This is a genomic window from Thalassotalea sp. 273M-4, assembly GCF_041410465.1.
Lineage (GTDB): Bacteria > Pseudomonadota > Gammaproteobacteria > Enterobacterales > Alteromonadaceae > Thalassotalea_A > Thalassotalea_A aquiviva.
The window spans coordinates 2996367-3054037 of the sequence record NZ_CP166961.1 but is presented as its reverse complement, the minus strand read 5'-3'; the positions used below and the strand labels follow the sequence as shown (position 1 = coordinate 3054037).

Genomic DNA, 57671 nt, shown 5'->3' with positions numbered 1-57671 from the left:
TGTGATTTTTGCTCCGACGTTATCGTTTCAATCTGGGTCACTTTTATGGCGCCATAAGCCGGAAGCTCAAAATAGCGTTTACCTATTGGTGGCATCGGGAAACCGGCTTGATGATTAAGCCATTGCCAGCCAATGCCGTTAGGATTGCCGCCATATGATGAGGGGGCCAACATGGCTTCAAAAATGTAGGTGAGTAGGGTGCTTAGCCAATTTTCACCAGCCTCAGAATTGGCAATAGCGCGCAAAGCGGACTCTTTTTGCTGTGCTGCTAACAAATGAAATGGTTGCTCTAAATTATTTTCGGTGTAGCCATTTAGCCAGTTAACGCCTTTTTTAATAAAGGCTTTTTCACCATCATCTATGGGTTGCTGTTCAATAAGGTTAAATAAATAATCTAAAGCCTTAATTTCGCTGGCGCCTGGACCAGAGGGGGAGCTTGGCAATAAATGATTTAACACACTGTCTAAAGTGCGCCACGGTTCGACTTGTTTATTGGCAGAGCCTTGGCTTACTTGTGCCCAAGCAACACTCGGCATCGACATCACAGCACCAGATAGGGCCGCCGACTTTAAAAAGTTACGTCGCGACACCCGACGTTTTATCGCCTTGGGGATGGTTATATTGTTATTAAAAAACGACATCGAGTTACCTTTGTGGTTTGGTTGATGAAATGGCTTGCTGGCGTTTTAGGTTGCGCTCATTATTGGCAGCTTGCCATTGGTTGATAAAATCTAGCCATTGGGCTCTAGAATATTTGCCATCGTGTAAAAATTCGGCGGTATCTTTAGACAAAATCACTTTACCTTGTCCCGTTGATACGTACATATGAGGGTAGCCTAGCACCGGTGGCAAACCACTCATAAACGCTTGATTGTCGTTGGCATCGCTGACGTTCACTTTTAAGCGCACAAAATTTTGATGTAAGGCTTGGTAAATGTCTGGGTTGGCCGTTAAAAAGGCATCAATTTTTTGACACCAAACACACCAATTGCCGCCAATTTCAATTAACACATTACGGTTTGTTTGACTGGCTAATTGTATCGCCGCTGCCGCATCTTTAAACGGGTCACGTTTTTCGTCATAAATTTTACTGTAAAGCGGTAATTGTTCGTGTATCAAAGTTGTTGCCGTTTCGCTGTTGGCTGCTGCGGCCATTATCGAAAATGACGGCGTCACAAAAGCGAGTGCAAAAGATAACGTTGTAAAGAAAGCTAAAGATAATATATTCATAGGTACAATTTATTTGGTTAACAACCTACTTACAAGACCTTTTCAGTTTTAACTTTATTTCGTCGAGTTTATGTTGATTTGGCAATAGCGTTGTCAAAAAGGGCGTTAGCAATGCTATAATACGCTGCAAAAATGACATTAGATTAGGGAACTTATATGCGTCCAAGCGGCAGAACGGCAGGGCAGATCCGCCCAGTCACCATTACTCGTCAATTTACAGCACATGCCGAAGGTTCGGTACTGATTGAATTTGGCGACACCAAAGTAATTTGTACGGCCACTGTTGAAGAAGGTGTACCTCGCTTTATGAAAGGCCAGGGCAAAGGCTGGATCACTGCAGAATACGGCATGCTACCTCGCTCTACCCATACTCGTATGCGCCGAGAAGCAGCAAACGGCAAGCAAAGCGGACGTACCCTAGAAATTTCTCGTTTAATTGCTCGTTCATTACGAGCCGCAGTGGACTTAGCCGCGCTTGGCGAAAACACCATTACGGTTGACTGTGACGTTATTCAAGCTGACGGCGGCACGCGAACGGCTTCAATTTCCGGAGCATGTGTTGCTTTAGTCGACGCCTTAAACCATATGCGCGCTAAGGGCATATTAAAAACCAACCCACTTAAGCATATGATTGCCGCGGTATCGGTTGGTATTTATGAAGGTGTTGCGGTTGCTGACTTAGATTACCCAGAAGATTCGGCTGCAGAAACCGATATGAACGTGGTGATGACCGAAACCGGAAAATTAATTGAAGTACAAGGTACGGCCGAAGAAGCACCGTTTACGTTTGACGAGATGCAAGAAATGATGCAATTAGCCAAAGACGGTATTGCCGAGCTATTTGATGCCCAAAAAGCGGCCTTAAATTAATCGTTAATAGGAAAATAGATGAAAGATTATCAACGCGAATTTATTGAATTTGCTTTGCAAAAAAACGTATTACGCTTTGGCGAGTTTACCCTAAAATCTGGTCGTAAGAGCCCATATTTTTTTAATGCGGGTTTGTTTAATAGCGGTGGCGACTTGGCTCGTTTAGGCCGTTTTTATGCCGCAGCCCTAGCCGATGCGAACATCGACTTTGATGTTTTGTTTGGGCCTGCTTATAAAGGTATTCCGATTGCAACGACGACCGCAGTAGCTTTATTTGATCATCACAACCTAGATGTTCCATACTGCTTTAACCGTAAAGAAGCGAAAACCCACGGTGAAGGTGGCTCTTTAGTTGGTGCTGAACTTAAAGGTAAAATCATGTTGGTTGACGACGTGATCACCGCTGGAACTGCGATCCGTGAGTCGATGGAAATCATCCAAAACCAAGGTGCAAAATTGTCAGGTGTGTTAATTGCTTTAGACCGACAAGAAAAAGGTCAAAGTGAATTATCGGCTATTCAAGAAGTTGAACGTGACTTTAATACCAACGTGGTATCTATTGTAAGTTTAAGTGATGTAATTACTTACTTATCCGATAAGCCTGAAATGGCAGAGCACTTAGAAAACGCTAAGGCCTATCGTGCGCAATATGGTATCGCATAAGTCGTAAAATATAGCTACCTAGCTAGATAGCAAAATGGGGCCTTAACAGCCCCATTTTTTGTGTCTTTTTGGCCCAATATACCGCGATGTATTTGGCCTTTCATCGCCTAGACCAAGCGCGTATTATATCGCGGTATTTGTTTACCACATTGCAATGACAACCAGGTAAAAAAAGTAATACCAACAACATTGGCCATGATGTCGGCCACACTAAAGGTACGAGTTGCAAACAGCAACTGGCTGAACTCTTCGCTTAAACTAAAAATCAGCACCAACAGTGAACCTAGTTGGTAGGTTTGGTTTTGCCATATAAATCGAAACTTAAACGCAAAATTGGCCAAGAGTGCCAATACGCCGTACATCAAAAAATGCCCCACTTTATCACCAAAAGGAATGCTATCTTTTAACGTAAATATGGCATTTTGCTTACCTAAATCGGCGTCAACAAGAACCGAGCACAACAAGGTGAAAAAGATCACAGCAACAAGTTTCATCAAATTTATCCGGCAAAGTTTCGGGGCTTTGTATTGTAGACAGGTAGGAGTAAAGATCTGTTTTATAATGTAAACTTTTGTGGCTTAATAGTACAGCTTAGGATTGTATGATCAGCTATTTAATACCATCCTAAGCAAATGGGTTATTGCAGGTCTTTAATGGCGGCAATGGCTTCACTTACCGTATTAAAGCGAATTTTTTCACTGCAACAATGGCCTAAAATGTGGACATGAGCTTGAACCAATTCGGTAATGTTTTCCACTGTGGCGTTGGCTATTGGGGTTGCCGTGGTTAAATTTTCTTGTACGTCAGGCAATAAAAATACTTGCCCTGTGCTGTCAATTAGCACATCGCGCTCGGTAAAAATATAGAGCAACATTTCTTCATCGTTTTGCCAGTCTTGTAAACTGTCGATGTAAATCAGTTCGTCTTCGTTATCGTGACGAACTAAAGCTGGAAAGTGAATCAAGGTAATTCCTTTTATGGTTATTTAGTCGCCGTTATCACCATCATCATCGCCACTGTGAGATGCATGACTATCGGAGTGACGATCATCGGCAGGATCGTGTTTAAGGCGATTGGTATTATTATTTTTTTGTTCTATTTTTTTCGGCTCATCTTTGGGTGACTCCATTGCTGGTGTTTTCGATGCTTCATGGCTCGTTGTCATAACGTGCTCTTTAATATACAAGTCGTGTTTTGAATAAGGGATTTCAATATCGGCTTCACTGAAGCGTTTATATATTGCGGTTAATATTTGGTCGGTAATGCGACCACGAAATTGGGGATCTTTGATCCAACCCATTACTTCAAAATCTAAGCTCGAGTTACCAAAGTGACGAAAACGAACGACGGGGTTAGGAAAAGCACTAATATCGGGTTCGTCTTCGGCTACTTTTTGTAAAATTTCTCGCACTTGGTCGATATCACTGCCATATGCGACCCCAACTTTGCAGCGAATTCGATACGTCGTATTAGGGCCGCCAGACTCATTGGTAACCTTGGTATTACCAATGACCGAGTTAGGGACGGTCAGTTCAATATTATCACGGGTTAATATACGGGTACTGCGCAGTCCAATATGTGTTACGGCGCCCCGTTCACCAGACTCTAGCACAATGTAATCACCAATTTTATATGGTGCATCGGCCATAATAAACACACCCGAGAATAAATTAGCTAAGGTATCACGAGCAGCAAAACCAACGGCAATACCGACAATACCAGCAGAGGCTAACAGCGCTGACATATCGATATTCCAGCTCGATAAAATATAGTAAATGGCAACAACCCAGATGATGATCAGGGCTAAATTTTGAAAGACAGGGAGTGTTTGAGGGTTAACAACTTCAAACTTAGACTCGTTATGAGCCATTAAGCGGAGTAAGATCTTGGTGATTTTTAAGAAGAACGAGGTCCAAATCACCAGCAATAAGGTATTTAGTATTGGGATCACAATCGTAGAAACAAACTCTGCAATTTCTAGTATTGAATTACCAAAGATAAAGGCAAAAACAAAAATGGTGTAATACAAGGGTTTTTGCAGTAAACCAATGAGCTCATCAGCCATGGCAAATTTGGCTTTGCTGGCAAAAGACCTAAGACGTGAAATTATGACTCGGTCTAATATCATCGCAACCAACCAAGCCCCAAAAAAGGTCAATAGCAAAAGGGAGCCGGTACGTAATATAGGATTATGCCAAATTAGTTGAAAAAATTCTGTCAGTTGGTTCAGTACCTCTTCCATCATTTATCCTTATTGTTGTTTATTAAGCTCTGCTTGTATTTGTTTTATAAGTGTATTTAAGACCCTGCATTATTGCCAGCTAACCAGTCATTTAAAACTTGATAAAATTCATCGCTGTGGGAAATAAACGGCGCGTGCGAGGCATGATGAAACACATAACAGTCACTATTGGGGGCTATTTTATCCATTTGGCTGATCATATCTTTCGGAACCAAGGTGTCTAAACGACCATAAAGGCGTAAAAACGGCACCTCGATTTGGCTAATTTTACAACGTAAATCCACCGTCTCTAAAAGCTTAAGGGCGCTGACTAGACTGGCGCTATCTGGGGTCGGATATTGCTCCATAAGCGCTTTAATCGCTTTAGTATCTTGGCGCACTGAGCTCGAGCCCATAGCTTGAATCTTTAAAAAGTTATTAATCGTTTGTTCGCTATTGACCATAAGTTGCTGTTGAAAATACTGCAGCACGCTCGGGGTAATGCCTGGCCAATTGAGGCCTTCGGTAAAACACGGCGAGCTGGTAATGGTGACTAAGGCTTTTACTTTTTTGCTGTGGTGAAGGGCGAGTTCTTTGGCAACCAAGCCGCCTAATGACCAACCAACAATTATTGCATTATCGGGGATGGAGCGGGCGACAAGTTCAGCGATAAAGGATAAATCATAAGGGCTAACACTGACATCTTGATTGCGACCAAAGCCAGGTAAGTTCAAATTGTACACTGTATGGGTAGCTGTAAAGCGTGCTGCCATCGGTTCAAAAATACCACTGTTTAAACCCCAACCGTGAATAAAGACCAATGGAGTACCTTGGCCAATACTGTCTATTTTTAATTTTTCTGTCATGCTTTATATCTAAACGTTGAAAGACATTTTATTGCTGTTCTAACGTTAAGTTTACGCAAAGGAGTGTGTATATGGAAATGAGCTACGTTTTTTTTCTTGGGTTTTTAGCTAAAAAGTCGATTCAGTTTTGCTGTCATCGCTATCGTCAATTCAAAGGTTTTTTATTTACCGGCTTATTTCGTTGTGATTTATGTTGTTTGCCTAGCGAACATGACCGACTGCTGTGCGAAACGTGTACCAAGGACATAAGCGAACAGTCATTTAAATGGCCACAAGATTTACTGCAATACCCTAAAATTGCCCAGCAATTACCAAAGATTCGTTTTCACCATTTATACGCGCTAGCGCCTTATCATTGGCCCTTTGACTCTTGGCTGAAACAATTAAAGTATCATCAACGCGCTGAAATTGCGCCCTTGCTTGCCCGTTTGTTGGCTCGGCGATTACAACAAATGGACGATCATAAAAATTGGCCCCAGCTTATCGTTTCGGTTCCTGTGCATCCAAAAAGGCTAAAACAACGCCTGTATAACCAAAGTGCATTGTTGGCTTACCCACTCGCTAAAACATTGTCGATTCCGTATTGGCAAGGTGCTTTTAAACGAATAAAAAACAGTGACAGCCAAGTTGGGCAGTCGGGAGCACAAAGGCGGCGAAAGTTAAAAGCCAACTTTGTGTTGTCGAAAAACATGCTAGATAAAAAGCGGGTATTACCCAACCATGTGGCGATTGTTGATGATGTGGTTACTACTGGCGCGACGGTAAGTGAGCTGGCCGCATTATTAACTCAACACGGAGTACAAAAAGTATCCGTGTTGAGTGTGTGTGTGGCACTTAAATTTGGCTAGGCCCTAGGCTAAAAATAGTGTTTGGGGTTTGCCGGCTCGATTATCGGCGCGTTGGCACTGAATGCTTTGGCAAAAAATAGCGCGTTCGCGACTATTTTTGAGGTGCCCAACCAGTAGCCGCGAAATACTAAGTTTTCAGAGCTGGCAATAATTCGGCCTCGGCCCACATTATGGGCCACAATAGCGGCATTATTCGCCACCATGTTGGTCATTTGTGGAGCACTGTAACCGCTTAATAGCGGTGCTTGATTGAACCGACTGACGGTTACAAATGGGGCGTTGGGCTGTTTGATGATAACCGTAGAATTTTTAAATATCGGTAAATTTTGGTCATTAAAACCAAAGCCTAGTGGGTGTGACGTATCTAATGTTGTCGAAAAAATAGTGCCAGCAATGCGTTGCTGTGCGCCATGCTGTTGCTTGTCAGCATAGGTGTATTGGCTGGTATCAAATAACCCATTTAATTCATTCGCTTTAACCGTCTCGACTTTGAGTAATCCTTTATTTGCCAAAAAGCTCGCCCCCCGGCGTTGAGCGTAAATGACACCACCATTAGACAGCCAATGGCCGAGTTTATCCAGAGTTGTTTGCGACAGTTGTTGATAACGCCCATCAACAAAAATCACATGGGTGTAATGGTTAAAATCAATTTGATGCAAACGATACATCTCAACAATCGATACTGGAACCCCTAAAGTGTTGTCTAAATAATTCAGCATATGACCCGCTTCATTAGGGGTGACACCCTGACCACCGACCATAAGTACTTGCACGGGGTTAACCGGTCGCATTGAAGGGCTTCCTAGCTCAATGCCTATGGGGGTTAAGCCGCTTTGCAATGGGTATACAGCAATGTCAAAGTCTTGTTGAGTTTGATTAAGCAACTCAAACCAATTGTCGACGGTTTGGATGCCTTTAGGGATCACAATTTGACCCGCTGCAAAGTCCATCTTTTGGCCGTTCACCATTTGGCTAAAGCTTTGGCTCGCAACGCGGGCTTTGATCCCTTGGTTTAACAGTCTATTTAACAATTTCGGGGCCAAATAGTGTTGCCAAGAAAAGGTATATGCGTAGGCTTCTTTAGCTTGAAGATCCGAGTTAAGCGGTTGACGATTGGCTTGAGTTTTATGCCAAGCGTTATTGCTAAACTTTAGGTTGCGCGACTTTACGCTATTGCTCACCAAATCAAACGCCAAAGGTAAAGTCCAACCGGAGACGTCGTAAAAGGTGTTGTTACGAAATGAAGTGACTTTCTCAAAGATGGTTTTGATCAGTCGATACTGAGGCTGGTTATATGGGACAAAGTAGCTTTGGTTGGCAACAAACAAAGCTTCATCGTCGTCCTCTTGATAGTCGCGTGTCAGAGCATAAGCGTTGATCTCGTGTTGGGCTAATAAATGTAAAAACTCATTAAGTCGGTGGCTATCATTAGGCGCACTGATCACAAAGCCATCGCTTGACTCATCATCGGCAAGACGCAGATTTTGTTGGTAAAAATCGTAGCGAAATTGTTGCAATGCGGCTTTGTTTTCAACAGCGGCTTTTAACGTTGAAAACGACGTTAAAACATGATTTTTAATGCCGTAGCTAAACGTTAATACACCATTAATACTGTCGGTGGCAAAGCCTCGAGAGCTCGCTTGTTCAAACAAAATACCGACCGTGCCATTAATATCAGGGTAGGTTGAACCTTTGCCGTAATAAAAATCATCAAAGCTTTCTTGGCTATAGTACAAACGGTTTTCTTGATCGAGGGCATCGGCGTGATAGGTCGCAAAAATCTGGGTAAGTTCGATATTTTTCGCTGGCGTTAAGGGGTTGGTTCTAGAAGGAACCCCTGGTTGGAAAAAATAACTGCTGTCTTTACCCATCTCGTGAAAGTCAGCTAACACGTTTGGTTTAAAATGATGGAATGTGCGCACCCGGTTGCGACTTTCAACTTGGGTCAGGGGTAACCAATCTCGATTCAAGTCAAACATATAATGGTTGGTTCGCCCCGAAGGCCATTGACGATGATGGGTACGGTGGGCAGGGTCGGTGTTTAACGAGGCGTTGCGATTACTGTTTACCCAAGTGGTGAATAAATCCATGCCATCTGGGTTCATGCTCGGTTCAATCACCACTATTACGTTATCTAACAGAGTCTTGGTATAGTCGGTGTTGGTTGCGGCCAAATAATACGCCACTAACATCGAGGCATTGGCGCCACTGATTTCATTACCGTGAATCGAATACCCTAGCCACACTACTACGGGCTCATTGTCATTGGGACTAAGATTATTGCGACGTTGTTGCAAGATTTGGTCTAGGTTTTGAAGATTCTTTTCGCTACTGATAACCGCTACGACTTGCTTACGGTGCTCGTTTGTCATTCCCATGTGTTGTAGCTCAACTTTATTTGAGCTGTTAGCCAGTGCGTCAAAGTAGGCCAATAACTGATCGTGGCGCACATGACGGTCGCCCACATGAAAACCAATCACCGATTGAGGTGTCGGAACGTGGGTTTGATACGTCGGTTGTTCGGGAAAGTAGTAGTCTAAGCTTGCAGATTGTGCGCTTGAGATAAAAAGAGCGCAAAGCAACATAATCGATGCTTTTAGGGATTTGATCACAGCCAGTCCTTAAATATTTTTATAATTTTTTAACAACATATTAAAGGCATACTAGAGAAAAACCTATATTTTGTAAATTTTAACGCGGTAACTAACTTTATATTCACGATAGACAGTAGTATCATAGGCATACTTGAGCCTTTTACTCGGGTATTGCAAAACAGTACAATCGATTAAAACCATGGCCAAATCAATTTAGTTAACGACTTACGAGAACGAATGATGATAAATATTTCCGATACCGCCCAGGAACATTTTGTAAAATTGCTATCAAATCAAGCAGAAGGTACCTGTATCCGCGTTTTTGTGGTTAATCCTGGCACGGCTCAGGCAGAGTGTGGGGTTTCTTACTGCCCAGTTGAGGCGGTTGAACCAGATGACATTCGTTTAAACTACAATGGTTTTGATGCGGTTGTCGACAAAGACAGCGAGAACTTTTTAGTCGATGCCGAAATCGATTTTGTTACCGACCAGATGGGCTCGCAACTTACATTAAAAGCGCCGAATGCAAAATTACGCAAAGTCGCTGACGATGCGCCTTTATTTGAACGTGTAAATTACTTTATTCAAACCGAAGTAAACCCTCAACTTGCTGGCCATGGTGGTGAATGTCAACTGCTTGAAATTACCGAAGATGGTTACGCCGTATTGCAATTTGGCGGTGGCTGTAACGGTTGTAGCCAAATTGACTTAACCGTAAAAGACGGGGTTGAAAAGCAACTTATTACCTTAATGGGTGACGAAATCAAAGGGGTTAAAGATGCTACCGAACACCAACGTGGTGAACACTCATACTACTAAGTTGTGAGCAATCATTTAATCGAAAATATAAAGGGCCAATCGGCCCTTTATTGATCTCATACCCACCCATTAGGTGTTATCCAACGTGGCTTCTTTTTAGGTTTTGATAATGATAACCACTGACCAAAAACATTAAGGCCATAAACGGCATGGTGGTGTAAATTAGCACTTGCCAGCTGCTGTTAAATAAGACCCAACCCGATAACAAAGACGCCAAAGCTTGTAGGGTAAAAATACTAAAATCATTAAGCGCTTGTACTTTATAACGCTCACTTTCTTGATAGCTTCTGGGCAATAACACGGTACCCGTGGTGAAGAGAAAGTTCCAGCTGATCCCAAGCAATACTAAAGCCCACCAATAATGCATCACTTGTTGGCCATTTAGTGCCACTATGGTTACGATGAAAAACAATAAAGTTCCTAACAGCAGGACTTTGGCACTGCCGATACGCTCAATTAACCTGCCGGTAAATAAAGACGGTAAAAACATCGCAACAATATGGCATTGAATAACCCACTTGGTGTCTTCTAAGCTATGTCCGCTCATACTGTGCATGCTGAGCGGAGTAGCGGTCATTAAAAAGCTCATTAAGCCATAGCCAATCGCCGCCGATAATAATGCCACGATTAAAATAGGTTGGGTTAGTATACTCATAAGTGGTCTTGGCGTTTGCTGGCTTTGGTTTTTGTGTTCGGAAACTGGGTTTGCAAAGCCCTGAAAAATAACCATGGCTAAGACCAATAAAGCAGCCAAACCTAAAAAAGAGCCGGCAAAACCATGCTCTGATTGGAGCCAGTCTTTTCCCATCACCGCGATTTCAGGGCCAATAAACGCGGCAAAAATACCCGCCAGCATTAATACCGACAATACTCTAGGGCCTTCTGCTAAGCTGACGCTTTCTAAGGCTGCAAATCTTAGTTGCTGGGTGAAGGCTAATGAACCGCCAAGAACAAAACTGGCCAAGGTTAACAACATGAACTCGCCATATAAAGCCGAGCACATGGCCAATAAGCATCCGACAATGCCAATGATAAAACCGATATTCGTGGTTATTTTACGGCCAAAATGTTGATTTAATTTTGCCACTAAAAACGTCGTAAGCGCTAAGCCAATAATCATTAAGCTCAGAGGTAAGGTCGCATAGGCTGGATCGGGCGATAATTTTTGCGCCAAAATACCGCCAATAAAGGTTATGGTTGGTGAAATACATAGCCATAGAGGTTGGGTGGCAAATAATACCCAAACATTTTTTGGGTACTTTAAGCCGTATTTTAAGAGCAATACCACAGCACATAGGGCAACAAGTTGTAGGATTAAAGCCATAAAACGACTCCTAATTTTGGCCAATAAAGCGCTGATTGTGTTTTTTGTAATGCCACATTAGGGTGACGCCTCGGGTCGTTAAAAACAGTAATAGTGCGGCCCATAAGGCGTGATTACCATAGTCTTTGAGAATAAACCACGCGGGGAAAAAGCAGCCAAACGTTGAAATAAGCATCGAGTTTCGCATCGCTTTTGCTTGCGTTAAGCCAATGTAAATACCATCAAATAAATAGCACCAACATGCCAATATGGGCAAAGCAATAATCCATGGAAGAAATACCTGAGCGTAAGCGATTACCTGATCTATGTTCGAAAGCATTAAAATAAATTGCTCGCCAAACAGATAAAAGAACACACTGTAACAAACGGCAAAGATAAGGTTGTAGACCATTGCCGTTTTTACCGCTAATTGTAATGCGGGGTGATCATTTGCCCCCTTGGCACGACCGACACGCGCTTCTGCAGCATAGGCTATACCGTCTAGACTAAACGAAATTAATAAAATAAAGTTCATTAAAATGGCATTAGCAGCAACCACGGTATCGCCAAGGCGAGCCCCTTGCAAGGTGATAAATACAAAGCAAAGCTCAAGACATAAAGTGCGAATTAGGATGTCTCGATTAAGCTGCAAATAAGGTTTCAATTCGACCATATTCAACAGGCGTTGCTTAAGCTGGCTTACATTGTTGTGAATATTAAGCTGTTTAGGGGCCAAGGTTAACACAATAAAATAGATGCCTAAGGCCGTGCCACTGTATTCGGCGATTAGTGTTGCGAAGGCGACCCCAGCGACAGCCCATTCAAAATACAACACAAATAGTAGGTCTAACGATAGGTTAATGAGATTGGTGACTATCAATAACGACATTGCCAAGCGAGCTTTGTGCATACCTAATAACCAACCTAATATGACCAAGTTAGCCAATGCTGCTGGCATCCCCCACACCCTGATTTGACTGTACTCTCTGGCATAGTGAACAACTTGCTCACTGCCCCCAGATGCCCACAAAAAGGCTTCGATGTATGGGTATTGCAATACAATCAGACTAAAGCCTATGATTAACGCAACCATTAAACCACGAGTTAACACCATCAAACTTAGGTTGGCGTCACCCTTGCCAAATGCTTGTGCAGAAAGGCCCGAGGTAGACATGCGTAAAAAGCCACAAAACCAAGTGATAAAGGTAATAACCATGGAGCCAACAGCCGTTGCACCTAAGTAATACGGTTCAGGCAGATGGCCAATCACCCCGGTATCGACTAAGCCTAAAATCGGCACCGTTATGTTTGATAAAATCATCGGGATGGCTAATGCAAACAAAGCATTGCGCTCAGACTTATGTGGGCTCAAGGTGATCCTTTAAATGAAGCTTTGGCGTTAAAAGTGTTATCATACCACGCGAATAATTTAGATGGTGGCCTCAAATGAAAAATATAATAACCAGACTTAAAACCTCTTTAATGTGGTTATTGCTTTGTTTTAGTTGGTGTTTACCGACCCAAGCGGCGGTAATTTTAGCGTATCATCACGTTGCAACAGACACCCCAAAAAGCACCACCATTTCGCCCAGTCAATTTAAAGCTCACTTACAATATTTAAAGGAAAACCAATTTCAGGTGGTGCCGTTATCGCAATTGGTAGAGCGCTTGCGCTTAGGTCAACTTTTTAAAGATAAAACCGTCGCCATCACCTTTGATGATGGCTTTAAAGATATTTACCTTAATGCCCACCCAATGCTGCAACAATATAAATTTCCATATACGGTATTTATTAATCCAAAGGTGGTGCCTAAAGCGTCAACCAAATACCTTACTTGGGCGGAGCTAAGAGCAATGCAAGACGATGGGGTGATCATCGCCAATCATGGCTTAACTCATGACTCTTTAATTAAAGCTCCCGTAGGTATTGACCCTAAAGCCTGGGCCGACCAAAAGATTGAACAGGTTGAGCAGGCGGAACAAATATTAAAACAAAAATTGGGCACCAGCTGGCGCTACTTTGCACTACCGTATGGTGAATACACCCCGTATGCTATTGCTCAGCTTGCACAAAAACAGTTTACCGTATTTACCCAGCAATCGGGAGCGATAGGCCCCAATACAGAAGCCAGTTTAATTCCGAGATTCCCAGCTTCAGAGCCATTTGACCGATTAACCACCTTAAAAACCAAACTGCATTCACTGCCCTTTAAAGTCAGTAAAACAAGCCAATGGCATGATCCGATCACCACTAACGGCGCTATTGTAAAAGCCAAAGTCGAGCTTAAGGTCGACGATTTCTTAACCCAACAAGTGCAATGTTTTGCGTCCAATGGTGAAAGTGAAGTGCGATGGCAAGGGCAACAGTATTTTGAGCTGCATTTAAAATCGCCCCTTAAAACGGGACGAACGAAAGCCAATTGTACAGCGCCAAGTGTGAGCAAGCCGGGACGATTTTACTGGTTTTCACTGCCTTGGTTTGTGCCTAAAGCCAATGGCCAGTGGTATGGTTGGTAGTGGTGTTGCTATCAAACAACAGGCGTAAAAAAACCAGCAATGCGCTGGTTTTTTATTACCTAAAGCAAAAATTAATCAATTTCTGCGTTGTGGTAGATGTTTTGAACATCGTCACTGTCATTCAACATATTCATAAACTTCTCAAAGTTTGCTTTGTCGTCTTCGTCAGTGATTTTCTTGTAGTCTTGCGGTACCCAAGTGATCTCTTCCATTTCAAATTCAATGCCAGGGATCTCATCGGTTAACGTGGTTTTGACTTTGTAAAACTCAGTGTGAGGGGCAAATACGGTAATGATACCGTCTTCTAATTCCACATCAGTCACGTCTACGTCGTTCATCATTAGCATTTCAAGAATGGCTTCTTCGTCATCACCTTTGAAGCAAAATACCGCTTGATGATCAAACATAAACGAGGCAGAGCCTTGAGAACCAATTTTTGAATTGGTTTTGGTGAATGCTTGACGTACGTCTTTAATGGTACGGTTGCTGTTATCGGTTAGACAGTCAACAATTACCATACAGCCACCTGGGCCAAAGCCTTCGTAACGTGCTGGTTCGTAGTTTTCACCACCGGCACCACTTGCTTTGTCGATCGCGTTTTTGATTACATGCGCAGGAACCTGATCTTTTTTCGCTTTGTCGATTAATCGACGTAACGCTAGGTTACCATCAGGATCAAGACCGCCGTTTTTCGCAACAACGTAAATTTCTTTACCGTATTTAGAATAAATCTTGGTTTTCATGCCCGCCGTTTTGGCCATGTCGGCCTTGCGGTTTTGGTATGCTCTACCCATTTGAATCTGCTCTTCTTACTAAATTTCGCTCAATTTTATCAATAATGAGGACCTTATTACCAGTCACTTTTATCGTGCTTTTGTGTTAGCGCAATAATTAGCAACGATAAGGCGCTGTTGATTAAATTTCAACCCTTGTTTTTGTTAAGGCAAATCATTCCTTAAGTTTGTGGTAAATTTTCTCAAAATCAGTGACTAAGGCTTCTTGGTCAATGCTTGGAATACTGCCTGGCTCGGTCGCCGGCAAGGGTTTAAATATGGCTTGAATGTTTCCTTGCGGGTTGGTCATCACAATTGAGGCGCTGTGATTCACCAAATAGTATTCTTCGTTGGTATCGGCAATCGCATACATTAAGCCAAGGTTACGGGTAAAGGGGTAAAGCACATCATGCTCAGCCCGAACCGCAACAAAGTCTGGGTTAAAGTAGCGAATATAGCTGTTAAGTTTGCTCACAGTATCACGTTTGGGATCGGCACTAACCAATACCACTTGCACTTTATTGTTGGTGAGCGCCTGCAATTTAGGATAAATGTAGGTGAGCTCTTGTAAGGTCATTGGACAAACATCTGGGCAAGAGGTGTAACCAATAAAAAATAAACTCCATTTGTCTTGCAGTTGGGCTTTACTAAACGACTGGCCATTATGATCGGTGAGCTCAAAGTCACTTAACAACCGTGGCTGCGGGTAAAGCAAAGCATGCTCGGGTTCACTTTGCTGTTGTTGATATTGATAAAAGAAAACCCCGAGGGCGGCAGCTGCCACCGCCAAGATAAATACTAGCGTTTTGTTCATACGTTACAGGCTACCTGGAATTAAATAGTGATCGAGCAATAAGATAATGAACAATAACATTAAATGCACAATAGAAAAACGGAAGGTTTTCATCGCGGTACTTTGCTCTGGGTTAAATTTTAGTTTCCATGCATAAGCGCAAAAGATTAAATTTAATGCACAGGCACCCACTAAGTACAACCAACCACTCATGCCAACCAAGTAGGGCAATAAGCCAACGATAAACAGTAAAATGGTATAAAGCAAAATTTGAGTTTTAGTAAAACTAACGCCATGGGTTACCGGCAACATCGGGATATTGACCTTAGCGTATTCATCTTTACGGTGAATCGCCAATGCCCAAAAATGTGGGGGAGTCCAGGTAAATACCAGTAAAACCAATAACAGGGCATGAGGATGAATTTCATTGGTCATTGCGGTCCATCCCAGCAAGGGCGGAATGGCACCAGAAAGGCCGCCAATAGTAATGTTTTGTGGTGTTGCTCGCTTTAAATACAGGGTGTAAATAACCGAGTAACCCACCAAGCCCGATAAGGTTAACCACGCGGTTAACGCATTGACTAAGCCGTATAACACTACAAAACCAAAAAACGACAAAGCGGTCGCGAAGATAATCGCATTCACATTACTCAAACGTCCATCGGGTAAAGGACGGTTGTGGGTTCGGGCCATTATGGCATCGACTTTTTGATCGACAATGTGATTAAAAGCTGCTGCCCCGCTCGAAAGCATACCGATGCCTAACATGGCGGGCAATAAAATTTGCCATGGAATCGCCCCAGGAACCGACAAGCTCATGCCAACCAAAGCGGTAAGTACCAAAAGCGCCACCACTCTGGGTTTGGTTATTTCATAGTAATCACGCCATGATACGGCGTTCGCAGTGATGCTTGATGACATATTTTCGATAACTTTACTCATACGGGCTCCTAAGTCTTGCGTTTAAGGCTATAAGCCAAAGTAATTAGGCTTAGCATCAACAACACCGCAACCACATTGTGAGAAACGGCAACGGCAAGAGGTAATTGAAAAACAATATTGCTAACCCCAAGTGCCACTTGGCAGCCAAGAATAAAAGCAATAACGATAGCGTTTTTGCGGAAAAATTGAGATTGAGCTTGGCGATATATATTAAACACTAACCAGCCTATAAATAGGGTGGTAATAATCGCGCCAATGCGATGCATCACATGTATGGTGACTCGCTCCTCATGATTTAGAAATCCAAACTCGTAAGTCTCGCGGGCTGGTGGAATTAAATCAAAGGAATTACTAAAGGTCAGTTGCGACAACCACCCATCTTGGCAAATGGGTAATTGGGTACAAACCAAGGCAGCGTAGTTCGATGAGGTCCAGCCCCCAAGGGATATTTGTAGGGTTAATATGGCGATCGCAACTAAGGCAAAACGGTGGTATTTTTGCAATGAAAAATCACCGCCAACAACCCGATAAGGGGTCAACCTTAAAAACAGCAGATACAACAAACATAAGGTTATAAAGCCGCCAAGAAGGTGTCCCATCACCACCACGGGCATCAGTTTAAGGGTTACCGTCCACATCCCAAGCGCCGCTTGAAATATCACCGTGGCCAATAACAACGTGGGTAATAAAATTGGCGTGCCTTGCCTTCGATTCTTTAATGCCAACACAAAGATTGCGCCAATAAGCAGACCCAAAGTACCGGCAAAATAGCGATGGATCATTTCGTTCCATGCTTTTTGTGGTTCAACGGGGCGCTCTGGAAAGGCTTGTTCGGCTTTGGCAATTTCTTCAGCCCCTTTTGGGACATCTAAAAAGCCATAACAACCCGGCCAGTCAGGGCAGCCTAAACCCGCATGGGTGAGGCGGGTATAAGCCCCTAAAGTAATCACTATAATTGCCAATACAATGGCGGCTACAACAATGGTTCGCGTGCTTTTCATTAGCCAATCCTTGAATATTTTAATAGTTTTTTAAGATCGCTCAGCATGGCTTTGCCAAAGCTTGGGACCTCGTTTTCAGAGATAGGTTGTTGATAACTGATGATGATATTGCCAAGGGGATCGGCAATATAGACTTTCGAACTTGAAAGCTCAGTGGCAACATGAGCTGGTGCGCTTATCACCTGCCAATGGCGTGCATCTAATTGCTTTATTTGCTCTAAATTTACCGAAGAATGGGTTAAGGCTATTGGGGTCACTCTCGGGGTTTCTCGGCCCAAAGCAAAGTACGAGTTTTGGACTCCCAGTAACGTATGCTGACAGCGCTTATTACACTCTTGTGGCAGCGAATATATCACTAACCATTGTTTGGTTTTGGGGGCTTCGATGCCAACGTCAGCAAGGGTTAATGGGGTTTCAATTAATTCGCCTAGGTTGGTTACCCCGTAATTAAACCATTGTTGGGTCAGCGCAAATTTGGCCAATACCACAGGAATAATAAATGCCGCTAACAGTAAAATAAAACTGCGGCGAGAATTGCTATGCTCGGATTTACTCATTAGCGTCACCTTTATTTTTGTTATTTTGTCGATTATGTAGATTGTTATAACTGGCCCAAATCATTAACACCAACCAGGCCGTTGCAAGACTAAACCACTGTAGAGCATACCCTCGATGTTTCTCAGGGGGCATAACCACAGGTTGCCAATTTTTTTGATAACCAATGCGCTCTTGTTTGTCGAGCAAGACAACAAAGGGCAATAAGTCTTTATTAATAAGCTGGGCGATTTTTTCAGGTTCAATTTGTTGTATGCGCATAGGCCAACGGGTAGCATCTAGCGGCGTTTCTTGGATAAAACGGTTGTCTTCTAACAAGCGCACATGAGCGACTAGTGAAACGGTGCCTGTTATCGGAGACAGTGATGGCAGTATGGTTCGATCAAGAGAACCTTGCACCCAACCTAAATTGACCAGTACCTGGTGTCCGCTTAAATTGTCGATAAAGCGTTGAATAACGTGGTAGCCTAATTTGCCTTGATGGGTTTGATTGTCTAGTAATATGGGCTGTTGATTATCGAAACGGCCCTCTAAGCGCACGGGCAAATCGTTGATGTTATCGCCAATGGAGACAATTTGACTCAAGCTAAGGGGCTGTGTTGTCGTGAGTTCTGAAATTTTTTGCAGACGCTGTTGTTTATCATCTGAACGCGATAACTGCCAAAATCCAAGCTTGATTAATCCTAAAAAAATAAGCATGGTAAATAGTATCCATGGCCATCGCCAACTTCGAACCAGATGCATTAATGTGAACTTGGTGTTTAAATCATTCATAAAATCATCTTTAAGATGTACAGCTTTAGCCTTTGCAACATTTACTAACGGAGACTTCGGTGGAAATCTATAAAATTGTCATTTTAGTGGCACTGGCATTCATGATTTACAACTTATTCAGAGCGTTATTTATTATGAATAAAAACGATCCGAATAACCCGCCGATGTCTAAATTTATTGGCCGACGGGTCTTGATGTCGGCCATCATCGTATTAATTATATTGCTGGGTATCGTTTTTGGTTTTATTCAACCTAACCCGAGACCCTATTAACCTAGGGTTTTGCTAAAAACCAAAACCCTTTTTTTACAATACGTAAACAAAGAAAAACAGTAAGACCCAGACCACATCAACAAAATGCCAATACCAACTGGCCGCTTGAAATGCAAAGTGATTATCTGGGGTAAAGTGACCCTTAAATACCCGTATAAACATCACAATAAGCATGATAGTTCCTAAGGTAACGTGCAAGCCATGAAAACCGGTTAACATATAAAACGTATTGCCATAAATACCACTGGCCAGTGTTAAACCCATCACGGAATAAGCGTGAATATACTCTTCCACTTGTAACACTAAAAACGCCACACCCAGTAAAATGGTTAAGCCTAACCACGCTTTTAATGCTGCGCGTTTATTTTGCTCCAATGCGACATGAGCAAAATGCGCAGTAACCGACGAACTAAGCAGCAAAATGGTGTTATACAAAGGTAAACCACCCCATCCCATCGCTTCTGTTGTGGTGCCGTCTGGGGTTTTGGTTAAGGGCCAAGCGGCCTGAAATTCTGGCCATAACACTTGAAAGGTTTCTAAGTTATTACCAGCACCGCCTAACCAAGGCACGGCGATCACTCGGGCGTAAAATAATGCGCCAAAGAAGGCGGCAAAAAACATCACCTCAGAAAAGATAAACCAGCTCATCCCTTGACGAAATGAATTGTCCATTTGAGCGCTGTATTTACCTGCCATAGACTCGTCAATTACATTGCCAAACCAGCCAACAACCATATAAATGACTAAGATAATACCGGCTAATAATACCCAGCCACCAAAGCCACCTTGTTGATTTAAATTGGCGACATAATCTCCAGCGCCAACCGCGATTAGAAACAGGGCAATGGCACCAATAATCGGCCAACGACTTTGCGCGGGTACGTAATAATTTTCATGTTGTTTTGTCGTCATCGCTTTCTCCTAAGCAATACCTGTAGCCATTATGAATCTTTGTCTTTGGTTACGTCATAAAGGGTGTAAGACAAAGTTAACTCAGTGATATCTTCGGGCAATTCGGGATCCACATAAAACTGCAAAGGCATCCACACATCTTCATTTATTTTGAGCGGTTGCTGGTTAAAGCAAAAACATTCAATTTTTTGAAAATAATTGGCCGCGATCCCTGGTGATACCGAGGGAATAGCTTGTCCGATGGCATCTCTTTTAGATTCATTTTTGGCGTAAAATTTTATAAATTTCATTTCACCTGGGTGCACTTTTATGCTGTTCATTTCAGGCTTAAAAGCCCATGCCGCACCTTGTGCCGTGCGGCTAATAAATTGGACAGTAACCAGACGCGAGGTATCAACACCGTCGGCCGTATAGGTTGTTGCCGTGCTGGCGGTTTTGCCATTTAACCCGGTGATTTCACAGAACACATCGTATAAAGGAACCAAGGCAAAACCGAAGCCAAACATCGCCACAACGGTAACCACCAATTTGGTGACCGTTTTTTTGATTTGCTGATCTTGGTTTTGTTGCCGAGGTTCTTTTGTGCTCATAACCCTTCCTACTTAACCACTGGTGGGGTGCTAAAGGTGTGGTATGGTGCTGGCGAGGCGACCGTCCACTCTAAGCCTTCAGCGCCTTCCCAAGATTTCGCTTCAGCTTTCTTACCGCCTTTGATGCACTTAATTACCAACGCTAGGAAGATAAGTTGTGACAAACCAAATAAGAAGCCACCAATACTGACCCACTTGTTAAAATCGGCAAATTGTAAGGCGTAATCTGGGATCCGACGTGGCATACCGGCTAAGCCTAAGAAATGCATCGGGAAAAACAGAATGTTAACGGAGATCAAAGAACACCAAAAATGCCAACGGCCCAAGGTTTCGCTGTACATATGACCGGTCCATTTCGGTAGCCAGAAATAACAGGCCGCATAAATTGAAAATAAAGAGCCAGTCACCAGTACATAATGAAAATGGGCAACGACAAAATAGGTATCATGGTATTGGAAATCGACTGGGGTCATGGCCAGCATTAAGCCAGAGAAACCGCCAATGGTGAATAGAATCACAAATGCGATAGAAAACAGCATCGGAGTTTCAAAGCTAATCGCACCCCGCCACATGGTGGCCACCCAGTTAAAAACTTTAACCCCAGTGGGCACCGCAATGAGCATGGTGCAGTACATGAAGAATAACTCACCGGCCAATGGCATACCGGTGGTAAACATATGGTGCGCCCAAACAATAAACGATAAGAATGCTATCGAAGACGTGGCGTACACCATAGAGCTGTAACCAAACAGTTTTTTGCGTGAAAACGCTGGAATGGTTGTGGAAACAATACCAAAAGCAGGCAAAATCATGATGTACACTTCAGGGTGACCAAAGAACCAGAAGATATGTTGGAACAATACCGGATCGCCACCACCTGCAGCATCAAAGAATGAGGTGCCAAAGTAAGTGTCGGTTAAGACCATGGTGACCGTACCGGCTAATACCGGCATTACCGCAATCAATAAGTAAGCGGTAATAAAAAACGTCCAAACAAACAATGGCATTTTCATGTAAGTCATGCCAGGGGCACGCATATTCATAATGGTTACAACAATGTTTATTGCCCCCATAATGGATGAAATCCCCATAATATGAACGGCAAAAACGAAAAATGCGGTCGAACCGTTTGAATAGGTTGTTGATAGTGGTGCGTAAAAGGTCCAGCCAAAGTTAGGACCACCGCCTTCTAAAAACAAAGACGCCAATAAAATACTAAAGGCAAATGGTAAAATCCAAAACGACCAGTTGTTTAAGCGAGGCAGAGCCATATCTGGAGCTCCGATCATCATCGGTAACATCCAGTTAGCTAGACCGGTAAAGGCCGGCATAATGGCACCAAAAACCATGATTAAGCCATGCACTGTGGTCATTTGGTTAAAAAAATCTGGTTCTACAATTTGCAATCCAGGCTGAAAAAGTTCCGCTCGAATGACCATTGCCATGGCACCGCCCGTAAGCAGCATAATAAAAGAGAACCATAAATATAAAGTACCAATGTCTTTGTGATTGGTGGTATATAACCAGCGCTTGATGCCGGTCATTTTATGATCATGATGTTCGTCATGATGTTCTAATGAATCAGTAGCCGTTGTCATTATCATTCCCCTTACTTATTAACTACCGCGCTGGCTTGAACCACATCACCGGTGTTATTACCCCAAGCGTTACGCTCGTAGGTGATAACCGCAGCCAATTCTTGTGGCGTGAGTTGGGCTGCAAACCCTAGCATCGAGGTGCCGGCTTTACCGTTGGCAACAACACTGATGTGTTCTGAAACTTTGTCAGGATCAATGGCGATGGCACTGCCTTTTAGGGCAGGGAATGCTGGTGGCATACCAAGTCCAGTGGCTTGATGACACATAGCACACTTCGCCATGTACACTTGCTCACCTTTGCTCATTAGCTCGTCCATTGGCAAATCAGCAAGTGACGCTTGCTCACTTGCTGGTGGCTCTGGTGTTACTGTGGACTGGGAAGTTGAGGTCGCTGGGACCACGGTTTCTGCAGAAGCTGGAGTTGCACTACCGACTAGGGCATTAACGTCACTGGCTTGTACCATATCACCGGTGTTATTCCCCCAAGCGTTACGCTCGTAAGTCACTACAGCGGCAATTTCTTTTAAGGTTAATTGCTTGCCGTATGCTTGCATCCCCGTGCCCGCGCGCCCATTAACAATAACGTCAATGTGTTCAGACAACTTGTCAGCATCAATTGTGACCGGACTGTCTTTTAAGGCAGGGAAGGCGGGTGGTAAGCCTAAACCGTTCATTTGGTGACACGCGGCACAATGGGCGGTGTAGGTTTGTTCACCAAGTTGCATTAACTCGTCCATCGAAAGCGACGCATTTAAAGACTTCGCTTCTTCGGCTGCGGCTTGTGCCTTGGCAATTTTTTGTGCATTAACCCAAAGCTCATAATCTTGTTCTGAGCGTACATCAACCACAATGGGCATATAACCATGGTCTTTACCACAAAGCTCGGCACACTGGCCGCGATAAATACCAGGCTCGTTAACCTTGGTCCATGCTTCATTAATAAATCCTGGGTTTGCATCTTGTTTAACTGCAAAAGCGGGCACCCACCAAGAATGGATAACATCGTCAGAGGTGATCAAAAAACGTACTTTGCGGTTGGTCGGGATAACTAAAGGCTTGTCGACTTCCAATAAATAGTGCTGGCCTTTATCTGCAAGCACACCTTCACGGTTATCAAATTGCTCTTTGGGTGTTGATAAGACTGAATAAAATTCAATGTCTTGGTCAAAGTATTTGTAATGCCACTTCCATTGCGAGCCAGTCACTTGAATGGTTAACTCAGATTCACTGTTGTCTTCCATTTTTATTAAGGTGTTCGTGGCCGGCCAAGCCATGGCGATTAATATAATGATTGGGATAGCGGTCCAAAGAATTTCGACTTTGGTGCTTTCATGGAAAGAGGCGGGTTTAACACCTTTGGACTTGCGATGAAAAATCATTGACCAAAACATGGCCCCAAAAACGAGGATACCAATGGCAGTACAAATCCACATGACCATCATATGCAATGAATAGACTTCTTGGCTAACGTCTGTTACCCCTTGGGTTAAATTCAATTGCATGTCGGCCCAAGCTGAGCTGGAAAACAAAGTTCCCAAAAACAGCCAACCTAGGTTACGTCTTTTCACTCGACATCTCCTTTGCTTATTAGCACAGAAAATACAGAAAAAATAACCGATACCTCGATAGCTTTACGCTACATTCGATGCTTCATTTCCGTAACTTATTATTATATTTATGTCTACTTCAACTCTGCTTAAGGCAGTGGCTGAACCTAGTTTTTTATCAACAATTGCTGATATGTCTTCACCCCCAACCGTAATCAAAGCGACCCGTACCAAATTTGGTCGAGCAGCATAAAATGTCCAGTTGTTTTGGCCTTGCTGTTGTTAAACCACCTCAATCGAAAACAAAACTTGGGCAGTTTTGCTGACAAATTTGGTTTAGACAAAAACAAAACGTCAGAGAATGAATCCTTTTTTATGGCATCTAGGGAAAGCCCAAGATAACTTTTGTTTACTTTCCACTCTAGAATTACTTAAATTTTGATCAAGATCTAGTGTTTTGTAATAAAAAGGTTAAATAATTATGGGTTTATTAAATGCGGAAGAAAGAGAGTAAAAACAATAATTAGCAGAGAAAGTAGGAAACATGGTGGGTATAGAGACGGTCCCACCATGATATTAAACAAGCTTAGGCTGGTTACATCCAGTCGGCGTTTCGAATGACGCCAACGGCGATGCCTTCAATATGAAATGCTTGAGTGGTTAAATCGACAACAATCGGTGAAAAATCTTCGTTTTCGGCGTGTAAGTAAACTACGTTACCTTCACGCTTATAACGCTTAACGGTGACATCGTCTTCCACTCGAGCAACCACAACCTGACCATTATGAATGTTGGTGGTTTGATGCACGGCCAGTAAGTCGCCATCTAAGATGCCAATATCTTTCATACTCTCGCCGTTAACTCTTAATAGGTAGTCAGCACTGGGGCGAAATAAATTACCATCAATTTGGTAATGTTGCTCGACATGCTCTTGCGCTAAAATTGGTTCACCGGCAGCCACCCGACCAATTAACGGTAAACCTTCATCTTCTTGCATATGTTCTTCGGCCAGACGAATGCCGCGACTGGTTCCCGGAATAATTTCAATAAAACCTTTTTTGGCTAATGCTTTTAAGTGCTCTTCAGCAGCATTGGCAGATTTAAAACCAAAGTATTCGGCAATTTCAGCGCGTGTTGGTGGCATACCTGTATCAGCGATTTTTTCTTTAATTAAATCGAATATTTGTTGTTGTCGTTTGGTAAGAGGGCGCATAGTTGACCTGTTTATCTGTACAGTGCTAGATACTGTCAGTATATACAGCTAAATAATTATCGCAACAGGTAATTTATGTTTAAATTGGAATTTTGTGTAATCCAGTTTATTTCTAAAATAATCCAAGCAAAATAAACTGAGCCCTATGCTGTCTTAATTTACTGATTGTCTGTTTTGGCTAGCATAGGCAGTTCACTACCAGTGATTAAATTGTTATGTTATACCGGATTAGGCAAATTAACAGGGCATTTTTTTAGCTTAGATTTGACTGATACGTCAAAATTATTTTGTTTTAAATTGCTGATTTTAAAGGGATGTCGCTTTAGTGTCTGGTCTTTGTCATGGCCATGTCGTTTGCTTTAAAACGTTTTTTGTTAAGAATGGAATTCCTCAAAAATAAATTTCAATGCATATAAAAAAGGGTAAGCATGATTATTAGAAAACTTCGGTTACAGAGAGGCTGGACGCAAAGCCAATTAGCTGAAATGGCAGGAGTCACGCCTCGAACTATTCAGAGAATCGAGCAAGGACAAAACCCAAGTATAGAAACATGTAAAGCCCTAGCATCTGTTTTTGAGGTAGATCTTTCAATGATACAACCCAAGGAGACAATGATGAATCACGACGTTAATGTAAAGTCAGATGAACAAAAAGCTATGCTGTATGTGAAACGTGTTAAGGAATTCTATGAATTTGCACTGGTGTATATAGTGTTAGCGCTCGTTTTTTCTATTAAGTTTTATGATGAGCCGAAATTTTATATCCTTTTTGGCGGCCTCGGTGTTGCTTTAATTGTCCAAGGCCTTATAGCCTTTGAAAAAGTGCGTTTTTTTTCCCCCGATTGGGAAAAAAAACTGATTGAAAAAAAGTTAGGGCGTAAATTATAAGAAACCTTTCGTTCCGTTTTTAAGTCGAAGCGAGAACTGTTGACTGGTAACGGTTACCGTTAACTTTTTCTTGTCGCATTTAACGATTTTAAGCGCCTTGCCTGCTTGGTAATAGTGAAATTTGATTGCCCCTTAGAGGGCTTTTTCGTTTTATTAAGGCAAGACAAATTAGCTGCATTTGGTCGCACTGCCAACATGCATATTTGATTTTCAACGTCGCAGGAAGGCGCTTTAAGCGTAAAATATAAGGAAAGTCATTGTAGAAATGTTTGTAAACGCTTTCACATTTCAGCAATACATGTGCATTTGCACACCGCCAGTATTGCTCATATGATGGTAAAAATTTGCTCAATGAATGACTTGGGTAATGTTCGTTTCAACCATTTAGGGATTATGCAACTGCTCGTTGACAAAATACCAACTCGAGTTGCTGGTTTGCAACCGAGTTATTTTTTATGCTCAAAGCTCAATCAGTGACAAAGGAATATAAGCTATGATATTGGCTGAAAAAATTATCAGATTAAGGAAGCAGTCGGGCTGGTCACAAGAAGAGCTTGCAGAAAAAATGCAGGTGTCTCGACAATCAATCTCAAAATGGGAAAGTGCAAACAGTATCCCAGAATTAAATAAAATTATTGCTTTGGCGAAAATTTTTGACGTATCAACAGACTTCTTACTACTCGATGCAAACGAAGTTTTTAGCCCAAATAATGGTGAAAAACCAGCGGATAGGACGCTGGTAACCTTAGAGCAGGCAACAACATATGTTGAGGGTAAATTGGCAGTATCTGCTTTAGTCACCAAGGGCGCGATTTTATGTTTATGCAGTGTGATCCCATTATTTTTCTTCTTAGCTATGGCGCAACATCAACGATTAAACATCACCACAACTATTGCGGCAGCCTTGGGCGTTTTTGGTCTTTTATTGATGGTCGCGTTAGCGATTAGCTACTTTGTTCGAACCAATGAGTACGAGCAAGATTTAGATATTATCGATAATGAACGATTTGAATTGGCTTATGGCGTACACAGCGTTTTTAGTGAAAAACTGCAATCATTTAAACCCAAGTATAATCTTAGGTTATCCATTGCTGTCGGCTTATTTTTGATCAGCCCGGTGGCTCTAATGTGTGCAAGCATTTTTAATCAAAACACAGAAATTATTTTATTAATGTTAATTGTATTAAAGCTGTTTATCGCTGCGGGTATTGCAGTTTTGTTACCCGTAACGACTCGATTAAGTGCGTATCACAATATTTTGATGGACCTAACATTAAAAAATGAAAAGTTTGAGCGTAATAAGAGAATAGAAAGTTTTGCGCTATTTTATTGGCCACTGTTAACGGCAATTTTTCTTGGTTGGAGTTTATGGACAATGGATTGGGGGATCACTTGGGTTATTTGGCCGGTCGGGTCGGTGCTTTATGTCGCGCTTGTTGGTTTAATGGATTTACTCATAAAAGACTCGGTTTAGTTTTAATTATACAAAAAACTTAGATCTTGATTTTAGTTCGATCGGTTAAACTGGGTTAATTGCTATTTATTTTAGCGCCCTCTTTTATTCAAGCTTTACAACTTTAAACAGCCCTTTCAAGCGTTTATGCTTAGCATTGCAAAAATTTTAAGTCGAAATTGCACTTCAGATGTGTGCAACCAAGTCTTGATTAAATACATATTTTATCGGCCCGAAAGTTCCTCCAACTCAAAGCTTTATAAGTAAAAACACAACGCATATTAGAACCCTTACTCTAAACAGGGTTGATTTTTAATTTTTTGAGTTTACACTTGTGCGCTAATTTAAGTGTACACATGTAAACTCAATTGGTGTATTTATGAAAAAAACTTTGAATTGGGTCAGCCAAAATTTGCTGCACCATTCATCTTGGGGGGCGTATTTTGAGCCTCTGATACAAGTATTTAAACCCGCTTGGCGCGAAGGCTATTACCGAGCAACAGTAGTGGCTATCGAAGAGTTGATGGAAAATACCATAGCCTTGACCCTAGCCGTTGAAAAGTCTTGGCCAATTCATCAAGCAGGTCAGCACATAGAGTTGACCTTGCAACTTAATGGTCGATTAATCACTAGGGTGTTTACTATTGCCTCCTCACCACAACAGGCTAAGACCAAACAAAACATTCGATTGGTCATCAAACAGCAACGCAACGGTCAGTTGACTCCCTCATTGCATGAACTAGCCGTGGGCCATTGGGTTAATATTTCATCGCCAAAAGGCGAGTTTGTTGTTGAGCATCTTGCGAAGAAGTCACTGTGCTTGGCGGCAGGTTCTGGGATCACGCCATTTATTGCGATGGTTGAAGCTTTAAAAGCGCGTCATAGTAATCAATCTCAGGTGCACTTGCTTTACTATGCAAAAAAAGGCGAACACTTGTTAGTTGATGAGTTGTCGGCTTTAGCAAAAGACATCCCAAATTTCAGCTTTGAATTAATGACTCGCCAAACGCATGGCGATGTTGGTGAGCAACTTGCCAATTTTGCGCATACGGCACTGTATGTTTGTGGCCCGAATGCGTTCTACCAAAGTGTTGCCGATTTTGCTAAAGAAACTGGCAGCGAGCTTTACTCTGAGCATTTTTCACTGATTGCGTTTGCCCCATCTGAACAAGCAACGTTTGATTTGTCATACAACGGCAAGACGTTAGCGATCAGTAATTCATCCACCCTTTTACCCCAATTACTCGACTTAGGCGAGCGTGTTACCTATGGCTGCAAAATGGGGATTTGTCATCAGTGCCAATGTACGAAAAAAAGCGGTGTGGTGAAAAATGTTCTCACCGGAAAACTATCCGATAGAGGCGAAGAGCTAATTCAACTTTGTGTATCTCAAGTAATGACTGATGTGGAGCTAAAGATATGAGCCAAGTAACGAGTCCTAATTATGAGCGATTAGCCGAACAGCTTGATCAACTTAAAGCCTCAACAATGGAAAAAGTTGGGCAAGATGATGCAAACTACATCAAAAAGGTGATTATTGCGCAAAGACTGTTTGAATGGGGAGGCAGAATTTTATTGCTGCTGGGTTTTGTCAGTCCTATCCTTTGGGTGTTTGGCGTATTATCGCTGGCGCTTGGTAAAATTTTGGACAATATGGAAATTGGTCATAATGTGATGCACGGGCAGTACGACTGGATGAATGACAAACATATTAATGCCAAAGCGTATGAATGGGATATAGCCTGTGATGGTGCAAGTTGGAATCGAGTGCATAACTACGAACATCACACCTATACCAACATTATCGGTAAAGACCGAGACTTTGGTTACGGGCTTTTACGCTTGTCTAATGACTTTCGTTGGCGGGTGAAAAACCTTTGGCAATTTGTTACCTACCTCTTGCTGAGTGTGTTTTTTCAATGGGGGGTGGCGTATCATGAAATGGCGGCGGAGCGCGTCTTCTTTGGTAAGAAAAAACAAAATCGAGATCACAAAGTTACGCACGCAGAACTTAAAAAACGCTTTTTTAGTAAAGGTGCAAGGCAACTGGTTAAGGATTATTTGTTGTTTCCCTTACTGGCGGGACCGTTTTTTCTCTCGGTGTTATTAGGGAATTTTTGCGCCAATATTTTACGAAACTTATGGACATCCACCATTATCTTTTGTGGTCACTTTACCGGCGATGTGAAAACTTTTTCCGAGCAAGAATGCCAAAATGAAAGCCGAGGTCAGTGGTATTATCGTCAAGCGTTAGGTTCGTCAAACTTAAAGGGTGGCAACTGGTTTCATATTTTAACCGGACACTTGAGCTTTCAAATCGAGCATCATTTGTTTCCTGATATGCCGGCTAAAAGGTATCAAGAGGTGGCGCCAGAGGTGCAAAACATATTTAAAGAGCACAAAATTCATTACAATACTGGCAGCTTTTTAAGCCAATATGCTTCGGTACTAAAGAGAATTATTCGTTATTCTTTCCCATAGTTATGTTGTTGGCTAGGCAGTGAATGACTTTTCATCTGATTTTATTAAGGATGGAAACAACGTAAAAAACAAAAGCGCTTTAGCATAAAGCGCTTTTTTATTTTTTAAATACTCATTTAACGGGGTATTAAATTAGATGCTGCCAACTATCGATAACATTGCATGCATTGGGGCTCCAACACTGACTTGGTGAGTAGAGTGAGCATTGGGGAAATACAACTCATCGGTTACGTTTTCGATGTTTAACTGTAAACGTAAATCATCGGAAAGATCATAATAAATGGCGGCATCAACCCGAGTGTAACTTGGTAAAATCGCTGAGTTCGTGTTGTTGATGTAGCTTTCGCCTTGGTGGGTTAAACCTAAGCCAATACCTAAAGCAGGGGACACTTGATACGTACTCCACAGCGAGTAAGTTTGCGCGGGAAGTTCGCGTGGGGTTCTTCCGGTGGCACCATTTCTATTAACAATTTCACCATTAAGACGGCTATAGTTGGCCAAAACAAACCAATCTTCGGTGACGTTTCCGGTTAATTGAAATTCAAAGCCTGAAATCTCTTGGTCTACAACATCGAATGTTGATGGGTCATTGTCGGCAATTTGTGGCGAACTTTGGGTATTTTCAAATACCGCCGCAGTTACACTTAATGCATTTGCAAAGTCCCATTTTATGCCCATTTCTCTGTTGCTAAAGGTGTCTGGCGCAAGCTTGTCATCGTTGCCATTTATATCGGTATATTGCTCACCACTTCGCGGTAAAAACGACTCACTGTAACTGGCATAAAGTGACACATTTTCTTGGGGTTTATACACCATCCCCATACGAGGCGATATCTCTTCGTCGATGCGGGTACGGGTTTCGAGTACCGCAGGGTCGGCGTTAAAGACGTTAATATCAAAACGGTCAAAGCGCGCACCTAAGACAAGATCAAAGTGCTCTGAAAGGGCGATTTCATCTTGTAGATAAACCGAAATAACATCTAATCTTACACGAGTATCGTCGTTTAAATCGCTAAATGCCACACTAAAGCGTTCACCATCGGCATTAGTCCCGGCTAGGTTATTAAAGCTTAATGAACTTTCCACTAAGAAGTTCTCTTTGTCATTGCCTGTGGTGCTAAAAACGGGATTAAAGCGGTCTTGATTTGAATGGGTACGAATCATTTCACTACCAAAAAGTAGGGTATGGCCAAAAGCACCGGTTTCAAACTCGCTCACCAAAGTTGCCGAAAGAATAAGGTTGTCACGCAAGGTCGTATCAATATAACCGTCGAGGGTGACTATGTTGCTTGAACTGTCGTAATCAGTGGCGTAAAAATTTGAATATAGTTTATCGTAATCACCATAAAAGGCACTGAAGTTACCTTTTATGTAATCGTTAAATTGGTGCTCTAAGGCGACACGAAATACATGTGCTTCAAGCTCTTGAAAGTTATTTTTGGGATCGGCAAAGACCGCATCTTCTAATGCTTTGACGGGCTTGCCATTGTCATCGGTGGCAATACCTCTGTCGATAAAGCGTTGATGATTAATGTACTCGTATGACAAATCAACCGTGGTGTCGGCATTTAATTGCAAGCGGGCGGTAGGGTTAATGCCAGTGCGTTCACCTGCAAAATAATCCCGATGATTTTCCAGTTGTTCGTACATTGCATTTATACGTATGGCCGAATCTTCAGAAGTAATCACATTGGTATCTAACTCTACATTGTAGCCACCGAATGAATTAAACATTGTTTTGTAATGGCTAAAGTTTTGAGTAAATTCAGCTTTTTTAGATACTCGATTTAAGATGCCACCAGTACCACCTCGGCCAAACAGGAGCGCATTAGGACCACGTAAAATTTCAACTTGTTCTACGTTATACAATGAGCGGTAATATTGTACATCGTCGCGATTGCCATCCATAAAAAAGTCAGCGGTTGAACGAACTCCTCGAAATACCACCGCATCCCGATGCCCTTCGCCTTGCGAGCTATTGACCCCTGGTGTGTAGTCAATAATGTCACTAATGCTGGTAATACCACGAGCGGTGATTTCATCGGCTGTGACTATGGTTAAGCTTTGGGGAACATCAATAACTGGGGTAGGGGATTTAATCGAGTTTGACTCGTTAACCGATAAGTTTTTGCCTTCAACAACAATGCGTTCAATGTCATTGTTTAGTTCTGCAACTGCACTATGACTGACCAGCAATGTGGCCGCAATGGTAGAAAGTTTAAATTTCATTTGTCCTCCAACGTGACTCAGTAACGTTTAGCAAGTGATGCAATTAATGGCGTGTTTTTAAGCCATATGGTTAATCTCTGTTTTGTAATTTAGCACAGTTAAATCTAAATGCGAATGATTTTTATTTAGATTGGATTGTTTTTGACAAAAGGAAGAACGCACACATTTGATTCATCGTGTGCTGACAGTGAATGCGGTGGCACCGACATAGGATTTAAGGTATAGCAAATCCACTTTGGGTTGAAATTTCGAAAAGTTAATCGTCCTTAGGGCTTGGCTTGGTCATTTTTATGGGGTCAACCCACTGGTTAAATTGCTCTTTGGTTACTAGGTTTGATGCCAGCGCTGCGTCCCGTAATGAACTTCCCTCGCGATGCGCTTTTTGGGCTATTTTGGCGGCATTCTCATAACCTATGTGTGGGCTTAATGCCGTCACTAGCATTAACGATTGACTGACAAGTTTTGAAATTTGAGCTTCATTTGGCTCAATCCCGTTAATGCATCGGGTGGCAAAACTTTGACAACCATCACTTAATAAGCGTATAGATTGCAACAGATTGTAAATGATCACTGGCTTAAATACATTAAGTTCGAAGTGGCCATTGGAACCGGCAATAGAAATGGTGGTATGGTTTCCCATGACCTGAGCGGCAATCATGGTCAAAGCTTCGCATTGAGTAGGGTTAACTTTGCCGGGCATAATAGACGAGCCGGGTTCATTTTCGGGTAGGTGAATTTCATTGATCCCACAACGGGGGCCCGCCGACAGCATTCGTATGTCGTTGGCTATTTTCATTATGCTCACAGCTATGGTGTTAAGTACACCACTGACGTCAACGAGGGGGTCATGTGTTGCCAGTGCGGCAAATTTATTGCTGCTCGGCGTAAACTCAAGCCCCGTAAATTTTGCCACTTGCTGGCAGAACTTATGGTCAAACCCTGCAACCGTATTAAGCCCAGTACCAACGGCAGTGCCTCCTTGAGCAAGCTGATATAGACTCGGTAACGTTGCGTTTATTTTTATGATGGCATGCTCTAATTGGGCAGCATAGCCTGAAAACTCTTGTCCTAGTGTGATGGGCGTGGCGTCTTGCAAATGGGTACGGCCAATTTTTATTAAGTCACTGTATTGTAGTGACTTTGTTTTCAGTTCTTGGTGTAAGGTGTTTAGTGCAGGCAGTAACCTATGGTGTATTTCTAACGCTGTTGCAATGTGCATCGCGGTTGGAAAGCTATCATTGGAAGATTGCCCAAGGTTGCAGTGGTCATTGGGGTGAACAGGGCTGTTAGTCCCAAGTGCTGTACCTAACAATTCATTCGCTCTGTTGGCAATAACTTCATTTGCATTCATATGGGTCTGGGTACCAGAGCCCGTTTGCCAAACTGTCAAAGGAAAGTGCTGATTAAGCTGTCCTGTTGCCACTTCGGTTGCTGCCGATATGATGGCTTTGGCAATATGATCGTCAAGCAGGCCTAAATCGCGATTTACTTTCGCAGCGCTGAGTTTGACAATGCCTAATGCGCTAATAAGTGGTTCGGGTATGGTTTCTGTACCAATGGGAAAATTGATTAAAGAGCGCATTGATTGGGCGCCGTAATATTTATCATTTGGAACTTGTAACTCGCCCATGGAGTCATGTTCGATGCGATAGTGTGTCATAGGCTTTTGGTGGGGCGTCCTTTGTTGCAAACATTTGCTACTGTCTTGCCTTCATTATAGGCATTAATTGTTTGCCATGAGTTTCATCAGCAACTTAGATGTTCTAAGCAAATTAATCGCGCAAGCAGTATTGGTAACGAACTTAATGGGATTGCTATTTTTACCCTATAGATTTCTTTGTCGCTTTAGCAAGTAACTAAATGCAATTAAGCGCAATTAAGCGCAATTAAGTGCAATTAAGCAACTAAACGCAGTAAGCAAGGTGCAACGGAGCCTGAAGTTACGGGTCTATGGGCTTGTCTTTGATATATTTTTTGCCCGTTATCATGGCGGATACAAGGCCATTTTTTTCTTTAATTTCAGTAAAAACCACACCGACTAAATGTAAGCCAATAAAGAACAACAGCAGATAAAATGTCAGCACATGCAAATTAATGATTGGCTTTCTATATGCTCGCATTTGGGCATAGGCCTTAGCATCAACGCCTTCCTTTGAGCCCGGCGTTAGCTTAACAATGTTGCTTGACTCGTTATCTGATTTGCCAACATATTCTGCGATTTTATGACCAAAAGGAGGAAAGTATAAATCCGTACCCGCTAAAATTAAGCCTGTAGAGCCTTGTACTATCATCAAGGTAAATAATACGCTAATCATCAGCTTAGCCAGTGGGTTATGACCTACATAGGGTGATGTTGGTTGCTGGCGAATGGCCGCTAGGTATGACTTTAGCTCACCAAAAAAGCCTTTATAAAAAGGCGATACTCGGTTCCATCGAGCGTATTTATTGCCGATAAACCCCCAAATCATTCGCCCAATTAAGTTAACCACAAAGACATAGCCAATATAAACATGAATGGTTTTGAGTAAAATTTTACCCTCGCCACTGACGCCAAAACTTTTGCTATTTAAAATAAAGAGCCCTACCGCCATCAGGCCAAGAATGCAGATAACATTGAGCCAATGGAACAACCTAACGCCTTTATCCCAGACTTTAAACAAACCATATTTTGGCTGCCTAGCTGTTTTCGTATTCATTGGCATGGCTCCTTTTGGGGGCATCGGTCTGGCGAAATTTTTGGTTTAAATTATTGGCGCAAAAAGCGCCCTATCTACAGGAAAAGATGAGGGCACCTTAAGTTTAGAATATCCCATCGAACCGTGCTTAGAAGCGCAGATAAAATCTTTCATCATGTTGGCGAATTGTTAATTATGTTGTGATTTCGTTATTGGTCGCAACCCTTGTTATATAAGGCTTTTAGCCTAAGTTTTGAAATAATTTTTAGCTATAGATGACGCTTGGTTTTTAGGCTCTGATTATAAAAAAGTACAAAAAGAAACCGTTCGATAATATATGTAAAAAAACCTTTGAAAGGCTAGGGTTGCTCTGTTAAATTCGCGCCATAATTATCCCTGCTGGCTTGTTGAATCGGGTGTAAAAAATGACTCAAGCAGATGCGCTTGGTTGTCATGTTTTATGAAAAGACAATATCAGAAGCAAACTAAACACTTCTCATATGGTTTTACTTCGCTTCAGTGAGCCTGCTTTTTATTTGGTATGGAATATATGAAAAATAAAGTAGCGCTAGGTGTTGGTATTGCTCTGTTGTCTTGCTCAGTAAATGCTTCAAGCCTTTCAACCACAAATCAAGCAAAGTCCTTAGCTATGGGTGGCGTTGGTATCGCCGTTACCGACATTACTAATGCAATGACCCACAACCCTGCAATTTTGTCATCGGTAAAAGTAAGAGATAGTTGGTTTCTTTCTCTGCCAACGATTACTTTAGGTGTTAACGATGAAGATGAATTCGTTGATGCCTTAGATGAGTTTCAAGATAAAGACAGTATTGACGAACTTGAGTATGCCATTGACATGGCCGGTTACCCTGGTAGCTATAACCATGTTGCCGAAGTTGCAGATCGTTTATCGGGTGACTTAGAAGAGATTTCAGATCGTCGTATTGAAGCTGATGCCGGGGCCATTGTCTCACTTGCTGTACCGAGCCAAACATTGGGTTTTGGTTTGAAGGTTAATGTAGGAGCGAGCGTGGGTGGTGAGATTCACTATCGCGACGCCGAAACATTAACGGGCTTATCGAGCGACTTAAGAGCTTACGAAGACTGTTACCAGGCTAATATGAATCTGACCGGTAGTTGTATGCCAGAAGAATTAGCCTTGAACTATGTTGATCCAATCAGTGGTGAAGTGAACTTTAACGTTGATGACGATTTGCAATCTGAAGTTGTCGCTCAAGGTTTAGTGGTTGGTGAAGCGGGTTTAGCTTTTACTCATATGGTTGATTTTGATGGTATACCCGTGTCTTTTAGTGTTATGCCTAAAATGCAAAAAATCAGTGTGTATCACTATGCGGTTGGAGTCGATAATGCTGATTTAGATGATATCGGTGAAGATGAATATCTAACTGAAAAAACAGCCTTTAATGCCGACCTAGGGATGTTAGTAGAGTTAAACGAGCATATTAATTTAGGTATGACTCTAACCAATATTGTGGCGCAAGAGCTACAAACGGCAACAGCAATTGCTGAAGGTGGTGCGTTAGTTGAGCTAGGTCCACAAGCTAAAATTGGTGCCGCATTTGAATACGGCTGGCTTACCTTAGCTGTAGATGCAGATTTAACCAAAAATAAAGTACCTTTTTGCCCAGATGAGCAAGTTGTTGCTTTTGGCGCAGAATTAGATGCTTGGGATGTTGCTAAAATTCGTGTTGGTTTTCAACATGATTTAGAAAACGCTGACGGCGATTTAATCAGCGCAGGTTTTGGCCTGAATCTATTGGGTCTGACATTAGACATTGGTGCTGCAACCAATGATGATGTTGCGATTGCGAGTTTGCAACTAGGTTATAAATGGTAATAATCGTTAGCAACAGTCATCCAGTTAATGTCGCTTAATCTCGGTGTTTCAAGTTTATTTAAACAATACGCTTATCAGTAACACCAAGTTGAGAAATTAAAATAATGATGCTCAAACTTCGGTTAAGCGATATCTTGATGGAGATCTTTTAAGATCTCCATTTTTTTTGCTAGATTTTCATTGCTTTGTATCCGCAAAGGTTATTGATTCTTCTTGGCATGATTAACAATGGCCTTAACTATCGGCGGTAAAAAAGAACGTTTGGGGGTTATGGCAAAATAATCTTGCTTGATATGTTCAAACTCACAAACCAATGACACCTCAAATGTCGACATAATTTCTTGTTTTAAGATTAATGGCGCAGCAAAAGAACCAAAACCATCGCGACCTAGCGTTTTCATTAACGCAATATCGCTGGCATACATACTGACTGTGGGTGCAATATGGTGTTGTTCAAACCATTGTTCTAATTGCATGCACAAAGGAGTGCCAAGCCCGGGCATAACAAAACGTTTTTGATCTAAAGAATGGGGTAAGTTATCGCTAATCTTGGTGGCCAAAGGTTCTGGTGAAAACAAACCAATAGGGCTGGTGCCAATGCGTTCACAATGCGCGTTCAGGTGGTACTTAGACGGCATCGGTAACTCGGTTAAAATCAAATCAATCTCATAATTACATTGACGTTCAATAAGCTCCTCTAAGCTACCATCCTGACAGTCAACTTGGTGGGTTTTATGATGATCTAACAACGGGGTTAACCACATACTGACTAAAGATTTGGGCAGCCCATCGGTGATCCCGACTCGGCAGTAATTCGACCAATCTTGTTCACCTGTTTGTATTGTTTGCATCCATTCATTTGCTTTATTAAACATCTCATCGGCATATACTTTAGTTAGCACCCCGTAATCTGTTAGGGCTAAAGTTCGGCCGCGTTTTTCAAATAGCTTACGTTCAAGTCGTTGTTCAAGGGAAGCGATTTGTGCACTGACGGTTTGTGGGGTCAGGTGTAAGCTTTTAGCCGCTTTGCTAATACCACCCTCATTGGCGGTTACCCAAAAGTAGTACAAATGGTTAAAGTTTATATTCATAACGTTTCGCTTTTATCGAATTATTTATAAGGTTAAAACAGATATTATCTTATATTTAACTTTAGTAGAGTGAAATAGATGATGTAGATCAATCTTTTGCTGTCATTTTAACGATGAAACCCGAAGGGCTTCCTAGGAGCGACAATGTACAAATTATGGCTGGTTAGCGTTTCTTTATTTTGGAGCTTAAATGCGCACGCTAATGATGATGTGTTTTCGGCAGAAAAATACATCAAGACATGCTTGCAAGCGCAATTGAGTGATTCAGAACGACTCAGATGCAGTGGCTTCTTTTACGGCTTACTCAGTAAACAACAAAACTTATTGTCTAGCGATGACTCTGATGGTGTTATTGAGCGGGCCAAAAGTACCCGCAAGGCGGTCAACAATTATGCTTCTGTAAAAGGTCGAAATTTAGGGCTTTCAGCTATTTGTGTACCAGCGGGACTGGATTTAGATGAGTTTCGCAGGGTGATTAAAGAGTCGATGGATAACAGCAAAATTTATGACTACAGCGTAGAGGGCATCAGCACAACGTTAGCCTATTCTTTTCAATGTTCTTCAGAGTAATATCTTAAACATATTTTATGCCTACAATAATTCGTAAGTTTTTCGATCATGATGCTGCTTCTGGCATCGTTTTAATGGTTGCCGCCTTGTTAGCGTTAGTGGTTGCCAATAGTCCATTGTCGGTATTTTACGAAATGCTGATCAGTATTCCAGCAGGGATACATATTGGACAACTAAGCATAGATAAACCCATTTTATTATGGGTTAATGACGGCTTAATGGCGGTGTTTTTCTTTTTAATTGGGCTTGAGCTTAAGCGCGAAATCTTACAAGGCGAGCTGTCTAAGCCAAGCCAAGTGGCGTTGCCTGTGATGGGAGCCATTGGCGGGATGATAGTTCCGGCGGCCATTTATTTGCTGTTTAACATCGATAATGAAACAACCCGCCAAGGTTGGGCAATTCCAGCCGCAACCGATATCGCATTTGCTTTGGGTATTCTGGCGTTGCTTGGCAAGCAAGTCCCGACCGCGCTAAAAGTGTTTTTGGTGACCTTAGCCATCATCGATGATATTGGTGCGATAGTCATTATTGCCTTATTTTACACCGACGATATCGCTAATACGCCACTGTATATTGCCTGTGCTTGTTTAGCCATTTTATGGTGGTTCAATCGCCGTAATATCACCGACATCCCAGCTTATATGCTTGTTGGTGCTGTATTGTGGATCTCGGTTTTAAAGTCAGGCGTGCATGCCACCTTGGCCGGTGTGTTATTGGCGTTCTTTATTCCGATGGAAGATAAAAAGAATAAATATTTCTCTCCGGCGCAGCATCTAGAAGACAGCCTGCACTCGTCAGTAGTCTTTGTTATTTTACCTATTTTCGCCTTTGCCAATGCTGGCATTTCCGTCACCACCATCAATATGGAAGCCATTTTGCACCCAGTCACTTTGGGTATTGCGTTTGGTTTGTTATTGGGCAAACCTTTAGGGGTGTTTGGTATTTGTTATCTTGCTGTCAAAACAAAGCTGGCCAAATTACCTCAAGGGATGACCATGCTACAACTTGCCGGACTTTCCTGTTTGTGTGGTGTTGGTTTTACCATGAGCTTATTTATAGGTTCATTAGCCTTTGAAGCCACAGGTAAGATGATTGATGAACGCTTAGGCATTTTAACCGGGTCATTTTTATCGGCTTTATTGGGGTTTGCATTGGTAAAATTTTCATTGCTTAAGAGCCCTCAAGGCGATACAAAGGTGGATGATTCTGTTGATATTGCGACCAACAAATCAAACTAATCCAACATTTAAGCGGTTACTCAGGGGCTTGCATAAAATCACCAAGCCCCGTTATATATTATTGATAACGTAAAGTTATTTTGCAGTTAACAGCGATGTTTTGATGTTGATGCCTAAACCACGAAGCTGTTAGCTAAGCGTTATGAGCGAAAAAGTCCCCAATGTTTTTCTATACTCAGATAAAAAATCTATACTAATAGACGGCATAAATGAATTAGCCTAAGTAAGCGCTAATAAGTTGAATGTAAATCGAATTGGTATGAAATATCGGTTTAGTGTTATTATGTGCGCCAGTTTTTTATTCTACAAAAGAGTTCGTGAATTTCATGCGCAAGCTGTTTTATTTTTTGCTGTCTTGGCCAGTACGCTTACTGGTTAAATGTAAAATTATCCCAGATAACACCTTGGAGTCCTTAGACATTAAGGATACTAAGTCGATTTTTTATGTGGTACCGCATCGCTCTGCCAGTGATTTATTGGCTCTACAGGGGGTTTGTCGAAAATTAAACTTACCTGACCCCCTTGAAGAAGTAACCATTAACGGCAAAACTTATACGCGTTGTATTTGCTTATCTAAACCTAACTCTATATTTCCTTGGGTTAAAAAAGGTAAAACCAGCGCCATTGAACATGGCCAAGCTTTATTACAGCACTTTAAAGACCATCCTGATGAAAGCACCAAGCTCATCCCAGTAAACCTTCTATGGGGGCGCAAGCCAACCAAAGAACATAAAGCCAATATGGGAACCGTATTAGCCGATGAAGCATCACCAAACTTTCTTCGTAAGTTTTGGATAGTGCTATTTCTTGGTCGTGATACCATGGCCCGTTTTAGCCCAGCATTTAGTGTAACCGAAGTCGTTGAAACCCAAGGTAGCGATGAAATTGCCGCTAAAAAATTAATTCGTATGGCGCGTTTTCATTTTTACCGTCAGACAATCTCGGCAACAGGGCCAAGACTGATGGACCGCGAACGCACCTATATGGCGCTGTTTGCGAACCCATCGATAAAGCGTTTGATTAAAGACGAAGCGCGTTCAAAAGGGGTCTCAGAAGCTGAGATTAAAAGCAAAGCGTTGACCATCATGAAAGAAATCGTTGCCGATTACCGTGAAGGCACCATACGTTTAGGCGATCGCGTTCTAACTTGGTTATGGAATCGATTATACGATGATATTCAGGTTAAAAACGCTGACCGATTACGCAAGTTATCGGAAGAGGGTCACGAGATTATTTATGTGCCTTGTCATCGCTCCCACATGGATTACTTATTGCTAACCCATATTATTTATCACCAAGGCTTAGTGACCCCACGCATTGCTGCCGGTATTAACCTCGATTTTTGGCCAGCCGGTCCAATTTTTAGAAAAGCAGGGGCGTTTTTTATTCGCCGAAGCTTTCGCGGTAACCGTTTGTACTCAACTATCTTTAGAGAATATCTAGGCTTACTGTTTGAGCGCGGATACTCGGTAAAATACTACACCGAAGGTGGTCGTAGCCGAACCGGGCGTTTATTAACGCCAAAAACCGGCATGTTAGCGATGACAGTGCAAAGTATGCTTAAAGGTATTGACCGTCCATTAACGTTGGTACCGGTTTATATTGGCTACGAACATGTGATGGAAGTCGCTACCTATCATAAAGAATTAAAAGGCAGTTCAAAGCAAAAAGAGTCGGCCTTTGGTATCGTCAAAGCGATTCGTAAATTACGAAATTACGGTAAGGGTTTCGTTAATTTTGGTGAGCCGATTAACATTAACGACTTTCTTAATGCGCAAGTACCAAACTGGAAAGAAGCCATCGACCCTATTGAACCACAAAAACCGCAATGGTTAAGTCCTGTGGTTAACAGTATGGCCAATCAGGTGATGGTGGAAATCAATAAAGCGGTGGCACTAAATTCAGTGACCTTAGTCTCATTAATTTTGCTGAACTCTGAAAATAACGCGCTGACCCGAAAAGAGCTAGAAGAGCAATTAGCGTTTTATATTGATATGCAAAAACTGGCTCCATTTAGTAAAGACATTACGTTGCCACAAGAAAGTGCGTCCAGTTTGGTTGATAGCGTGATCCGCTTGAATAAAGTGCAAGTGACCGACGATGCTTTAGGTCAGATTATTTCACTTGATCAACACCAGGCGCTTGAGATGGGGTATTATCGCAATAACATCATTCATTCTTATATGTTGGCGTCGGTCGTGACCCGCTTACTGCAAACACATGAAAAGCTGACGGCAAAAGAAATAAGCTCAAAAGCGATGGTGTTAGCCCAATTGTTAAAGCAAGAGCTGTTTTTAGACTTTGATGAGTCGATAATGGATGAGCGAATCATCGATATTTTATCGGTGTTGGTGAATAAAAGCGTTATTAAGCACACGAAAGCAGGCTATTACAGCTTAAATGATGGCCATCAGGTGAACTTAATTAACAACATGGCTTCGTGTATTAGTGAAACTGTGCAACGTTATGCGATTGTACTTAAAATCATTTATAAGCAATCGCCGGTCAGTCGCTCCAATTTAGAGTCAGATGCCACCACACTAGCTCAGCGCATGTCGCAATTGCATAGCATCAATGCCCCTGAGTTTGTTGACACCAAAGCGCAGGCAAGCATCGTCAATGCCCTTAAAGATAATGGCTATATACAAACCGACGCCGAAGGCCGGTTTGTTGCCAACGAATCTTTGCAAGACCTGCAAGATCTGTTGAACCATTTAATTGAGCCGGATGTGCATCAAAGCATATTAAACTCATAAACGAATCGATACTAAAAACGGGGCCTGCCCCGTTTTTTTATGCCTGTTGATCCAGATCAGCACTCTGTTGGGCTGTTGTCATATCCTAGTTATAAATTTAGGAGACAACAATGATACCAACCCCACTAAGTTTTTGCTCACTCAGCGAGAATATAAAGGTTTTTTAGGCAAGTTATTGATTGCAGGCAATGGTCATTCCCTTGTCAAAATCAATAAAGCAGAATAAAAACCTTTAAAACTCGCCCTTTGGGAGTGCATCAGATATTCATTAATGGCTTTAAATTTTTGTACCATAGAATGACTATGCTAAAAAAATTTAATTTGTTAATGAACCTCTGATGTCACTCTGTGTTGTGCAAAAACTTAATGGGATTGGTATGAATAACCTATCAACTTTATTATCTGATCCTGTCGTATGGATTTCAGCTTTAGGCTTAACCTCTGTGTTGGCTATATGTACTTTTTACGTATTTTTTTCTTAAAGAAAATGAATCAAGACAGCTAATGTATTTGGCGTTGCGATGTCAGTCGACACCTTTGAATAAATTTTAATCAAATCGTTGCATTTCTCATATTTGTGCGTAAGCTATCAATAGGTACTAACAATAATAATATGAGTTTATGGAACTAATTCAAAAGGTTATCTTTAAGGGCTTAGTGCTATTTTTAGCTTGTTCGGGCTTTATGGCGCAGGCCGCTTTAGTGTCTGAAAAAGTCACATCGACTAAAAAATTCACCCATAATGGCATCCCAATGGAAGCAATTTCCGGGGTGTTTTATTTTGAATTTGATCCCACGTTATCTAAAAACCAAAGTATCGTTGATATTAAGCTAGCACCTAAAACCGCAAAAGGCATGGTTAAAGCTAACGCCAACTTTTACATTATCCAACCGCAAGATCCAGAACAACGTCAAGGCGGGTTAATTGAGATAAGTCATAATGGTTCAAAATCGGCGTTAACCTATTTTAACTACGCGAAGGCAAACTTAACACCACAGTCCTCGGCTGATTTAGGCGATGGTTTTATTCAGCAGCTAGGTTTGTCAATGATTTGGATTGGTTGGCAACCGGATGTGCCAAATAAAGACAATTTAATGCGAGCAAACTTACCTCGGATCCAGAATAAAAGAGGTTGGGTTCGAAGTGATTGGACCATTTCTGAGGCTAAAAATACGTTGCGGTTAGCGCATCGAGATAGTATCGATACAGCGTATCCTGTTGATAGATCAAGACTTGATGAAGCTTGGCTGACCAGGCGTTTGGGTCGCAACGAATTAAGAACGGTAGTCCCAGCGCCGTTATGGAAATTTAATGGTGCTGGTGATGCAATCGAAGGAAATTTTCCACAAGGCATTTATGAGCTTGTCTACCCTGCACGAGATCCCTTTGTGGTCGGCCTAGGTTTAGCAATTGTTCGTGACACCGCCGAATACGTAAAGTCCGATAGCAGTAAATACCTTGTGCCTAAAACTATGGCTTTTGGCGAGGCTCAGACCGGACGCTTCTTAAGACACTTCCTTAATCAGGGCTTTAATGAAACCGAATTAGGGCAAATCGCATTTGATGGGATGTTCATTCATTCTGCTGGTGCTGGACGGGGCAGTTTTAACCACAGGTTTGCACAACCTTCTCGGGATGGTCATCGCTTCTCTACCTTTTTCTCACCAACGGATTTGTTTCCATTTACCACGACTCGAGTTCGCTCAAATATTACCAATAAAAAACGCGGGTTGTTAAAGCGTAATCACGATGATTTTTACCCGAAAATGTTTTCAGTCAATACCGGCTATGAGTATTGGGGTCGGGCAGCGGCATTGATCCACACGCATGAAGTACATGATATTGCACCGATAAAATCAGAGCGAATTTACCACTTAGCGTCGACTCAACATTATGTTGAATCAAGCAGTCATATGACCTTGGTGGACAGAAAAAATAAAGTCTATCAGGGCAATCCGCTCGACTTTAAAGTGCACCTAAGGGCATTACTGTCGCACTTACGCGAATGGGTTATTGCCAATAAAGAGCCACCAGCGAATGCTTATCCTAGATTTGCAGACCAATCATTAATTAATTTTGCCCATTTTGAATTACCTAGTTGGTTAAATCTGGAAAAACCTTACAAGCCGCACACAGTATACCATATGAACTTTGGTCCTCGTTGGGTTGAAGAAGGGATCATTGATAAACAGCCGCCTCAAGTGCAGGTCGAAACCGTGCCTCCAGTTCCCAATGTCGATTTAAATGGCCATGAATTGGGTGGCATCCGACACCCATTAATTGAGAAACCTTTGGCGACATTCTTACCTTGGATGTTACGTTATGGTAAGTTTGCCGAAAACGAAATGGTCGATTTTCGCGGTGGGGTTAAGCGCTGGGATAAACAAACCATTATTACGCGTTATTCCAATAAAGGTAAATATTTAAGGCAGGTCGATAAAGAGATCGCAAAGAACATTGAAAAAGGTTGGTTACTTCCCGTTGATAAAGCTCGGGTTAAGCAACAAGCCAGTTGGCTGTGGGATTGGAGTATGAATTAATCGATCTGGCTCGAACTAAAAAAAATCCCGAAACAATTGACCTTGCTTCGGGATTTTTTGTTATCAATTTTTGCCTAAACAATTAGATTTTGGCGATTGAACCAATACCTAATAGGATTGGTAATCAATCGAAAATATTACCAGTTGAGCTCTTCAAAATTGTTAACAAGTTCTTCGTAGGCACGGCTGGCTTGTTCAAACTCACCAAGTTGTTGCAACAATTTAGCGTAGCGCTGTAAATCTTCTGGTGTTTGGCGTATTTTGAGCGCGCTTATAAAGGCTTTTCTGGCTTTTTCATGCTCACCATTGTTGCCACAAAAATGCGCTAAAACACTAAGCCAAAAGCGATTTTCAGGGTGCTTAAGCAACTGCTTTTGAATGCTAGCAATGACGTTCTGACTGACTTTTATCGGCAGTTGCTTAAGTTTATTTAACAACGCCTCGTTATGGGATTTTTTCAGCAGAGGTAAAATAATATCATCGGCTTGTTGATGGCTACCATGTTGAGCGATTAATTCGATATAGGCCAACAAAATCCCTTCTTGTTGTCGGTCTTTACGAGATAATTCCTTGTAGGCGGTTTCAACGGCGGCAATATTTTTTTGGTGATATAAATCTTGTAAATAGGCTTTAAAGACCGCGTACTCTAGCTCGGTTAATTGTTCGCTATCGGCCTGCTTTTGTTTTCTCAGTTGTTTTAAGGTTTCAATGGCAACTTGGTAGCGTTGCTCGTGTAAACACACCTTAGTTTCGATAAACAATAAGCGATGATCATGACCAATGAGTTTATGGTGATGATCCAGTAAATCTCGTGCTCGTTTAAAATCGTTGGCTTTTAACCGTAGAGTTAAGGTTACTAACAAGGTTTCAGTGCTAAAGTCTTGTTGGGCTTTAGGGTAATCGTTGATGTAATTTAGGTAGTTTTCGCGCTCTGCTGTTTTACTTTGTTTGTGCGCACTTACTGCGGATACTAGCCACGCTGTAGTTGGTAGTTTGCTGGCAATAGCGCTGTTGGCTAATAAGTTTTCAGCACGGGCATAATCATCACATAAAAATGCGGCTATGCCGTTCTCAAATTGATTTTTGGCTTTACGCTCGCTTTTAAACAGCCAAAAGTTCCAAGTGTTACTGCCAAAAATTAAACAACGACGAATAAACCATATCAGTGACGTGAGAACAAAAGCTAAAATCAGTAATAAGGCAATAACGCCAAGCACGGTCATTTCCCATGAGTAACCTGCAAGTGAGATCAGGACATAACCTTTTTCTTCAATCAGTAAGGGAGCGACAGCGACCCCTAACAACAACAGAATAAATAATACTAATAAACGCATTAAATAATTCCTTCTGCTTCGTTGCCCGTATCAACCTTGGTCTTTTCATTGTTCGGAGCCGACTTTGTTGGTGCTGGCTTTTCAGCCTCAGTTTTGGCTTCTGTTTTAGGTTTGGGTGGCGGCGAGTATTGACCATCGCTTAAGCTGCGTAAGAGTTTTTGTAATTCAGCATGAGAGCGTAATGTTAACGGGATATCTTGGGTGATAGGCGACTCTTTTAACTCTTGTAATCGAGCTAAAAGTTGTTGTGTTTGACTGGCTTCAAGATCAAAGTACTGATTTATCCATAAGGTTAAATCAGCAACGCTTTGCTGATATAAGGTCTCACTTTCTTGGCTTATTGCCCATTGAATTTGTTGCACTTTTAGCGCCAAGTTTTGGAATAAATAGGCTTCATTTTTGGGCGCCATCAACGCAAGTGCAGAACCATTTTGACGGCGAGGAATAAAGAAGTTGCGAATAAACTTATCCCAACTACGAGCTAGATTTTGACGCCAATCGGCGACATCATGAGACAACTCTTGGGCGCTTTCTAATGGAGCATCTTGTTCAATTTCAATCGACTTTAACGGCAGCGAGTTAATTTGTTTGGCAAGAGTCATAAAGCTTAAAATCATTGCCTCAGTATCGATAGAAGGTAACAGACGCAATTGCTCAATATCTTCTTGCAGTAAGGCTTTGATCTTAAATAATCGAGCATCATTGCTGTCATTTATCCGACTTCTCGCTTCGACTAACATTGCGATTGCGGTTTTGATGTCTTTTTCAAGCCATAATAAGCGACTGGCATTGCGCACCAGATATTCGGTTTCAATCAAGTGCCAGTTATCTGGTTGTCTCGCTGCCATTTGTTTTAGTAGCGACTCCATTTGACCGATTTGGCGTTGATTTTTTTGTTGCCAGTCTTGCTCAATCTGCTGCAGTTGGCGCTGGTAACTGGTTTTAAGCGCATTTAATTGGCGACCAACGTCTTGCTCTAAATTGCCTATTTGCTGGCTTTGTTGTTGATTCCATACCGCTAACTGGTCTTGCTGAGCTCTTTGCTGTTGAGCGATTTGGGGTTGATGCCAGAAGTAGTAGGCAATAATCAAAATCAGCGCGATTAAAGCGATGATGAAGGCAATAATAGCGGTTTTAGATATAGGTGGCTTGTTATTCACAATCTGTTCTGACTTCCTTGAAACGGGCGACGCGGTGTTGTTATCTTGAGCTGTTTTTTTGGCGGCAGTGGCATCTTCGCCTTTAGCGCCTTGTTTGTGGTCATTATGGGCTCGGGCTTGGGCGGCAATCTTTGTTGCTTCTGCAGCGGACAGTTTTGCGCTGGGTTGGTTTACTGTGGCAGAGGTGTCTTGAGGTTCTTTACCTTGGGTCTGCTCTGAACTTTTACTCGCGGCATCATCGGATGCGCTTTCAGACTTTGCTGGGTTGGCATGGGGTTGATCAGATTTTTTCGGATCTTTGCTACTCATAATTGAATTCCGTCAGACAAGTTTTGATTACCTAAACTACTCGCATGATGAATGGCGTTGTATATTGCCTGATTGTTCGCGCCATCTGCATTGATAATATTCTTCAGCCCCAATTGTTGGCCTGTATGGGCAATTCGTTCACTGGCAACGACCCATAGAGCGGATTTTAATGCCTTGGACGAAGAGCAAATTGTGAATAATTTCAATAACATCTCATTACTGGTAACCACAATACAATTAATTTGTGCTTGATGCCATCTTTCAATGACCGATTGTTGAGGTATCAACCACTTGCGTTCATACACTTCAGTATAGGTGACGATTGCGCCGCGCTCTATTAACTGCTGTTTTAAAGCTTCACGCCCGCCATTGCCGCGCACGATTAAAATCTTTTTATTTTTAACTTTGTTAAGCTCGGTTAACTCTAGCAAGCCTTCCGTCGTATGTTGAGAAGGCACAATAATCGGATTGGTTAACGTTTGCTTAAGGGCGTTTGCGGTGGCATCACCAACGGCAATTATGCAGCCAAGGTGGTCTTTATTTTGTTGCAGGAAGGGACGAGAAAAACGTACAGAGGGCTCGCTGATAAAAATTAATATATCGTAATATTGTTGACTAAGTTGTTGATTTAAATTGCTTAGTCCAGCACCTTCTTGATAGCAAAGCAAGGGCCAAATCTCGATGCTATTAGCAATAGGGGTTAACGCTTTTGCTAATAGCCGAGACTTTTCTAGAGGTCTTGTCAGAAGAATATTAAGCTTATTTTTGTTCATACACCTTAGCGAGTATTTTATCGGCCCCTTGGTTTAATAAATCTTGGGCTAACGCATGACCCAGTTCGTCGTATTCTAACATCGGGCCACTAATGTCTGCCGTTAACAGGGTTTCGCCATTGACATCACCGACTAAACCGCGCAGGTATATGGTGTCATTATTTAAAATGGCGTAACTGCCAATTGGTACCTGACAACCACCTTCTAGCGCTCGGTTCATCGCACGTTCTGCCAACACGCGATAACGAGTTGGTTTGTGTTCTAACGGAGCTAATAAGGCTTTAATTCTGGCATCGTCACTTCGACATTCAATGCCGACTGCGCCTTGACCGTTTGCTGGTAGCATGGTTTCTGGTTCAATGTACTGAGCAATTCTATCGACCATGTTTAATCGAATAAGCCCTGCAGCCGCTAGGATAATGGCGTCATAATTGCCAGCATCTAATTTAGCTAGGCGGGTATTTACATTACCGCGCAAGTCCACAATGTTTAAATCAGGGCGCCAAGATTTTAACTGACATTGGCGGCGTAAACTTGACGTACCAACGGTAGCACCTTTGGGTAAGTCTTGCAGTTTAGAGTAAACATTTGAAACAAACGCATCGCGTGGATCTTCGCGTTCACAAATGACTTCTAAACCTAAGCCTTGGGGAAACTCTACGGGGACATCTTTCATCGAGTGCACTGCGATATCGGCGCGATTTTCTAACATCGCCACTTCCAACTCTTTGACAAATAGGCCTTTACCTCCAACTTTGGATAACGGCGAGTCTAAAATAATATCGCCTTTGGTCACCATAGGAACTAACTCTACGATAAGATCAGGGTGGAAATGCTCTAAACGTGCTTTAACAAACTCAGCCTGCCATAAAGCCAGTGCACTTTTTCGAGTAGCGATTTTTAAAATATTTTGACTCATATTTGTCTCAAATTGGGTTCTATCTGTATTAGCTTTTCTATCGAGTATAAGGTTCTATTTAGCAACAGCCGTGAGCTTATGCTGCCAAGGTGATATCGGCATCTGCTTGCTTGCTAACGGCTGCGGACAAAAATTGCCATAATTCGCCACCGCCACGTTTGTCCATCCATTCGTTACCGTTGTATTCAAAGTGATGACCGTTATATTTCGTGGCTACCCAAATTTCGTGTAAGGGGGCTTGCTTGTTGATGATGATTTTAGAGCCGTTGACAAAGCTTAAAGTCAGCAGACCGCCTTGATTTTCATAGTCGATATCAACGCCACAATTTTCAATTGCTTCTTCTACCGCAAGTAACACTTCGTCGGCGAGTAAATTATATTGACTGTCGTTCATCTCGGGTCCTTTTGTTTGCACTAGAGGGTGTTTAACCAGTTAAAAACAGGTGTTATTTCGTTGTATGGTTGGTTGAAACAACGGTGTTTCTAATTGTTGGTAAAAGTTCTGCTATTTATTTTATTTTACAACTTGGTATTTGTTGTTCTGCATGCGATTATAAAGCGATAAGACAAACAATGCGATCATTATAATGCGTAATATAAGACAGATTTTCTTAGTATTATCAATCATAGTAGCTGGTTTATCCGGTTGCGGACAAAAAGGTCCTTTATATGAAAAGGCGCCGAGTGAAGAAAATAAACCCGCAGAGCAACAATAACGCACACGCCGACGGCAATCGACATAAATGCAGCAGCTTATTATTTGCTGGTTAGCAAACGTAAAGGAACGCCATAGTGGATTTTTTTAACTTCCAAAACAATATCTTACATGCTGAAAATTGTTCTGTTTCGGCGTTGGCGAAACAGTATGGAACGCCTTGCTTTATATATTCTAGAGCGACCATTGAGCGCCACTGGCATGCTTTTGATAAAGCGGCGCATAACCTTGACCATTTAGTTTGTTATGCGGTTAAAGCGAGTTCTAATTTGGCCATCCTTAATGTTATGGCCCGCTTGGGGTCAGGCTTTGATATTGTATCTCAAGGTGAACTTGCTCGAGTACTTGCCGCCGGTGGTGATCCTGCTAAAGTGGTGTTTTCAGGGGTTGGTAAAAAACGCGAAGAAATCGCTTATGCTTTAGAAGCGGGTATTTTATGCTTTAATGTTGAGTCTTCAGCCGAACTAGAACGCATTAATCAGGTGGCGAAATCGCTTGGCAAAATTGCGCCTATATCATTACGGGTAAACCCTGATGTTGATGCCGGCACTCACCCTTATATTTCGACCGGCTTAAAAGATAATAAATTTGGTATTCCCATTGAACAAGCATTGGCAACTTATCAATATGCCAGTAGCTTAAAAAACCTGGCCATTAAAGGGGTAGATTGTCATATTGGCTCGCAACTAACTCAGGTGCAACCGTTTCTTGATGCGCTTGATCGCGTGTTGCTATTGGTTGATCAATTACATGAGCAAGGCATTGTTTTGCAACATTTGGATGTTGGTGGTGGTTTAGGTGTCCCTTACAAAGGGGAAGAACCACCGCACCCCAGTACTTATGTTGATGCGATTAGCCATAAACTCAGTGATCGTAATATGCAGCTTATTTTTGAACCCGGCCGTGCCATTATGGCGAATGCGGGAATTTTAGTTAGCCAAGTCGAATTTTTAAAAACCAATGAAAATAAACATTTCGCTATTGTCGATGCGGCAATGAACGATATGATCAGACCATCGCTGTATCAAGCTTGGCAAGAAATTATTGAGGTCGATCAGTGTTCTAGTGCGCCGATGCAACAATATGATGTGGTAGGGCCGGTGTGTGAAACAGGTGACTTTCTTGGTAAAGAGCGTGATCTTAGGTTAGCACCTGGAGATTTAATTGCTATGCGCAGTGCTGGCGCCTATGGCTTTACCATGAGTTCTAATTATAATTCGCGTCCACGTGCGGCAGAAGTGATGGTCGATGGCGAAAAGTCGTATCTTATTCGTCAACGTGAAAGTATTGAAAGTTTATGGCAAGGAGAATCACTATTGCCAGAAGATCAGGGTTGCTAAGTAAAATATGCAAGTAAAATTCAGTAAAATGCACGGTCTTGGCAATGATTTTTTTGTGCTCGATAATGTCACCCAAAATGTATTTTTATCCAATGATCAAATTCGTCGTTTAGCCGATCGAAACTTTGGTGTGGGTTTTGATCAATTACTGGTTGTTGAACCACCTTATGATCCTGATTTGGATTTTCATTATCGTATTTACAATGCCGATGGCAGTGAAGTCAGTCAATGTGGTAATGGTGCTCGTTGCTTTGCTCAATTTGTTAAGATGAAAGGCTTAACCAACAAAAACAAAATTAGGGTAAGTACAGCTTCCGGTAAAATGACCTTATACATTGAACGTGATGGCCAAGTAACGGTGAGTATGCCGGTGCCAGTGTTTGAGCCAGCAAAAATTCCTTTTGTAGCCCAAAAGATTGAAGGTACCTACATTTTACGTAGCGAAGAGCAGACCGTTTTATGTGGGGTTGTGTCTATGGGCAATCCCCATTGTGTTATTACGGTCGACAATGTTGCTGATGCTGATGTGGCGACATTGGGTCAAGAACTGACGATTCACGAACGCTTTCCCCAAGGCGCCAATATTGGCTTTATGGAAGTGGTTTCGCCTAAATATATTAAGTTAAGGGTTTATGAACGCGGAGCCGCGGAAACCTTAGCCTGCGGCAGTGGCGCTTGTGGCGCTGTGGTGGTGGGCATCAATCAACAAAAATTACACAATAATGTGACTGTGGAACTTCCCGGTGGCAAGTTAAAAATTTATTGGAAAGGGCCTGGTTTCCCGGTAAAAATGACCGGACCGGCAGAACACGTATTTGACGGACAAATAACTTTATGAGTAACGATATCTCACAATCTCTGCAGGAAGCAGAAATGTTAGCAGACACCATCTTAGAATCGGATATTTTATCTGATGATTTGGTGGCCGAATACTTGCAAAACAACCCGCATTTTTTTAACCAACAGCCTCAACTGTTAGCTGCGCTTAAGCTGTCAGACAGTAAACGAGGTGTGGTCTCTCTTGTTGAGCGCCAACAACAAGTACAACGTCAAAAAATTCAGAACTTAGAAGAAGAAATTACCAATTTAATGACGGTGGCCAGTTATAACCAAAGCCTATTTTCAGTGTATAACGATTTATACCTCAACCTTATTGATTGCAATACAGTAGCTCAATTTATCGATTGTCTAAACGATACGGTTGTCAACTTATTGAATTTAAGTGGGGTAAAATTTTGCTTGAAAAAACACCTTCCAGAGCAGCACCCAAGTTTAATGACCTCAGGGTTTGAACCCATTTTAGATCAACGTTTAGCGCATGAAGAGTTTTACTTCGGGCGTTTAAACGCTAACGAGAGACAAGCCTTATTTGCTCAGCAGACGGTTGGCTCTGTGGTGCTGATTAAATTAACCGACAAAAGTGAGACGTTAGGTTTTATTGCGATTAATTCTGCGGATCCTGAACACTTTCAGCCGGGAATGGATTTATTACTATTAAATCAATTTCGTTCACTGGTTGCTAAACTGTTAGTGAAATTAATCACTCATTAGGCTGCCAAGGCACTCTCAAGTTAAGGATTATCGGTGCGTTTTTATCGTCGACTGCGTCCATTCAAAGCCATCAGTTTTGACTTGGATGATACCCTTTATGATAATCAACCTGTCATTGAACAGGCTGAGCGCGAGTTTTTGCAATATTTGACGGTCTTAGCACCAAAGAGCAAAGCGTTAGGGCCCGACTTTTGGCACCAGCATCGCCATCAGTGCCTTGCAGATAATCCAGATCTTTCACATGATGTTAGTGCATTGCGTATTGCCTGCATTGAACTTGGGATGACGAGTTTAGGCTATCAAGATGCAAAGGCGCGGGCGAACCAAGCGTTTGCCCACTTTTTATCACACCGAAATCAGGTGCAAGTCGCGGATTCGGTTAAATCTTTATTAGCCCGGTTAGCGAAAACCTACCCTTTAGTGGCCATTTCTAATGGCAATGTGTCGATCGATAAAATAGGTCTTAAAGAATACTTTTCGCACTGTTTTTTTGCTGGTAACGGTAATTTGCAAAAACCAGCGCGACATATGTTTCACCAAACGTGTGAAGTGTTAGCCATTGAACCTAAACAATTGTTGCACATTGGCGATTGCACTCATGCCGATATATATGGCGCTCTTGGCGCTGGTTGTCAGACCATCTGGGTTAATAACCCAAGATTTGCGATCCAAAAAAAGCCGCTTAAGTTATTACCGAGTGCCGAATTTGATTCGGTTGAGCAATTGCAGATATTTGTTCGCTAGCCATGGTTATTTGTTGTTTGCCGAAAAATATCGACAACCCGTCGATTAACTTTTCAATTACTTAAAATAATGATTTTAATGTGTTTATACTGTTGGGCTAACCTTATTCGTTGCTACTGGCCAACAGCGATTCACGGATTGGTTATTAAAGCCACAGCATTTAACAATTGAAAGTAGAGAACAATGAAAAAAAGCATATTTCTTAGCCTTATCTTGAGCATTAGCAGTCAATTTGTTGTTGCTAGCGACAAAGATCACCGTCGTGCGATAGAGGTTGATCATAAAGTGGTCACCGAACATCGCACCCAAGTATACGGTGAAACGTTCTCCTATACCGCAACCACCGGCACCCAACCGGTATGGGATGAAGAAGGGCACGCGGTTGCCGCGTTGCATTACACTTACTATCAGCGTGACGATGTCAAAGATATTGGTTCACGTCCATTATTGATTTCATTCAATGGCGGCCCAGGTTCGGCGTCGGTGTGGATGCATGTGGCCTACACAGGCCCTAAAGTATTAAATATTGATGACGAAGGTTTTCCGTTGCAACCTTATGGCGTTAAAACCAACCCATACAGTGTATTAGATACCGCTGACATTGTGTTTGTGAATCCGGTTAATACCGGGTATTCAAGGGTATTAGCAGGCAACGATGGTAAAATGCCTAGCAAAGACAAACAAAAGACGATGTTCTTTGGGGTGAATGCAGATGTTAAGTATTTGGCAGAATGGTTAAATACATTTGTTACGCGCAACAATCGCTGGCGCTCACCAAAGTTTTTAATCGGTGAAAGTTATGGCACCACCCGAGTATCGGGTTTGGCGTTAGAGCTGCAAAATCGCCAATGGATGTATTTAAATGGGGTGGTGTTGGTTTCGCCAACTGACATTGGAATAGAGCGAAAAGGCATTGTCAAAGCCGCAAACCGTTTGCCCTATTTTACAGCCGCCGCTTGGTACCATAAAGCACTATCGAATGAGCTCCAAGTGCAAGATTTAGAGCAACTATTAGCCAAAGTAGAAAGCTTTACGGTGAATGAATACCTACCCGCACTTGCTATGGGGGGCTTTATTAAAGCCGAGCATAAACAACGAATTGCGAAGCAAGTAGCGCAGTATTCGGGTTTAGATATTGAACAAGTGTTGCAATCGAACCTTGATATATCAACCCGTTATTTTTGGAAGCAATTATTACGAGATCGTGGTTATACCATTGGTCGCCTTGACTCCAGATATTTGGGTTTAGACAAGCAAGATGTTGGCGACAGTCCAGATTATAACTCAGAGCTTTCTTCTTGGTTGCATTCCTTTACACCGGCGATTAACTATTACATGAAAGAGCAGTTAAACTATCACACCGACATTAAATACAATATGTTTGGTCAGGTGCACCCATGGGATCGAAGCAATAATCAAACGGGTGAAAATCTGCGTCAGGCAATGGCAGCGAATCCGTATTTAAATGTGCTTATTCAAGCGGGTTACTACGATGGTGCAACCAATTACTTTGATGCTAAGTACACTATGTGGCAGCTGGACCCGAGCGGTAAAATGCAATCGAGGTTTGATTTTAAAGGTTATCGCAGTGGCCATATGATGTATCTACGCCATCAAGATTTAAAACAGTCAAATGATGATTTACGCGCGTTTATTAAGGCCAGCATGCCGGCAAAAGATAAAGCCGCGAAATATTAATCAACCTCCAATTCTCGTACAAAAACCAGCCTAACTCGGCTGGTTTTTTCCGTTATGAGGGCTAAGATTTCTAGTTGTTAGGGCGTTAAATTTGCTCACTTGTAAGAGATAAAACGCAGAATTTTTTTACTGTCATTACATACAGTGAAGCAATAGCCTGATATACTCCCCCTATAATTTTAACAACCGAATTAATAGTTATGGATGTATCAGATTTACTCGACTCTTTAAACGACCGACAACGCCAAGCCGTGGGCGCACCGGCGCAAAACATGCTGGTATTAGCAGGCGCAGGGAGTGGTAAAACACGGGTTCTGGTGCACAGAATTGCTTGGTTGATGCAAGTTGAGCAAGTCTCACCCCATAGCATTTTGTCGGTGACCTTTACCAATAAAGCCGCAGCAGAAATGCGCTCGCGCGTCGAACAGGCCGTTGGTGGCAATATCCATGGTATGTGGATTGGTACTTTCCATGGCTTGGCGCATCGAATTTTACGAATGCATTTTCAAGAAGCCAACTTACCGCAAAGCTTTCAGGTTTTAGACTCAGACGATCAACTTAGGTTGATAAAGCGAGTCATTCGTAGTTTGCAGTTGGACGAGAAGAAGTGGCCAGCGAAACAAGCCATGTACTATATCAATGGCAAAAAAGATGAAGGTTTACGACCTAAGCATATCGATTGTCAGTTTGACCAAAATGAACAGACATTGGTTAAAATTTATCAAACCTATCAGGAAACGTGTGATCGAGCCGGGTTAGTTGATTTTGCTGAATTATTATTACGTGCTCATGAGTTATGGCTAAATCATCCAATATTGCTTGACCATTACCAACAACGTTTCTCTCGTATTTTGGTTGACGAATTTCAAGATACCAATGCGATTCAATATGCTTGGTTAAATCTTCTCGGTAAAAAACACGGTAATGTGATGATTGTTGGTGACGATGATCAGTCTATTTATGGTTGGCGTGGGGCGCGCATTGAAAACATTCAGCGTTTTGTCCAAGACTTTGACGCCGAAACCATTCGCCTAGAGCAAAACTACCGTTCAACCGGTAACATTCTAAATGCGGCCAATACCTTGATCAGCCATAACAATAACCGAATGGGGAAGGAGTTATGGACTGATGATGACGCTGGTGAGAGTATTTCGCTTTACACGGCTTTCAATGAAATTGATGAAGCAAGGTTTATTGCCTCTAAAATCAAGCAATGGCAAGACGATGGCAACAGTTTAGACGACGTCGCGATTTTATACCGCAACAATGCGCAATCTCGATTGCAAGAAGAGGCCTTATTACAACGACAAATACCGTATCGTATATACGGCGGCTTACGATTCTTTGAGCGTCAGGAGATTAAAGACGCATTAGCTTATTTAAGATTAATCAATAATCGCAATGACGATGCGTCATTTGAACGCATTATTAATACTCCGGCACGAGGCATTGGTAACCAAACGTTAGGTTTGGTGCGAGACTGTGCGCGCAGTCAAGGCTCGACGTTATGGCAAGCCTGTTTGTATTTATTAGAGCAGCAATTGTTAAAAGGGCGAAGCGCCAAAACCATTCAGGCTTTTGTCGATTTAATTGTGCAGCTTGAAGATGATGCTAAAGATCTCAACCTAGATCAGCAAGCTAATCATGTGATTCAACACTCTGGGTTGAAGGCCATGTATCAAGCCGAAAAAGGCGAGCGAGCAGAAGCCCGTATTGAAAACTTAAACGAGCTGGTTACTGCGTGTTCTACCTTTGAGGTCGACCCGGAAGTTGAAGATGAGATGAGTCCTTTAACGGCTTTCTTAACCCATGCCTCTCTAGAGTCCGGTGAGTCTCAGGCCGATGAGTTTGAATCGGCTGTGCAACTGATGACATTACACTCGGCCAAAGGTTTGGAATTTCCTTTGGTGTTTATGGTGGGGATGGAAGAGGGCATGTTCCCGTCACAACAATCGGCAGAAGATATTGTTCGTTTAGAAGAAGAACGACGCTTATGTTATGTTGGGATGACTCGCGCGATGCAAAAATTGTATTTAACCCATGCCGAAACTCGACGTTTGTATGGGCAAGAGAAATTTCATCGTCAAAGTCGTTTTATTAAAGAGATCCCTGAGCAATACATCGATGAAATTCGAATGAAAAATCAGGCGATTAAACCTAAAACAACAGGCCGATTTAGCAATACCATTACGTTAGAAACGTTTGAAAACACCGGTTTTAAATTAGGCCAACGGGTATTGCACCCCAAATTTGCTGAAGGCACTGTGCTTAACTTCGAAGGCAGTGGCGCTCAAAGTCGGATCCAAGTGAACTTTGATGCCCATGGTAGCAAGTGGTTGGTAGTCGCTTACGCTCGTCTTGAAAGTCTCTAAGCACTTTTTATCTGTTATTGTTGCACCCGATAGCCGGTACGATTTTGCCATTTATTTGCAATAGTATGACAAAGTC

At 42.2% G+C, this 57671-nt stretch carries 51 protein-coding genes (1 of these 51 only partly in view); 22 read left to right on the top strand and 29 right to left on the bottom strand.

Features of this window, described 5'->3' with window-relative positions:
• A protein-coding gene (locus ACAY00_RS13655; RefSeq protein ID WP_371374838.1) for a gluconate 2-dehydrogenase subunit 3 family protein crosses the window boundary here: on the bottom strand, positions 1-641 show its 5' portion. Its footprint begins 16 nt before the window's first position; 641 of the gene's 657 nt are visible here — the first part of the coding sequence; its start codon is at positions 639-641; the stop codon falls past the left edge of the window.
• A 4-nt stretch (positions 642-645) separates the two neighbouring features.
• Positions 646-1230: a thioredoxin family protein gene (locus ACAY00_RS13650; RefSeq protein WP_371374836.1), complete on the bottom strand. Its 585-nt coding sequence runs from the start codon at positions 1228-1230 to the stop codon at positions 646-648.
• A gap of 156 nt (positions 1231-1386) precedes the next feature.
• On the opposite strand from ACAY00_RS13650, the gene rph reads away from it, so the two are divergent.
• Both rph and pyrE read left to right on the top strand, forming a co-directional pair.
• On the top strand, positions 1387-2100 hold the full coding sequence (gene rph, locus ACAY00_RS13645) for a ribonuclease PH (protein ID WP_371374833.1): 714 nt from the start codon (positions 1387-1389) through the stop codon (positions 2098-2100).
• An 18-nt stretch (positions 2101-2118) separates the two neighbouring features.
• On the top strand, positions 2119-2763 hold the full coding sequence (gene pyrE / locus ACAY00_RS13640; RefSeq protein WP_371374830.1) for an orotate phosphoribosyltransferase: 645 nt from the start codon (positions 2119-2121) through the stop codon (positions 2761-2763).
• A gap of 107 nt (positions 2764-2870) precedes the next feature.
• On the opposite strand, the gene ACAY00_RS13635 is transcribed toward pyrE, so the two are convergent.
• The 4 genes from ACAY00_RS13635 to bioH form a co-directional block, all read right to left on the bottom strand.
• The gene (locus ACAY00_RS13635) at positions 2871-3257 is read right to left on the bottom strand and encodes a VanZ family protein (protein ID WP_371374826.1); all 387 of its coding nucleotides are present in this window, start codon (positions 3255-3257) and stop codon (positions 2871-2873) included.
• 143 nt (positions 3258-3400) lie between these two features.
• Positions 3401-3727 carry a DUF4144 family protein gene (locus tag ACAY00_RS13630; RefSeq protein ID WP_371374823.1) on the bottom strand — a complete coding sequence of 109 codons (327 nt, stop codon included), beginning with the start codon at positions 3725-3727 and terminating at the stop codon, positions 3401-3403.
• 21 nt (positions 3728-3748) lie between these two features.
• Complete coding sequence (locus ACAY00_RS13625) at positions 3749-5005, bottom strand: mechanosensitive ion channel family protein (protein WP_371374819.1); 1257 nt, start codon at positions 5003-5005, stop codon at positions 3749-3751.
• Between the two features lie 56 nt (positions 5006-5061).
• Positions 5062-5850, bottom strand: a complete 789-nt coding sequence (gene bioH, locus ACAY00_RS13620; RefSeq protein ID WP_371374816.1) for a pimeloyl-ACP methyl ester esterase BioH — start codon at positions 5848-5850, stop codon at positions 5062-5064.
• Positions 5851-5927: 77 nt separating this feature from the next.
• Between bioH and ACAY00_RS13615 the strand changes: the two genes are divergently transcribed.
• Positions 5928-6698: a ComF family protein gene (locus ACAY00_RS13615; RefSeq protein WP_371374813.1), complete on the top strand. Its 771-nt coding sequence runs from the start codon at positions 5928-5930 to the stop codon at positions 6696-6698.
• An 8-nt stretch (positions 6699-6706) separates the two neighbouring features.
• Here the strand turns inward: ACAY00_RS13615 and ACAY00_RS13610 are convergent, their stop codons facing one another.
• Entirely contained in the window at positions 6707-9310 is a 2604-nt protein-coding gene (locus ACAY00_RS13610) for a M14 family zinc carboxypeptidase (protein WP_371374810.1), read from the bottom strand.
• Positions 9311-9532: 222 nt separating this feature from the next.
• Between ACAY00_RS13610 and nfuA the strand changes: the two genes are divergently transcribed.
• The gene (gene nfuA, locus ACAY00_RS13605) at positions 9533-10111 is read left to right on the top strand and encodes a Fe-S biogenesis protein NfuA (RefSeq protein ID WP_371379738.1); all 579 of its coding nucleotides are present in this window, start codon (positions 9533-9535) and stop codon (positions 10109-10111) included.
• Between the two features lie 76 nt (positions 10112-10187).
• Here nfuA and ACAY00_RS13600 read toward each other — a convergent pair whose 3' ends face one another.
• Together ACAY00_RS13600 and ACAY00_RS13595 are read right to left on the bottom strand one after the other, a co-directional pair.
• Positions 10188-11435 (bottom strand): MFS transporter, encoded by a 1248-nt coding sequence (locus tag ACAY00_RS13600; RefSeq protein WP_371374807.1) that lies wholly within the window; start codon positions 11433-11435, stop codon positions 10188-10190.
• 10 nt (positions 11436-11445) lie between these two features.
• Complete coding sequence (locus ACAY00_RS13595) at positions 11446-12786, bottom strand: MATE family efflux transporter (protein WP_371374804.1); 1341 nt, start codon at positions 12784-12786, stop codon at positions 11446-11448.
• A gap of 74 nt (positions 12787-12860) precedes the next feature.
• Here ACAY00_RS13595 and ACAY00_RS13590 point away from each other — a divergent pair, with 74 nt between their 5' ends.
• A complete protein-coding gene (locus tag ACAY00_RS13590; RefSeq protein ID WP_371374801.1) occupies positions 12861-13931 on the top strand; it encodes a polysaccharide deacetylase family protein in 1071 nt (356 codons plus the stop codon).
• Between the two features lie 71 nt (positions 13932-14002).
• Here ACAY00_RS13590 and ACAY00_RS13585 read toward each other — a convergent pair whose 3' ends face one another.
• From ACAY00_RS13585 to ACAY00_RS13560, 6 genes are all read right to left on the bottom strand, one after another.
• Positions 14003-14725, bottom strand: coding sequence for a YebC/PmpR family DNA-binding transcriptional regulator (locus ACAY00_RS13585; protein WP_371374798.1), 723 nt, complete (start codon positions 14723-14725; stop codon positions 14003-14005).
• Positions 14726-14879: 154 nt separating this feature from the next.
• On the bottom strand, positions 14880-15518 hold the full coding sequence (locus tag ACAY00_RS13580) for an SCO family protein (protein ID WP_371374796.1): 639 nt from the start codon (positions 15516-15518) through the stop codon (positions 14880-14882).
• 3 nt (positions 15519-15521) lie between these two features.
• Entirely contained in the window at positions 15522-16439 is a 918-nt protein-coding gene (cyoE, locus tag ACAY00_RS13575; RefSeq protein ID WP_371374793.1) for a heme o synthase, read from the bottom strand.
• 8 nt (positions 16440-16447) lie between these two features.
• Positions 16448-17440 carry a heme A synthase gene (locus tag ACAY00_RS13570; RefSeq protein ID WP_371374790.1) on the bottom strand — a complete coding sequence of 331 codons (993 nt, stop codon included), beginning with the start codon at positions 17438-17440 and terminating at the stop codon, positions 16448-16450.
• Positions 17440-17997, bottom strand: a complete 558-nt coding sequence (locus ACAY00_RS13565) for a hypothetical protein (protein ID WP_371374788.1) — start codon at positions 17995-17997, stop codon at positions 17440-17442. The genes ACAY00_RS13570 and ACAY00_RS13565 overlap by 1 nt, the downstream gene beginning before the upstream one ends.
• Positions 17990-18769, bottom strand: coding sequence for an SURF1 family protein (locus ACAY00_RS13560; protein WP_371374785.1), 780 nt, complete (start codon positions 18767-18769; stop codon positions 17990-17992). The genes ACAY00_RS13565 and ACAY00_RS13560 overlap by 8 nt, the downstream gene beginning before the upstream one ends.
• Before the next feature lie 59 nt (positions 18770-18828).
• On the opposite strand from ACAY00_RS13560, the gene ACAY00_RS13555 reads away from it, so the two are divergent.
• Positions 18829-19041: a DUF2909 domain-containing protein gene (locus ACAY00_RS13555; RefSeq protein ID WP_371374782.1), complete on the top strand. Its 213-nt coding sequence runs from the start codon at positions 18829-18831 to the stop codon at positions 19039-19041.
• A 33-nt stretch (positions 19042-19074) separates the two neighbouring features.
• Here the strand turns inward: ACAY00_RS13555 and ACAY00_RS13550 are convergent, their stop codons facing one another.
• The 5 genes from ACAY00_RS13550 to lexA all read right to left on the bottom strand — a co-directional run bounded on the left by ACAY00_RS13550 (position 19075) and on the right by lexA (position 24901).
• Positions 19075-19953, bottom strand: a complete 879-nt coding sequence (locus ACAY00_RS13550; RefSeq protein WP_371374779.1) for a cytochrome c oxidase subunit 3 — start codon at positions 19951-19953, stop codon at positions 19075-19077.
• Positions 19954-19982: 29 nt separating this feature from the next.
• Positions 19983-20543 carry a cytochrome c oxidase assembly protein gene (locus tag ACAY00_RS13545; RefSeq protein ID WP_371374776.1) on the bottom strand — a complete coding sequence of 187 codons (561 nt, stop codon included), beginning with the start codon at positions 20541-20543 and terminating at the stop codon, positions 19983-19985.
• An 8-nt stretch (positions 20544-20551) separates the two neighbouring features.
• Positions 20552-22141, bottom strand: coding sequence for a cytochrome c oxidase subunit I (ctaD, locus tag ACAY00_RS13540; protein ID WP_371374774.1), 1590 nt, complete (start codon positions 22139-22141; stop codon positions 20552-20554).
• An 11-nt stretch (positions 22142-22152) separates the two neighbouring features.
• The gene (gene coxB / locus ACAY00_RS13535; RefSeq protein ID WP_371379735.1) at positions 22153-23643 is read right to left on the bottom strand and encodes a cytochrome c oxidase subunit II; all 1491 of its coding nucleotides are present in this window, start codon (positions 23641-23643) and stop codon (positions 22153-22155) included.
• A gap of 640 nt (positions 23644-24283) precedes the next feature.
• On the bottom strand, positions 24284-24901 hold the full coding sequence (lexA, locus tag ACAY00_RS13530) for a transcriptional repressor LexA (RefSeq protein ID WP_371374772.1): 618 nt from the start codon (positions 24899-24901) through the stop codon (positions 24284-24286).
• Positions 24902-25329: 428 nt separating this feature from the next.
• Between lexA and ACAY00_RS13525 the strand changes: the two genes are divergently transcribed.
• The 4 genes from ACAY00_RS13525 to ACAY00_RS13510 all read left to right on the top strand — a co-directional run bounded on the left by ACAY00_RS13525 (position 25330) and on the right by ACAY00_RS13510 (position 29722).
• Positions 25330-25788: a helix-turn-helix domain-containing protein gene (locus ACAY00_RS13525; protein WP_371374769.1), complete on the top strand. Its 459-nt coding sequence runs from the start codon at positions 25330-25332 to the stop codon at positions 25786-25788.
• A 493-nt stretch (positions 25789-26281) separates the two neighbouring features.
• A complete protein-coding gene (locus tag ACAY00_RS13520) occupies positions 26282-27262 on the top strand; it encodes a helix-turn-helix domain-containing protein (RefSeq protein ID WP_371374767.1) in 981 nt (326 codons plus the stop codon).
• A 358-nt stretch (positions 27263-27620) separates the two neighbouring features.
• Positions 27621-28664, top strand: coding sequence for a flavin reductase family protein (locus ACAY00_RS13515; protein WP_371374764.1), 1044 nt, complete (start codon positions 27621-27623; stop codon positions 28662-28664).
• Positions 28661-29722: a fatty acid desaturase gene (locus ACAY00_RS13510; RefSeq protein ID WP_371374761.1), complete on the top strand. Its 1062-nt coding sequence runs from the start codon at positions 28661-28663 to the stop codon at positions 29720-29722. Before ACAY00_RS13515 ends, ACAY00_RS13510 begins: the two co-directional genes overlap by 4 nt.
• Before the next feature lie 132 nt (positions 29723-29854).
• Here the strand turns inward: ACAY00_RS13510 and ACAY00_RS13505 are convergent, their stop codons facing one another.
• From ACAY00_RS13505 to ACAY00_RS13495, 3 genes are all read right to left on the bottom strand, one after another.
• Positions 29855-31951, bottom strand: coding sequence for a TonB-dependent receptor (locus ACAY00_RS13505; RefSeq protein WP_371374759.1), 2097 nt, complete (start codon positions 31949-31951; stop codon positions 29855-29857).
• Positions 31952-32207: 256 nt separating this feature from the next.
• Positions 32208-33611, bottom strand: coding sequence for a class II fumarate hydratase (gene fumC / locus ACAY00_RS13500; RefSeq protein ID WP_371374756.1), 1404 nt, complete (start codon positions 33609-33611; stop codon positions 32208-32210).
• Between the two features lie 280 nt (positions 33612-33891).
• On the bottom strand, positions 33892-34647 hold the full coding sequence (locus ACAY00_RS13495; protein ID WP_371374753.1) for a cytochrome b/b6 domain-containing protein: 756 nt from the start codon (positions 34645-34647) through the stop codon (positions 33892-33894).
• A 529-nt stretch (positions 34648-35176) separates the two neighbouring features.
• Here ACAY00_RS13495 and traF point away from each other — a divergent pair.
• A complete protein-coding gene (gene traF / locus ACAY00_RS13490) occupies positions 35177-36484 on the top strand; it encodes a conjugal transfer protein TraF (protein ID WP_371374751.1) in 1308 nt (435 codons plus the stop codon).
• 200 nt (positions 36485-36684) lie between these two features.
• Here the strand turns inward: traF and ACAY00_RS13485 are convergent, their stop codons facing one another.
• Positions 36685-37575 carry a LysR family transcriptional regulator gene (locus ACAY00_RS13485; RefSeq protein WP_371374748.1) on the bottom strand — a complete coding sequence of 297 codons (891 nt, stop codon included), beginning with the start codon at positions 37573-37575 and terminating at the stop codon, positions 36685-36687.
• Positions 37576-37719: 144 nt separating this feature from the next.
• On the opposite strand from ACAY00_RS13485, the gene ACAY00_RS13480 reads away from it, so the two are divergent.
• The 4 genes from ACAY00_RS13480 to ACAY00_RS13465 all read left to right on the top strand — a co-directional run bounded on the left by ACAY00_RS13480 (position 37720) and on the right by ACAY00_RS13465 (position 44680).
• Positions 37720-38145: a hypothetical protein gene (locus ACAY00_RS13480; protein WP_371374745.1), complete on the top strand. Its 426-nt coding sequence runs from the start codon at positions 37720-37722 to the stop codon at positions 38143-38145.
• A 17-nt stretch (positions 38146-38162) separates the two neighbouring features.
• Positions 38163-39383 carry a Na+/H+ antiporter NhaA gene (gene nhaA / locus ACAY00_RS13475; RefSeq protein WP_371374743.1) on the top strand — a complete coding sequence of 407 codons (1221 nt, stop codon included), beginning with the start codon at positions 38163-38165 and terminating at the stop codon, positions 39381-39383.
• Between the two features lie 326 nt (positions 39384-39709).
• Positions 39710-42139, top strand: coding sequence for a glycerol-3-phosphate 1-O-acyltransferase PlsB (gene plsB / locus ACAY00_RS13470; protein WP_371374741.1), 2430 nt, complete (start codon positions 39710-39712; stop codon positions 42137-42139).
• Between the two features lie 621 nt (positions 42140-42760).
• Entirely contained in the window at positions 42761-44680 is a 1920-nt protein-coding gene (locus ACAY00_RS13465) for an alpha/beta hydrolase domain-containing protein (protein WP_371374738.1), read from the top strand.
• Positions 44681-44817: 137 nt separating this feature from the next.
• On the opposite strand, the gene ACAY00_RS13460 is transcribed toward ACAY00_RS13465, so the two are convergent.
• The 5 genes from ACAY00_RS13460 to cyaY all read right to left on the bottom strand — a co-directional run bounded on the left by ACAY00_RS13460 (position 44818) and on the right by cyaY (position 49569).
• Positions 44818-46014 carry a heme biosynthesis HemY N-terminal domain-containing protein gene (locus tag ACAY00_RS13460; RefSeq protein WP_371374735.1) on the bottom strand — a complete coding sequence of 399 codons (1197 nt, stop codon included), beginning with the start codon at positions 46012-46014 and terminating at the stop codon, positions 44818-44820.
• Positions 46014-47483, bottom strand: a complete 1470-nt coding sequence (locus tag ACAY00_RS13455) for a uroporphyrinogen-III C-methyltransferase (RefSeq protein ID WP_371374732.1) — start codon at positions 47481-47483, stop codon at positions 46014-46016. Before ACAY00_RS13455 ends, ACAY00_RS13460 begins: the two co-directional genes overlap by 1 nt.
• Complete coding sequence (locus ACAY00_RS13450) at positions 47480-48256, bottom strand: uroporphyrinogen-III synthase (protein ID WP_371374729.1); 777 nt, start codon at positions 48254-48256, stop codon at positions 47480-47482. Before ACAY00_RS13450 ends, ACAY00_RS13455 begins: the two co-directional genes overlap by 4 nt.
• Positions 48243-49175, bottom strand: a complete 933-nt coding sequence (hemC, locus tag ACAY00_RS13445; RefSeq protein WP_371374726.1) for a hydroxymethylbilane synthase — start codon at positions 49173-49175, stop codon at positions 48243-48245. Before hemC ends, ACAY00_RS13450 begins: the two co-directional genes overlap by 14 nt.
• Before the next feature lie 76 nt (positions 49176-49251).
• Positions 49252-49569, bottom strand: a complete 318-nt coding sequence (cyaY, locus tag ACAY00_RS13440; protein ID WP_371374723.1) for an iron donor protein CyaY — start codon at positions 49567-49569, stop codon at positions 49252-49254.
• Between the two features lie 193 nt (positions 49570-49762).
• Here cyaY and lptM point away from each other — a divergent pair, with 193 nt between their 5' ends.
• From lptM to uvrD, 7 genes are all read left to right on the top strand, one after another.
• Entirely contained in the window at positions 49763-49891 is a 129-nt protein-coding gene (lptM, locus tag ACAY00_RS13435) for an LPS translocon maturation chaperone LptM (protein WP_371374720.1), read from the top strand.
• Positions 49892-49967: 76 nt separating this feature from the next.
• Positions 49968-51230 carry a diaminopimelate decarboxylase gene (gene lysA / locus ACAY00_RS13430; protein ID WP_371374718.1) on the top strand — a complete coding sequence of 421 codons (1263 nt, stop codon included), beginning with the start codon at positions 49968-49970 and terminating at the stop codon, positions 51228-51230.
• Positions 51231-51237: 7 nt separating this feature from the next.
• Positions 51238-52068, top strand: a complete 831-nt coding sequence (gene dapF / locus ACAY00_RS13425; protein WP_371374715.1) for a diaminopimelate epimerase — start codon at positions 51238-51240, stop codon at positions 52066-52068.
• Complete coding sequence (locus ACAY00_RS13420) at positions 52065-52781, top strand: DUF484 family protein (RefSeq protein ID WP_371374712.1); 717 nt, start codon at positions 52065-52067, stop codon at positions 52779-52781. The genes dapF and ACAY00_RS13420 overlap by 4 nt, the downstream gene beginning before the upstream one ends.
• A 33-nt stretch (positions 52782-52814) precedes the next feature.
• Positions 52815-53525, top strand: a complete 711-nt coding sequence (locus ACAY00_RS13415; protein ID WP_371374710.1) for an HAD-IA family hydrolase — start codon at positions 52815-52817, stop codon at positions 53523-53525.
• 183 nt (positions 53526-53708) lie between these two features.
• Entirely contained in the window at positions 53709-55223 is a 1515-nt protein-coding gene (locus ACAY00_RS13410; protein ID WP_371374708.1) for a S10 family peptidase, read from the top strand.
• A 200-nt stretch (positions 55224-55423) separates the two neighbouring features.
• Positions 55424-57595: a DNA helicase II gene (uvrD, locus tag ACAY00_RS13405; RefSeq protein WP_371374705.1), complete on the top strand. Its 2172-nt coding sequence runs from the start codon at positions 55424-55426 to the stop codon at positions 57593-57595.
• The last annotated feature ends 76 nt before the right edge of the window (positions 57596-57671 follow it).

Bases quoted from the DNA above. Each gene is read 5' to 3' on its own strand.
- ACAY00_RS13650 (WP_371374836.1), bottom strand. From the start codon at position 1,230: ATGAATATATTATCTTTAGCTTTCTTTACAACGTTATCTTTTGCACTC.
- rph (WP_371374833.1), top strand. From the start codon at position 1,387: ATGCGTCCAAGCGGCAGAACGGCAGGGCAGATCCGCCCAGTCACCATT.
- pyrE (WP_371374830.1), top strand. From the start codon at position 2,119: ATGAAAGATTATCAACGCGAATTTATTGAATTTGCTTTGCAAAAAAAC.
- ACAY00_RS13635 (WP_371374826.1), bottom strand. From the start codon at position 3,257: ATGAAACTTGTTGCTGTGATCTTTTTCACCTTGTTGTGCTCGGTTCTT.
- ACAY00_RS13625 (WP_371374819.1), bottom strand. From the start codon at position 5,005: ATGGAAGAGGTACTGAACCAACTGACAGAATTTTTTCAACTAATTTGG.
- bioH (WP_371374816.1), bottom strand. From the start codon at position 5,850: ATGACAGAAAAATTAAAAATAGACAGTATTGGCCAAGGTACTCCATTG.
- ACAY00_RS13615 (WP_371374813.1), top strand. From the start codon at position 5,928: ATGAGCTACGTTTTTTTTCTTGGGTTTTTAGCTAAAAAGTCGATTCAG.
- nfuA (WP_371379738.1), top strand. From the start codon at position 9,533: ATGATAAATATTTCCGATACCGCCCAGGAACATTTTGTAAAATTGCTA.
- ACAY00_RS13600 (WP_371374807.1), bottom strand. From the start codon at position 11,435: ATGGCTTTAATCCTACAACTTGTTGCCCTATGTGCTGTGGTATTGCTC.
- ACAY00_RS13590 (WP_371374801.1), top strand. From the start codon at position 12,861: ATGAAAAATATAATAACCAGACTTAAAACCTCTTTAATGTGGTTATTG.
- ACAY00_RS13585 (WP_371374798.1), bottom strand. From the start codon at position 14,725: ATGGGTAGAGCATACCAAAACCGCAAGGCCGACATGGCCAAAACGGCG.
- ACAY00_RS13580 (WP_371374796.1), bottom strand. From the start codon at position 15,518: ATGAACAAAACGCTAGTATTTATCTTGGCGGTGGCAGCTGCCGCCCTC.
- cyoE (WP_371374793.1), bottom strand. From the start codon at position 16,439: ATGAGTAAAGTTATCGAAAATATGTCATCAAGCATCACTGCGAACGCC.
- ACAY00_RS13570 (WP_371374790.1), bottom strand. From the start codon at position 17,440: ATGAAAAGCACGCGAACCATTGTTGTAGCCGCCATTGTATTGGCAATT.
- ACAY00_RS13565 (WP_371374788.1), bottom strand. From the start codon at position 17,997: ATGAGTAAATCCGAGCATAGCAATTCTCGCCGCAGTTTTATTTTACTG.
- ACAY00_RS13560 (WP_371374785.1), bottom strand. From the start codon at position 18,769: ATGAATGATTTAAACACCAAGTTCACATTAATGCATCTGGTTCGAAGT.
- ACAY00_RS13550 (WP_371374779.1), bottom strand. From the start codon at position 19,953: ATGACGACAAAACAACATGAAAATTATTACGTACCCGCGCAAAGTCGT.
- ACAY00_RS13545 (WP_371374776.1), bottom strand. From the start codon at position 20,543: ATGAGCACAAAAGAACCTCGGCAACAAAACCAAGATCAGCAAATCAAA.
- ctaD (WP_371374774.1), bottom strand. From the start codon at position 22,141: ATGACAACGGCTACTGATTCATTAGAACATCATGACGAACATCATGAT.
- coxB (WP_371379735.1), bottom strand. From the start codon at position 23,643: ATGCAATTGAATTTAACCCAAGGGGTAACAGACGTTAGCCAAGAAGTC.
- lexA (WP_371374772.1), bottom strand. From the start codon at position 24,901: ATGCGCCCTCTTACCAAACGACAACAACAAATATTCGATTTAATTAAA.
- ACAY00_RS13525 (WP_371374769.1), top strand. From the start codon at position 25,330: ATGATTATTAGAAAACTTCGGTTACAGAGAGGCTGGACGCAAAGCCAA.
- ACAY00_RS13520 (WP_371374767.1), top strand. From the start codon at position 26,282: ATGATATTGGCTGAAAAAATTATCAGATTAAGGAAGCAGTCGGGCTGG.
- ACAY00_RS13515 (WP_371374764.1), top strand. From the start codon at position 27,621: ATGAAAAAAACTTTGAATTGGGTCAGCCAAAATTTGCTGCACCATTCA.
- ACAY00_RS13510 (WP_371374761.1), top strand. From the start codon at position 28,661: ATGAGCCAAGTAACGAGTCCTAATTATGAGCGATTAGCCGAACAGCTT.
- ACAY00_RS13505 (WP_371374759.1), bottom strand. From the start codon at position 31,951: ATGAAATTTAAACTTTCTACCATTGCGGCCACATTGCTGGTCAGTCAT.
- fumC (WP_371374756.1), bottom strand. From the start codon at position 33,611: ATGACACACTATCGCATCGAACATGACTCCATGGGCGAGTTACAAGTT.
- ACAY00_RS13495 (WP_371374753.1), bottom strand. From the start codon at position 34,647: ATGAATACGAAAACAGCTAGGCAGCCAAAATATGGTTTGTTTAAAGTC.
- traF (WP_371374751.1), top strand. From the start codon at position 35,177: ATGAAAAATAAAGTAGCGCTAGGTGTTGGTATTGCTCTGTTGTCTTGC.
- ACAY00_RS13485 (WP_371374748.1), bottom strand. From the start codon at position 37,575: ATGAATATAAACTTTAACCATTTGTACTACTTTTGGGTAACCGCCAAT.
- ACAY00_RS13480 (WP_371374745.1), top strand. From the start codon at position 37,720: ATGTACAAATTATGGCTGGTTAGCGTTTCTTTATTTTGGAGCTTAAAT.
- nhaA (WP_371374743.1), top strand. From the start codon at position 38,163: ATGCCTACAATAATTCGTAAGTTTTTCGATCATGATGCTGCTTCTGGC.
- plsB (WP_371374741.1), top strand. From the start codon at position 39,710: ATGCGCAAGCTGTTTTATTTTTTGCTGTCTTGGCCAGTACGCTTACTG.
- ACAY00_RS13465 (WP_371374738.1), top strand. From the start codon at position 42,761: ATGGAACTAATTCAAAAGGTTATCTTTAAGGGCTTAGTGCTATTTTTA.
- ACAY00_RS13460 (WP_371374735.1), bottom strand. From the start codon at position 46,014: ATGCGTTTATTAGTATTATTTATTCTGTTGTTGTTAGGGGTCGCTGTC.
- ACAY00_RS13455 (WP_371374732.1), bottom strand. From the start codon at position 47,483: ATGAGTAGCAAAGATCCGAAAAAATCTGATCAACCCCATGCCAACCCA.
- ACAY00_RS13450 (WP_371374729.1), bottom strand. From the start codon at position 48,256: ATGAACAAAAATAAGCTTAATATTCTTCTGACAAGACCTCTAGAAAAG.
- hemC (WP_371374726.1), bottom strand. From the start codon at position 49,175: ATGAGTCAAAATATTTTAAAAATCGCTACTCGAAAAAGTGCACTGGCT.
- cyaY (WP_371374723.1), bottom strand. From the start codon at position 49,569: ATGAACGACAGTCAATATAATTTACTCGCCGACGAAGTGTTACTTGCG.
- lptM (WP_371374720.1), top strand. From the start codon at position 49,763: ATGCGTAATATAAGACAGATTTTCTTAGTATTATCAATCATAGTAGCT.
- dapF (WP_371374715.1), top strand. From the start codon at position 51,238: ATGCAAGTAAAATTCAGTAAAATGCACGGTCTTGGCAATGATTTTTTT.
- ACAY00_RS13420 (WP_371374712.1), top strand. From the start codon at position 52,065: ATGAGTAACGATATCTCACAATCTCTGCAGGAAGCAGAAATGTTAGCA.
- ACAY00_RS13410 (WP_371374708.1), top strand. From the start codon at position 53,709: ATGAAAAAAAGCATATTTCTTAGCCTTATCTTGAGCATTAGCAGTCAA.
- uvrD (WP_371374705.1), top strand. From the start codon at position 55,424: ATGGATGTATCAGATTTACTCGACTCTTTAAACGACCGACAACGCCAA.